51 protein-coding genes (2 of these 51 running past the window's edge) are annotated in these 56555 nt (G+C 68.8%); 23 read left to right on the forward strand and 28 right to left on the reverse strand.

Annotated elements, in window-relative coordinates:
* The 4 genes in view from DTA15_RS31020 to DTA15_RS31035 are tightly spaced (at most 29 nt apart) and all read right to left on the reverse strand, a layout consistent with a single transcriptional unit that may run on beyond the window.
* On the reverse strand, positions 1-1065 hold the 5' portion of the coding sequence (locus tag DTA15_RS31020) for a CaiB/BaiF CoA transferase family protein (protein WP_006490819.1). It extends 141 nt beyond the left edge of the window; the window shows 1065 of its 1206 coding nt (coding positions 1-1065); the start codon lies at positions 1063-1065; the stop codon falls past the left edge of the window.
* Between the two features lie 29 nt (positions 1066-1094).
* The gene (locus DTA15_RS31025; RefSeq protein WP_006490817.1) at positions 1095-2237 is read right to left on the reverse strand and encodes an acyl-CoA dehydrogenase family protein; all 1143 of its coding nucleotides are present in this window, start codon (positions 2235-2237) and stop codon (positions 1095-1097) included.
* A gap of 14 nt (positions 2238-2251) precedes the next feature.
* Positions 2252-3448 (reverse strand): acyl-CoA dehydrogenase family protein, encoded by a 1197-nt coding sequence (locus tag DTA15_RS31030; RefSeq protein WP_006490814.1) that lies wholly within the window; start codon positions 3446-3448, stop codon positions 2252-2254.
* A gap of 29 nt (positions 3449-3477) precedes the next feature.
* Positions 3478-5601, reverse strand: a complete 2124-nt coding sequence (locus DTA15_RS31035; protein ID WP_006493286.1) for a 3-hydroxyacyl-CoA dehydrogenase NAD-binding domain-containing protein — start codon at positions 5599-5601, stop codon at positions 3478-3480.
* A gap of 159 nt (positions 5602-5760) precedes the next feature.
* Between DTA15_RS31035 and DTA15_RS31040 the strand changes: the two genes are divergently transcribed.
* Both DTA15_RS31040 and ggt read left to right on the forward strand, forming a co-directional pair.
* Positions 5761-6723, forward strand: a complete 963-nt coding sequence (locus tag DTA15_RS31040) for a LysR family transcriptional regulator (protein ID WP_006485246.1) — start codon at positions 5761-5763, stop codon at positions 6721-6723.
* Positions 6724-6806: 83 nt separating this feature from the next.
* The gene (ggt, locus tag DTA15_RS31045) at positions 6807-8681 is read left to right on the forward strand and encodes a gamma-glutamyltransferase (protein ID WP_006485244.1); all 1875 of its coding nucleotides are present in this window, start codon (positions 6807-6809) and stop codon (positions 8679-8681) included.
* Positions 8682-8737: 56 nt separating this feature from the next.
* On the opposite strand, the gene DTA15_RS31050 is transcribed toward ggt, so the two are convergent.
* From DTA15_RS31050 to DTA15_RS31075, 6 genes are all read right to left on the reverse strand, one after another.
* Positions 8738-9700, reverse strand: a complete 963-nt coding sequence (locus DTA15_RS31050; RefSeq protein ID WP_034178678.1) for an ABC transporter permease subunit — start codon at positions 9698-9700, stop codon at positions 8738-8740.
* Positions 9700-10497 carry a taurine ABC transporter ATP-binding protein gene (locus DTA15_RS31055; RefSeq protein WP_006485241.1) on the reverse strand — a complete coding sequence of 266 codons (798 nt, stop codon included), beginning with the start codon at positions 10495-10497 and terminating at the stop codon, positions 9700-9702. The genes DTA15_RS31050 and DTA15_RS31055 overlap by 1 nt, the downstream gene beginning before the upstream one ends.
* Before the next feature lie 38 nt (positions 10498-10535).
* Positions 10536-11552, reverse strand: coding sequence for a taurine ABC transporter substrate-binding protein (tauA, locus tag DTA15_RS31060; RefSeq protein WP_006485234.1), 1017 nt, complete (start codon positions 11550-11552; stop codon positions 10536-10538).
* A 260-nt stretch (positions 11553-11812) separates the two neighbouring features.
* Entirely contained in the window at positions 11813-12805 is a 993-nt protein-coding gene (gene lipA, locus DTA15_RS31065; protein WP_006485242.1) for a lipoyl synthase, read from the reverse strand.
* Positions 12798-13553 (reverse strand): lipoyl(octanoyl) transferase LipB, encoded by a 756-nt coding sequence (gene lipB, locus DTA15_RS31070; protein ID WP_006485245.1) that lies wholly within the window; start codon positions 13551-13553, stop codon positions 12798-12800. The genes lipA and lipB overlap by 8 nt, the downstream gene beginning before the upstream one ends.
* 85 nt (positions 13554-13638) lie before the next feature.
* On the reverse strand, positions 13639-13965 hold the full coding sequence (locus tag DTA15_RS31075; RefSeq protein ID WP_006485239.1) for a DUF2917 domain-containing protein: 327 nt from the start codon (positions 13963-13965) through the stop codon (positions 13639-13641).
* A 102-nt stretch (positions 13966-14067) separates the two neighbouring features.
* Between DTA15_RS31075 and DTA15_RS31080 the strand changes: the two genes are divergently transcribed.
* Positions 14068-15057, forward strand: a complete 990-nt coding sequence (locus DTA15_RS31080) for a transcriptional regulator GcvA (RefSeq protein WP_006485238.1) — start codon at positions 14068-14070, stop codon at positions 15055-15057.
* Between the two features lie 23 nt (positions 15058-15080).
* Here the strand turns inward: DTA15_RS31080 and DTA15_RS31085 are convergent, their stop codons facing one another.
* The 10 genes from DTA15_RS31085 to DTA15_RS31130 all read right to left on the reverse strand — a co-directional run bounded on the left by DTA15_RS31085 (position 15081) and on the right by DTA15_RS31130 (position 24173).
* On the reverse strand, positions 15081-15389 hold the full coding sequence (locus tag DTA15_RS31085; RefSeq protein WP_011546305.1) for an HP0495 family protein: 309 nt from the start codon (positions 15387-15389) through the stop codon (positions 15081-15083).
* Positions 15389-16315 carry a D-amino acid aminotransferase gene (locus DTA15_RS31090; protein ID WP_006485237.1) on the reverse strand — a complete coding sequence of 309 codons (927 nt, stop codon included), beginning with the start codon at positions 16313-16315 and terminating at the stop codon, positions 15389-15391. Before DTA15_RS31090 ends, DTA15_RS31085 begins: the two co-directional genes overlap by 1 nt.
* 48 nt (positions 16316-16363) lie before the next feature.
* Positions 16364-17674 carry a D-alanyl-D-alanine carboxypeptidase family protein gene (locus DTA15_RS31095; protein ID WP_006485243.1) on the reverse strand — a complete coding sequence of 437 codons (1311 nt, stop codon included), beginning with the start codon at positions 17672-17674 and terminating at the stop codon, positions 16364-16366.
* Between the two features lie 508 nt (positions 17675-18182).
* The gene (locus DTA15_RS31100) at positions 18183-18827 is read right to left on the reverse strand and encodes an alpha/beta hydrolase (protein WP_006485236.1); all 645 of its coding nucleotides are present in this window, start codon (positions 18825-18827) and stop codon (positions 18183-18185) included.
* A 13-nt stretch (positions 18828-18840) separates the two neighbouring features.
* Complete coding sequence (locus tag DTA15_RS31105) at positions 18841-19158, reverse strand: (2Fe-2S) ferredoxin domain-containing protein (protein WP_006485233.1); 318 nt, start codon at positions 19156-19158, stop codon at positions 18841-18843.
* A gap of 154 nt (positions 19159-19312) precedes the next feature.
* Positions 19313-20464, reverse strand: coding sequence for a VanZ family protein (locus DTA15_RS31110; protein WP_006493288.1), 1152 nt, complete (start codon positions 20462-20464; stop codon positions 19313-19315).
* A 19-nt stretch (positions 20465-20483) separates the two neighbouring features.
* A complete protein-coding gene (locus tag DTA15_RS31115; protein WP_011546311.1) occupies positions 20484-21107 on the reverse strand; it encodes an ABC-type transport auxiliary lipoprotein family protein in 624 nt (207 codons plus the stop codon).
* Positions 21108-21190: 83 nt separating this feature from the next.
* A complete protein-coding gene (locus DTA15_RS31120; RefSeq protein ID WP_006481551.1) occupies positions 21191-22120 on the reverse strand; it encodes an MlaD family protein in 930 nt (309 codons plus the stop codon).
* 17 nt (positions 22121-22137) lie between these two features.
* The gene (locus tag DTA15_RS31125; protein ID WP_006481553.1) at positions 22138-23052 is read right to left on the reverse strand and encodes an ABC transporter ATP-binding protein; all 915 of its coding nucleotides are present in this window, start codon (positions 23050-23052) and stop codon (positions 22138-22140) included.
* Complete coding sequence (locus DTA15_RS31130; protein WP_012492376.1) at positions 23049-24173, reverse strand: MlaE family ABC transporter permease; 1125 nt, start codon at positions 24171-24173, stop codon at positions 23049-23051. Before DTA15_RS31130 ends, DTA15_RS31125 begins: the two co-directional genes overlap by 4 nt.
* Before the next feature lie 370 nt (positions 24174-24543).
* Here DTA15_RS31130 and DTA15_RS31135 point away from each other — a divergent pair, with 370 nt between their 5' ends.
* From DTA15_RS31135 to DTA15_RS31155, 5 genes are all read left to right on the forward strand, one after another.
* Positions 24544-26613: a bifunctional 2',3'-cyclic-nucleotide 2'-phosphodiesterase/3'-nucleotidase gene (locus tag DTA15_RS31135; protein WP_012492375.1), complete on the forward strand. Its 2070-nt coding sequence runs from the start codon at positions 24544-24546 to the stop codon at positions 26611-26613.
* An 8-nt stretch (positions 26614-26621) separates the two neighbouring features.
* Positions 26622-27467, forward strand: a complete 846-nt coding sequence (locus DTA15_RS31140; RefSeq protein ID WP_012492374.1) for a tetratricopeptide repeat protein — start codon at positions 26622-26624, stop codon at positions 27465-27467.
* A 280-nt stretch (positions 27468-27747) separates the two neighbouring features.
* Entirely contained in the window at positions 27748-28668 is a 921-nt protein-coding gene (locus tag DTA15_RS31145; protein WP_006482094.1) for a biotin--[acetyl-CoA-carboxylase] ligase, read from the forward strand.
* On the forward strand, positions 28665-29465 hold the full coding sequence (locus DTA15_RS31150) for a type III pantothenate kinase (RefSeq protein WP_006482096.1): 801 nt from the start codon (positions 28665-28667) through the stop codon (positions 29463-29465). The genes DTA15_RS31145 and DTA15_RS31150 overlap by 4 nt, the downstream gene beginning before the upstream one ends.
* A gap of 197 nt (positions 29466-29662) precedes the next feature.
* Positions 29663-29905, forward strand: a complete 243-nt coding sequence (locus DTA15_RS31155; RefSeq protein WP_006482093.1) for a hypothetical protein — start codon at positions 29663-29665, stop codon at positions 29903-29905.
* Between the two features lie 16 nt (positions 29906-29921).
* Here DTA15_RS31155 and rfaE2 read toward each other — a convergent pair whose 3' ends face one another.
* The 6 genes from rfaE2 to DTA15_RS31190 form a co-directional block, all read right to left on the reverse strand.
* A complete protein-coding gene (gene rfaE2 / locus DTA15_RS31160; protein ID WP_006482095.1) occupies positions 29922-30407 on the reverse strand; it encodes a D-glycero-beta-D-manno-heptose 1-phosphate adenylyltransferase in 486 nt (161 codons plus the stop codon).
* A 161-nt stretch (positions 30408-30568) separates the two neighbouring features.
* Positions 30569-31447 carry a ferritin family protein gene (locus DTA15_RS31165; RefSeq protein WP_011353352.1) on the reverse strand — a complete coding sequence of 293 codons (879 nt, stop codon included), beginning with the start codon at positions 31445-31447 and terminating at the stop codon, positions 30569-30571.
* A 465-nt stretch (positions 31448-31912) separates the two neighbouring features.
* Complete coding sequence (locus tag DTA15_RS31175; RefSeq protein WP_006482098.1) at positions 31913-33139, reverse strand: patatin-like phospholipase family protein; 1227 nt, start codon at positions 33137-33139, stop codon at positions 31913-31915.
* Between the two features lie 24 nt (positions 33140-33163).
* Positions 33164-33907, reverse strand: a complete 744-nt coding sequence (locus DTA15_RS31180; protein ID WP_012492373.1) for a PhaM family polyhydroxyalkanoate granule multifunctional regulatory protein — start codon at positions 33905-33907, stop codon at positions 33164-33166.
* A gap of 81 nt (positions 33908-33988) precedes the next feature.
* A complete protein-coding gene (locus tag DTA15_RS31185) occupies positions 33989-34816 on the reverse strand; it encodes an enoyl-CoA hydratase/isomerase family protein (protein WP_006490902.1) in 828 nt (275 codons plus the stop codon).
* Positions 34817-34948: 132 nt separating this feature from the next.
* Positions 34949-35941: a fumarylacetoacetate hydrolase family protein gene (locus DTA15_RS31190; protein ID WP_006490901.1), complete on the reverse strand. Its 993-nt coding sequence runs from the start codon at positions 35939-35941 to the stop codon at positions 34949-34951.
* A 128-nt stretch (positions 35942-36069) separates the two neighbouring features.
* On the opposite strand from DTA15_RS31190, the gene DTA15_RS31195 reads away from it, so the two are divergent.
* The 5 genes from DTA15_RS31195 to metH all read left to right on the forward strand — a co-directional run bounded on the left by DTA15_RS31195 (position 36070) and on the right by metH (position 42847).
* On the forward strand, positions 36070-36936 hold the full coding sequence (locus DTA15_RS31195; RefSeq protein WP_006490900.1) for an IclR family transcriptional regulator: 867 nt from the start codon (positions 36070-36072) through the stop codon (positions 36934-36936).
* A gap of 114 nt (positions 36937-37050) precedes the next feature.
* The gene (locus DTA15_RS31200) at positions 37051-38301 is read left to right on the forward strand and encodes a DUF3108 domain-containing protein (protein ID WP_034178332.1); all 1251 of its coding nucleotides are present in this window, start codon (positions 37051-37053) and stop codon (positions 38299-38301) included.
* 258 nt (positions 38302-38559) lie between these two features.
* Positions 38560-38817 (forward strand): BTH_I0359 family protein, encoded by a 258-nt coding sequence (locus DTA15_RS31210; protein WP_006477667.1) that lies wholly within the window; start codon positions 38560-38562, stop codon positions 38815-38817.
* 202 nt (positions 38818-39019) lie between these two features.
* On the forward strand, positions 39020-40087 hold the full coding sequence (locus DTA15_RS31215) for a homocysteine S-methyltransferase family protein (protein WP_006489099.1): 1068 nt from the start codon (positions 39020-39022) through the stop codon (positions 40085-40087).
* A 42-nt stretch (positions 40088-40129) separates the two neighbouring features.
* Positions 40130-42847, forward strand: coding sequence for a methionine synthase (gene metH, locus DTA15_RS31220; protein ID WP_006489098.1), 2718 nt, complete (start codon positions 40130-40132; stop codon positions 42845-42847).
* A 112-nt stretch (positions 42848-42959) separates the two neighbouring features.
* Here metH and DTA15_RS31225 read toward each other — a convergent pair whose 3' ends face one another.
* Complete coding sequence (locus DTA15_RS31225; protein ID WP_006489103.1) at positions 42960-43283, reverse strand: DUF1840 domain-containing protein; 324 nt, start codon at positions 43281-43283, stop codon at positions 42960-42962.
* Between the two features lie 200 nt (positions 43284-43483).
* Between DTA15_RS31225 and argS the strand changes: the two genes are divergently transcribed.
* From argS to DTA15_RS31255, 6 genes are all read left to right on the forward strand, one after another.
* Positions 43484-45265: an arginine--tRNA ligase gene (gene argS / locus DTA15_RS31230; protein ID WP_006489096.1), complete on the forward strand. Its 1782-nt coding sequence runs from the start codon at positions 43484-43486 to the stop codon at positions 45263-45265.
* 107 nt (positions 45266-45372) lie between these two features.
* Entirely contained in the window at positions 45373-46263 is an 891-nt protein-coding gene (locus tag DTA15_RS31235) for an SPOR domain-containing protein (protein ID WP_034178331.1), read from the forward strand.
* Between the two features lie 70 nt (positions 46264-46333).
* The gene (locus tag DTA15_RS31240; RefSeq protein WP_006489101.1) at positions 46334-46972 is read left to right on the forward strand and encodes a thiol:disulfide interchange protein DsbA/DsbL; all 639 of its coding nucleotides are present in this window, start codon (positions 46334-46336) and stop codon (positions 46970-46972) included.
* Positions 46973-46991: 19 nt separating this feature from the next.
* On the forward strand, positions 46992-47765 hold the full coding sequence (locus DTA15_RS31245) for an SDR family oxidoreductase (RefSeq protein WP_006489097.1): 774 nt from the start codon (positions 46992-46994) through the stop codon (positions 47763-47765).
* Between the two features lie 351 nt (positions 47766-48116).
* Positions 48117-49712: an ABC transporter substrate-binding protein gene (locus DTA15_RS31250; protein WP_006483648.1), complete on the forward strand. Its 1596-nt coding sequence runs from the start codon at positions 48117-48119 to the stop codon at positions 49710-49712.
* Positions 49713-49904: 192 nt separating this feature from the next.
* Positions 49905-51548: an ABC-F family ATP-binding cassette domain-containing protein gene (locus DTA15_RS31255; RefSeq protein ID WP_006483654.1), complete on the forward strand. Its 1644-nt coding sequence runs from the start codon at positions 49905-49907 to the stop codon at positions 51546-51548.
* A 19-nt stretch (positions 51549-51567) separates the two neighbouring features.
* Here DTA15_RS31255 and DTA15_RS31260 read toward each other — a convergent pair whose 3' ends face one another.
* Positions 51568-52647 (reverse strand): MBL fold metallo-hydrolase, encoded by a 1080-nt coding sequence (locus tag DTA15_RS31260; RefSeq protein ID WP_006483650.1) that lies wholly within the window; start codon positions 52645-52647, stop codon positions 51568-51570.
* A gap of 304 nt (positions 52648-52951) precedes the next feature.
* Here DTA15_RS31260 and aceK point away from each other — a divergent pair, with 304 nt between their 5' ends.
* The 4 genes from aceK to DTA15_RS31285 all read left to right on the forward strand — a co-directional run.
* A complete protein-coding gene (gene aceK / locus DTA15_RS31270; protein WP_006483652.1) occupies positions 52952-54769 on the forward strand; it encodes a bifunctional isocitrate dehydrogenase kinase/phosphatase in 1818 nt (605 codons plus the stop codon).
* Between the two features lie 56 nt (positions 54770-54825).
* Positions 54826-55593, forward strand: a complete 768-nt coding sequence (gene can / locus DTA15_RS31275; RefSeq protein ID WP_006493618.1) for a carbonate dehydratase — start codon at positions 54826-54828, stop codon at positions 55591-55593.
* A 111-nt stretch (positions 55594-55704) separates the two neighbouring features.
* Positions 55705-56382, forward strand: a complete 678-nt coding sequence (locus DTA15_RS31280; protein ID WP_006487603.1) for an SDR family oxidoreductase — start codon at positions 55705-55707, stop codon at positions 56380-56382.
* Positions 56383-56420: 38 nt separating this feature from the next.
* Positions 56421-56555 carry the 5' end (the start) of a YchJ family protein gene (locus DTA15_RS31285; RefSeq protein ID WP_006487607.1) on the forward strand. 300 nt of this gene lie beyond the right edge of the window, so 135 of the gene's 435 nt are visible here — the first part of the coding sequence; its start codon is at positions 56421-56423; the stop codon falls past the right edge of the window.

Below are 56555 nucleotides of genomic sequence, written 5' to 3' on the forward strand. Positions count from 1 at the left end.
CGGCGCAAGCACGTCGACGCCGCCCGCGACCGGATGCGGCTGCCGCGTGACGAGCCCGGCACTCGTCGCACGTTCGGACGTCAGCGCTTCGTGCAGCCCGAGCACTTCGCCGCACGGGATGCCCGCATCGGCGAGCGCGGCGAGCAGCGTCGCGCGCGACCGGCGTGCCAGTTCGCGACGAATCTCGGGCAGCAGGTCCGCACGATTCTCCGAGCGGCCGAGGTTGGTCTTGTAGCGTTCGTCCGCCGCCAGGTCGGGACGCTCGATCGCGTCGCAAAAGCGTGCGAACTGCGTGTTGTTGCCGACCGTGATCACGAGCGGGCCGTCGGCCGCGTCGAACACGCCGTACGGCACGATCGACGGGTGCGCGTTGCCGTAGCGCGGCGGGTCCTCGCCCATCAGCAGCGCGTCGAGCCCGTAGTACGCGGTGATCATCAGCCCGCAGTCGAACAGCGCCATCTCGATGCGCCGCCCGCGCCCGGTCGCATGGCGTTCGTACAACGCGGCCAGGATCGCCTGCGCCGAATACATGCCGGTGAACAGGTCGACCGCCGCGACGCCGAACTTCAGCGGCGGCTGGCCGGCCTCGCCGTTCAGCGCCATCAGCCCGGCCTCGCCCTGCACCACGAGGTCGTAGCCGGGCCGCGCGGCCTCGGCGCCCGACCGGTCGTAACCCGAAATCGCGCAGTGCACGAGGCGCGGGTTCAGCTCGGCCAGCGCGTCGTAGCCGAGGCCGAGCTTCTCCGCGCCGCCGAACTTGAAGTTGTGGATCAGCACGTCGGCCTGCGCGGCCAGCTCACGCGCGATGCGCTGGCCGGCGTCCGTCTGCAGGTCGACGCAGATCGACCGCTTGCTGCGGTTCACGCTGTTGAAATACGTGGTTTCAGTGTCGCCGATCCGCAGCCCCCAGTCGCGCGTATCGTCGCCGCGCGCCGGGTGCTCGACCTTGATCACTTCCGCACCGAAATCGGCCAGCACCATCGCGCACCACGGGCCGGCCAGCACGCGCGAGAAATCGAGCACCTTCACGCCCGCCAGCGGCAACGCGCGCGGTTCGTTCGTCATCCTTGTCTCCTCCATTCGCGTTTTCGCCGTTACTGTTTCGACAGTGCGATGTAGCGCGCGAGATGATGATCCTCGTCACCGAGCTGGTGATCGATCATCACCAGCCGCTTCGCGTAGTGCGACAGCGGCAACTCCCACGTCATCCCGATCCCGCCGTGCAGCTGGATGCTTTCCTCGGCGACGAGCGTGCCGATCCGGCCGATGCTGTATTTCGCCGCCGCGAGCGCGCGCTCGCGCACCGCGCGCGGCGCGTCGAGCTGCGCAGCCGCATTGATCACGGCCGAGCGCGCCTGCTCGACTTCGAGCAGCAGGTCGGCCATCCGGTGCTGCAGCGCCTGGAAGCTGCCGATCGGCAACCCGAACTGCTTGCGTGTGCGCAGGTAGTCGAGCGTGTGCTCCTTCGCGACGTCCATCGCGCCGAGCGCTTCCGCCGACAGCGCGAGCAGCCCGTAGCCGAGCACGCGTTCGAGCAGCTCGGCGCCCGCTTCGCCGTCGAGCGCCTCCGGCGCGCCGAGCGCGGCGTCGGCCGGCAGCGCGACACGCTCGAAGCGCACTTCGGCCGCACGGCCGCCGTCGATCTTCCGGTAGTCGCGCAGCGACACGCCCGGCGCATCGGCCGGCACGACGAACAGGCCGATGCCGGCCGCGTCGTCGTTGCCGGACACGCGCGCGCTGACGACGAAGAACGCCGCCTGCGCGGCCTGGTCGACGACACCTTTCGCGCCGGTCAGCACCCAGCCGTCGCCGGACCGTTCGGCGCGCGTGCGCACCGTCGTCAGTTCGTAGTGCGAGCCCGGTTCGTCGTGCGCGAACGCGGCGCTCGCGCTGCCGTCGATCAATGCGGCGAGCCGGTGGCGATGCGCATCGCCGCCGGCGAGCGCCAACGCACGGCCCGCGAGCAGCGCGCCGAGGAACGGCTCGACGACGAGCCCGCGCCCGAGGCATTCGAACACCACGGCGATGTCGAAGCCCGCGCCGCCGAAGCCGCCATCGGCCTCGGCGAACAGCGCTCCGACCGTGCCGAGTTCGGCGAAGCGCTGCCACATCGCGCGGTCGAACCCTTCGGCCGACTGCGCGATGCGGTCGCGCACCGGGAACGCGTACTGTTCGGCGATGAAGCGGTTCAACGTGTCCGCCAGCATCCGGCGGTCTTCTGTGTGCTGGAAATCCATCGTCGCGTCCCTCGTTACAGCCCGAGCATCATCTTCGCGATGATGTTCTTCTGGATCTCGTTCGAGCCGCCGAAGATCGACAGCTTGCGGTTGTTGAAATACTGCTGCGCGGCGCTCGCGGCTTCTTCCGGGCCGACCGGTTCGCCGTCGTAATCGGCGTCGAGCGCGTCGTCGACGAACGGCTGTGCGTACGGCCCCATCGCGCGCCGCATCAGCGCGGTGATCTCCTGGCGGATCTGCGTGCCGCGAATCTTCAGCATCGAGCTTTCCGCGCCCGGCACGCCGCCGCCCGCGACCGCGGCCAGCACGCGCAGGTTGGTCGTGCGCATGTTTTCCAGCTCGATCTCGACGCGCGCGAGCCGCGCCGCGAAGAACGGATCGTCCGCGAGCGGCCGGCCGTTCTTCGTGACCTTCGCGGCCACCGCGCGCAGCCGGTCGAGGGCGGCGGTCGAGAAGCCGATCCCCGCGATGTTGGTGCGCTCGTACGTGAGCAGGTATTTCGCGTAGGTCCAGCCGCGATTCTCTTCGCCGACCAGGTTCTCGACCGGCACGCGCACGTCGGTGAAGAACACCTCGTTCACCTCATGCTCGCCGTCGAGCGTGATGATCGGACGCACGTCGACGCCCGGCGTATTCATGTCGATCAGCAGGAAGCTGATGCCTTCCTGCTTGCGCACGTCGGTCGCGGTGCGCACGAGGCAGAAGATCATGTTCGCGTAGTGGCCGAGCGTGGTCCACGTCTTCTGGCCGTTCACGACGTAGTGATCGCCGTGGCGCACCGCGCTCGTCTTCACCGACGCGAGATCGGAGCCGGCGCCCGGCTCCGAGTAGCCCTGACACCACCAGTCGGTGCCGTCGAGGATGCGCGGCAGCCAGTGGCGCTTCTGCGCGTCGTTGCCGTACTTGATCAGCACCGGGCCGAGCATGTTCACGCCGAACGGCACGATGCGCGGCGCGCCGGCGAGTGCACATTCGTTGTCGAACAGGAATTTCTGCGCGACGCTCCAGCCGGGGCCGCCGTATTCGCGCGGCCAGTGGCTCGCGAGCCAGCCGCGCGCGTTGAGGATCGCGTGCCATTCGCGCATGTCGTCGCGCGTCAGGTGCAGGCCGCCCTTCACCTTGCGCGCGGTGCGCGCCGGCAGTTCGGCGGCGAGGAAGCGCTGCACTTCAGCGCGAAAGGCTTCCTCTTCGGGAGTGAAATCGAGGTCCATCTTCGGTCCGTGGCAAATGCGGTTGGCGTTCAGTCGATGTGGTTCAGGCTCGCGAAATTCGCGCCGCGCGCGACGAGATCGACGAGCAGCGGCGACGGCTTCCAGAACAGCGGATCGTCCTTCGCGAACGTGCGGATGTCGGCGAGCACGTTCGCGAGGCCGAGCGTGTCCGCGTAGTGCATCGGGCCGCCGCGATAGCGCGGGAAGCCGTAGCCGTGCAGGAACACCGCGTCGACGTCGAGCGGGCGCAGCGCGATCTTCTCGTGCACGACGTTCGCGCCTTCGTTGATCATCGCGGCGAGGTAGCGGCGCAGGATCTCGTCGTCGGTGAACGTGCGCGGCGTGATGCCCTTCTTCGCGCGTTCTTCCGCGACGATCGCCTCCACTTCCGGGTCGGGCGTGCCGACGCGCGCGCCGTCCGGATACAGGTAGTAGCCGCGGCCGGTCTTCTGCCCGAACCAGCCGCGCTCGCACAGCCGGTCGGAAATCTCCACGTAGCGCGCATTCGGATCGCGCGTCGCCGCGCGGCGCTTGCGGGTCGCCCAGCCGATGTCGCCGCCCGCGAGGTCGACGACCTGGAACGGCCCCATCGGGAAGCCGAATTCGCGCACCGCGCGATCGATCTGGTACGGCGACGCGCCGTCTTCCATCAGGTAGTCGGCCGCCGTCCGGTAGACGGCGAGGATCCGGTTGCCGATGAAGCCGTCGCATACGCCCGCGCGCACCGGCGTCTTCTTCAACTGCCGGGCCAGCGCGAACGCGGTCGCGACGACGTCCGGGCTCACGCGCGCCGGCACAACGATCTCGAGCAGCTTCATCACGTTGGCCGGCGAGAAGAAATGCAGGCCGATCACGTCGGCCGGCCGGTCGATGCTCGCGAGCGCGTCGATGTCGAGATACGACGTGTTGGTCGCGAGCACCGCGCCCGGCTTGCACACGCGGGCGAGTTCGGCGAACACGGCCTGCTTCACGGCCATGTCCTCGAATACGGCTTCGATCACGACGTCGACCTGCGCGAGCGCGTCGTACGACGTGCTGCCCTTGAAGCGCGCGAGGCGCGCCGCGTGCGCGGCGGGCGTCATCCGCCCTTTCGCGACGAGGCCGTCGTACACCTTCTCGACGTGCGCCCGGCCGCGCGCGAGCGAGGCTTCGTCGCGCTCGATCATCGTCACCGGCAGCCCGGCGTCGAGCGCCGCGACCGCGATGCCCGCGCCCATCGTGCCGCCGCCGACCACGCCGATCCGCTCGACCGGCCGTGCGCTCGCGCGTCGCGCCTCGGGCGCCTTCGCCGCCTCGCGTTCCGCGAAGAACGCATGCACGAGGCCCGCGCGCTGCGGGCTGTCCAGACATTGCAGGAACAGGCTGCGTTCGAACTTCATTCCCGCGTCGAACGACTGCGTGAGCGCGGCCTCGACCGCGTCGACGATCTTCGCCGGCGAGAACAGGCCGCGCGACTTCTTCGGCAATTCGGCGCGGGCCGCGTCGATCGCCGCCTGCGCGGCCGTGCGGTCCGCCAGGCCCTGCGCATCGCGCGTGCGGCGCACCGGTGCGCCGAGCGACACGAGTTCCTGCGCATAGGCGAGCCCTTCGGCGAGCGTGTCGTCGCTGTGCGCGACGCGATCGACGAGGCCGAGCGCGAGCGCTTCCTCCGCGCTCGCATGACGGCCCGTCAGCATCAGGTCGAGCGCGGCCTTCGCGCCGATCAGGCGCGGCGCGCGCTGCGTGCCGCCCGCGCCGGGCAGCAGGCCGAGCGTCACTTCGGGCAGCCCGAGTTTCGCGCCGGGCACCGCGAGCCGGTAATGCGCGGCCAGCGCGACTTCGAGGCCGCCGCCGAGCGTCGCGCCGTGCAGCGCGACCACGACCGGCTTCGTGCCGGACTCGATCCGCTCGCACACGTCGGGCAGCGACGGCGGCACCGGCGGCTTGCCGAATTCGCGGATGTCGGCGCCCGCGATGAAGTTGCGGCCGGCGCCGACGATCAGCACCGCGCGGATCGCATCGTCGGCCTGCGCGGCGTCGATCGCGTCGGCGAGGCCGCGCCGCACGTCGGCGGACAGCGCGTTCACGGGCGGATGGTCGATCGTGACGACGAGCACCTTGTCGCGCCGCTCGCGCGTGACGGTGCCGGTTGGGGGCGTGGCGGGGGAATTCATGGCGTCTCCTGTCGAAGCTGTCGATGCAGCAGGCATGACCCGATTCTCGATTGATCGAGATTCATTGACAATTCCCGCACGCCTTTACAAGCTGTCAAGTCTGACTTGACACTGGATGCTTTCCGACCGTTAAACGGGCCGAATCAGGAGAATACGGGCATGGACCTGAACGCGCTGACGCTGCTCGTCGAGATCCTCGACGCCGGCAATCTCAGCAAGGCCGCGCAGCGGCTCAAGATGAGCCGGGCGAACGTCAGCTACCGGCTCAACCAGCTCGAGCGCTCGATCGGCCAGCAGCTGGTGCGGCGCACGACGCGGCGCATGGAGCCGACCGAGATCGGGCTGAAGCTGTACGAACACGGCCGGCGCATCCGCAACGAACTGCTCGCCGCGCAGGAATCGGTGACGACGCTCGGGCAGGACCTGCAGGGCCGCGTGCGGCTGTCGGTGCCGAGCGGCTACGGGCAGATCGTGATGTCCGAATGGCTGCTCGCGTTCAAGCGGCGGCATCCGGGCATCGTGCTCGACGTGGTGTTCGAGAATCGCGTGGAAGACCTGATGCGCGACGAAGTCGACATCGCGATCCGCGTGATGTCCGAGCCGCCGCAGAACCTGGTCGCGCGCGACATGGGCGCGGTGCGCTACGTCGCGTGCGCGTCGCCCGCGTTCGCGGCCGCGCACGGGATGCCGGCGAGCCTCGGCGCGCTGGCCGCCGCGCCGGTCGTCACCGCGACGGTGATGGGCCGGCAGCTCCGCATCGCCGCGTATCTCGGCGACGAACGCCACGAGGTGCTGCTCGAACCGACGCTGATTTCGGAGAACTTCCTGTTCCTGCGCCAGGCGATCCTCGCGGGGATCGGCGTCGGCATCGTGCCCGACTACGTGATGCAGGACGACCTGCGGCACGGCGCCGTCGTCACGTCGCTCGACGCGTACCGGCTCAGCATCTTCGGCACCCACATGTACATGCTGTACATGCCGAATCGCCACCACACGCGCGCGACCTCGACGTTCATAGAGTTCATCCTCGAACAGGCCGGAAAGACCGGCCGGGGCGGGCCCGGCGGGATGCGTCAGGGTTTCCTGTCGGATGACAAGCCGCCGGGCGCGCGGCGACAATAGCGCGCCGGGGCGGGCAGCGCCGTTGCGCCCGCGCCGACGTCCACGCCGCCGTCTCCTTCGAATTCACTGCTGCCGAGGGTTCAATGTTCGACCGGATTCGTCCGTATTCGCGTCCCTGGACGCTGCTCGCCGCCGTCGCGCTCGTCGCGTTCAACGCCGGCTGCACGTCCCCGTCCGCGCCATCGGGCGCCGTCGTCCCGGTCACCGCCGCATCGGGCGCGGCCGTCCCGCTGCCGGGCGTTCACGCGCCCGAACTGTCGTCCGGCTGGACGGACAAGTCGGGCTGGACCTCGCAGCATTTCATGATCGCGGCCGCGAACCCGCTCGCGACGCAAGCCGGCTACGACATGCTGAAGGCCGGCGGCACCGCGATCGACGCGGCCATCGCGACGCAGATGGTGCTGGCGCTCGTCGAGCCGCAATCGTCGGGCATCGGCGGCGGCGCGTTCATGCTGTACTTCGACGGCCGTGCAACGCAGGCGTACGACGGCCGCGAAACCGCGCCGGCTGCCGCGACCGACCGGCTGTTCTACGGGCCGACCGGCCAGCCGATGAGCTTCTACGAAGGTGTGGTCGGCGGGCGCTCGGTCGGCACGCCGGGCGTGCTGCGCATGCTCGACGCCGCGCACCGCGCGCACGGCAAGCTGCCGTGGCGCCGGCTGTTCCAGCCGGCCATCCGGCTCGCCGAGCGCGGCTTCACGATCAGCCCGCGGCTCGCGATGCTGATCGCGAACGACAAGTACCTGAAGAACGACCCGGCGGCCCGCGCGTACTTCTACAACGCGGACGGCACCCCGAAGGCCGCCGGCACGGTGCTGAAGAACCCGGCGCTCGCGACCGTGCTGCGCCAGGTCGCCGACCGCGGCGCGAACGCGTTCTACAGCGGCTCGATCGCACGCGACATCGTCACGAAGGTGCGCAAGCACCCGACCAACCCGGGGCTGCTGTCGCTGCAGGATCTCGCGCGCTACAAGGCGAAGGTCCGCGCGCCGCTGTGCGCCGACTACCGGCGCTCGATCGTGTGCGGGATGCCGCCGCCGTCGTCGGGCGGCCTCGCGATCGCGCAGATGCTCGGCATGCTCGAAGCGATGCCCGACTGGCAGCAGATCGGCGCGCAGAAGCCGGTGCGCAACGACGTCGGCTACGAGCCGACGCCGTTCGCCGCGCACCTGTTCAGCGAAGCCGGGCGCCTCGCGTATGCGGACCGTGCACGCTACGTGGCCGATCCCGATTTCGTGCCGCTGCCGGGCGGCACCTGGGCGAGCCTCACCGACAAGACCTATCTCGCACAGCGCGCGCGGCTGATCGGCGACACCAGCATGGGCGTCGCGCAGGCCGGCACGCCGCAGGGCGCGACGCTCGCGATGGCCGACGACCGCAGCCCCGAATGGCCGTCGACCTCCGACATCGCGATCGTCGACCGCTACGGCCAGGCGCTGTCGATGACGACCAGCATCGAGGACGCGTTCGGCTCGCGGCTGATGGTGCGCGGCTTCATGCTGAACAACCAGCTCACCGATTTCTCGTTCGTGTCGAACGACAACGGCCGGCCGGTCGCGAACCGCGTGCAGCCGGGCAAGCGGCCGCGCTCGGCGATGTCGCCGGAGCTCGTGTTCGACAAGAAGACGAAGCAGGTGACGATGATCGTCGGCTCGGCCGGCGGCCCGGCGATCATCAATCACGTCGCGAAGACGCTGGTCGGCGTGCTCGACTGGGGCATGACGATGCAGCAGGCGATCGCGCTGCCGAACTTCGGGTCGATGAACGGGCCGACGCAGCTCGAACGGGGCCGCGTGTCGGACGCGCTCGTGGACGGGTTGAAGGGACGCGGGCACGACGTGCAGATCGTCGAGATGAACTCGGGGCTGCAGGGAATCCAGCGGCTGAACGTGCAGGGGCAGACGGTGTGGTTCGGCGGCGCGGACCCGCGACGGGAAGGGGTGGCGATGGGCGATTGAGCGCGAAAGGCGCGGGCGGCGCGTACGCGCCCGTTGCCCGTGCCGTCAGTGTGACGTCACCCTCTCCCCTTCCACGGCACCACCCGCCGCTCGACCCACCGCATCGCGAGATCGAACAGCCACGCGATCGCGCCGATGAGCAGGATGCCCATCACGACGATGTCGGTGCGCAGGAAGCTCGACGCGTTGAGCACCATCTGCCCGAGCCCGGCCGTCGCGGCGACCATCTCGGCCGCGACGAGCGTCGTCCAGCCGAACCCGATCGCGATCCGCAGCCCGGTGAGGATTTCCGGCAGCGCGGCCGGCAGCACGACATGGCGCACGATCTGCGCGAAGCTGCCGCCGAGCGAATACGCGGCGTTGATCTGCTCGACGGTTGCGGCACGCACGCCGGCGCGCGCGGCCATCGCGACCGGCGCGAAGCACGCGAGGAAGATCACGACCAGCTTCGCCGTTTCGTCGATGCCGAACCAGATCACGACGAGCGGCAGATACGCGAGCGGCGGCAGCGGCCGGTAGAATTCCAGCAGCGGATCGAGCACGCCGCGTGCGACGCGGCTCACGCCCATCAGGATGCCGGCCGGCACGCCGATCGCGGTCGCGAGCGCGAACGCGCCGAACACGCGGGCCGCGCTCCACAACAGATGGTCGGACAACGGCAGGCCGCCCTGGATGCGGCCGTGCCACGCATCGACGAACGCGGTCCACACCGCTTCCGGCGCGGGCAGGAACAGCGGCGGCAGCCACTGCAGATGCGTCGCGACCCACCACAGCACGGCCAGCGCCGCGACCGTCGCGGCGCTCAACCCAGCCGTCTTCCCCTGCCCCGGCAACCGGTAACGGCGCGACGACGGCGCACGGCGCGGCGCCGCCCGACGCGGCGTGCGACCGTCCCGTTCGAAATCGGCGGCCGCACGATCGGCCGTCCAAGAATCCTGTGTGCTCATGCTGTCCTGCCTGTGCAAAGTGCTGTTCCGGCCGCGCCCCACGGCCACCCCGTGCCGTGCGAGTTCACTCATCACGCGGGCTCCACCGCCGCCTCGTCGCGATGCAGGTACGCGATCAACCGCTCGCGCCACGCGATGAAGTCCGGCGACGACTTCACCGCGCGCGCATCGCGCGATTCGACGTAGCGGCGCGCGAACGGCAGCTCGAAGGTTTCGGCAATGCGACCGGGGCCCGCCGTCATCACGATCAGACGCGTCGCGAGGAACAACGCCTCCTCGACGTCGTGCGTGATGAAGAACACCGTCTTGCCGGTGCGCGCCCACACGTCGAGCACGAGCGCCTGCATCGTGCCGCGCGTCATCGCATCGAGCGCGCCCATCGGCTCGTCCATCAGCAGCACGCGCGGGTCGCTCGCGAGCGCCCGCGCGATGCCGACCCGCTGCTGCATCCCGCCCGACAGCTCGTACACGCGCGCATGCGCATGACGCTCGAGGCCGACGAGTGTGAGCATCTCGCGCGCCCGTGCATCGCGTTCGGCCTTCGACACGCGCGCGAAGCGCAGTCCGAGCGCGACGTTGTCGAGCACGTCGAGCCACGGCAGCAGCGCGTATTTCTGGAACACGACGCCGCGATCGGCGCCGGGGCCCGTGACCGGCACGCCGTCGACCCGCACGTCGCCCGTCGTCGGTGCGACGAAGCCGGCCATGCAGTTCAGCAGCGTGGTCTTGCCGCACCCGGACGCGCCGAGCGCGACGACGAATTCACCGGCATCGATGCGCAGGTCGACCTGCGCGAGCGCCTGCGTCGTCGGCCTGCCGCGCTCGCCCGGATAGGCGACCGATACCTGACGGACTTCCAGCGTGCTCATGATCGGGGCTCCGCGATGAGTGGGCTGAATGGCCGCGCTCAGCGCGCAGCCTTCTGCACGAACTGCGGATCGACGCCGGCCGAATAGTCGGACAGCACCGTCTGGATCGTGCCTTGCGATTTGAGGAACGTGGCCGTGGCCGCGAGCGACTTCGCGGCGCCCGATTGCGCGCCGCCGCCGAGCCACGTCGGCGATGCCTGCTCGGCCGCCGTCGGGAATGCGTAGAGCGCGAGGCTGGCCGGCACGTCCTGCGCGTTCGCGCCGGACACCTTCGCCACCGCCGCGACCTGCGGCGAGCCGACCTTCCACGCCGCCGCATGCGCGCGGTAGTCGGCGTCTGCCGCCGCGAGCACCTTCACGAAACGCGTGACGAACTCGGGGTTCTCGCGCGCGAACTTGCGGCTCACGACGAAGCCGTCGAAGGTCGCCTTGCCACTTTCCTTCGCAACCTGGCCGGACGTCGTCAGCACCGTGCCCGACTGCTTGACCTTCGCGAGCACCGGATCCCAGATATAGGTCGCGTCGATGTCGCCGCGCGCCCACGCCGCCGCGACTTCGGGCGGACGCAGGTTGACGATCTTCACGTCGTTCGGATTGACGCCCGCGGCCTGCAGCGCGACGAGCGTATGGAAGTGCGACGTCGACACGAACGGCACGCCGATCTTCTTGCCCTTGAGCGCGGCGATGCTGGTCACGCCCGAGCCGTTGCGCGCGACGAGCGCCTCGGCGTCGTTGATGTTGTCGAGCACCCAGAACAGCGAGATGTCGAGCCCTTGCGACAGGCCGGCCGCGATCGGGCTCGACCCCGCCTCGCCGAGCTGCACGGAGCCCGACGCGAGCGCGCGGATCACGTCGGCGCCGCTGTCGAGCTTGCGGAACGTGACCTTGTAGCCGGTCGCCTTTTCGACTTCACCGCTCGCCTGCGCGTAGCGCCACGGCACGACCATGTCCTGGTACGCGATCACGACTTCGCGCGATTCGGCGTGCGCCGCGCCGAGCGCGGCAAAGGCGGTCAGCGCGACGACGGCGCGGCGGATGAAGCTGAAACGGGACATGCGGCTCTCCTTCGGAATGCGGGCATTGCTGCGGGAGAGCCGACTTTACGAGCTTTGCGCGCGGCGGGAGCGAACTTATCCTGCGAAGCTATCGATGCCGTTTCAGCTTTGCTTTCCACGCTCGACCGGATTGCGCGTCCGGTCGGGTGCCGATTGCCGTGCGCGGGCGCGGGCAACCGCCGCGCCAACGAAAAAGCCCGCATTGCTGCGGGCTTTTTTCGACTGCTCGGGACTGCTGCAGATGGAGGCGTGTGCGATGCTCAGACCACCCCGGCCCCATGCGCCTGCAGATCGGCGTGATAGCTCGAGCGCACCATCGCACCGACGGCCGCGTGCGTGAAGCCCATCTTGTACGCCTCTTCCTCGTACATCTTGAAGGTATCCGGATGCACGTACGCGCGCACCGGCAGGTGGTGCTCGGACGGCTGCAGGTACTGGCCGATCGTCAGCATGTCGACGTCGTGCGCGCGCAGGTCGCGCATCACCTGCAGGATTTCCTCTTCCGTCTCGCCGAGGCCGACCATCAGGCCCGACTTCGTCGCGACGTCCGGATGCTGCGCCTTGAAGTCCTTCAGCAGCTTCAGCGAGTGCGCATAGTCCGAACCCGGGCGCGCTTCCTTGTACAGGCGCGGCACCGTTTCGAGGTTGTGGTTCATCACGTCGGGCGGCGCGGCGTTCAGGATCGAGATCGCGCGGTCGAGACGGCCGCGGAAGTCCGGCGTGAGGATTTCGATGCGCGTGTCCGGCGACTGCTCGCGCACTTCGCGGATGCACTCGACGAAGTGAGCCGCACCGCCGTCGCGCAGGTCGTCGCGGTCGACGCTCGTGATCACCACGTACTTGAGCTTGAGCGCCGCGATCGTGCGCGCGAGGTTCTTCGGTTCGTCGGCGTCGAGCGGATCGGGACGGCCGTGGCCGACGTCGCAGAACGGGCAGCGGCGCGTGCACTTGTCGCCCATGATCATGAACGTCGCGGTGCCCTTGCCGAAGCATTCGCCGATGTTCGGGCAGCTCGCCTCCTCGCACACGGTGTGCAGGTTGTGCTCGCGCAGGATCGTCTTGATCTCGTTGAAACGCGAGCTGCCGGTGGCCGCCTTCACGCGGATCCACTCGGGCTTCTTCAGCTTTTCGATCGGAATGACCTTGATCGGGATGCGCGCCGTCTTCGCCTGCGCCTTCTGCTTGGCGGTCGGATCGTAGGCAGGGGTCGCGGCCGTGTCGGCCGGTGCGGGAGAAGCGGTAACGTCAGTCATTCGATTGTTCCAGTGCGTGCGGCTTGTCGGCGGCCGCGGATGCGCCGTCGAGGTTGGCGATCAGACGGCGCACCAGCGTGCGGGCGACGTCGTTCCAGTCGGCGGCAACCTCGAGGCTCGCCATGTCGACGGTTTCCAGTCCGGCATAGCCGCACGGGTTGATCGCAAGAAACGGGCGCAGATCCATCTTCACGTTCAGGCTCAGCCCGTGATAGCTGCAGCCGTTACGGATCTTCAGGCCGAGGGCCGCGATTTTCGCGCCCTCGTGCACGCCGGATGCCACGTAGATCCCCGGCGCGCCCGCCTTGCGGACCGAAGCGAGATTATACGCCGCGAGGGTTTCGATCACGGCCTCCTCGATCTTCGTCACGAGCGTGCGCACCATCAGCTTGCGCCGGCGCAGGTCCAGCAGCAGGTAGACGACGATCTGGCCGGGGCCGTGGTAAGTGATTTGTCCGCCGCGGTCGACCTTCACGAGCGGCACGCCGCTGTCGGCCACCAGCAGGTGCGCCGGGTCGCCGGCCTGGCCGAGCGTGTAGACGGGCGGATGCTCGACCACCCAGATCTCGTCGCCGGTGTCGGCCGTGCGCGTATCGGTGAACGCGCGCATCGCGTCGAAGCTCGCTTCGTACGCCTCGCTGCCCCGCCAGCGCACGGTGACCGGCTGGACCGGCTGATCCGGGACTCCGGCGGGCGATGCGGAAACGGCGACAGGCGTGGACACGATGGAAACCGGCGAAACGGACATGGGCGGTAGTTTACCGAAAACCCGTGGGTCTCGCCGGCCCTGGGGAGGGGGACGGATCGCCGGTATCCGTCGGATGAAATGATGGTCAGACGGTGCGCCAGCCGTCATGGAACAGCGCGCTCACGCGTTGGCGCAGCCGGGTCAGCCCGCCGAGCGCGACTTCCCGCGGCGGCCGCGACACCGAGAACGCGACGCACGCGCCCTCGCGGCCTTCCGCGCTGAGCCACAGCCGCTCGCCGCGGCGCAGCTTCAGCGTCTCGCCGTCGGCCAGGAAGTAGTCGTCGACGTCGTTGCTGCGCGTCGCCCAGACCGGCCCGCACTGGACGACCAGCCGCGTGCTGCGTTGCACCCTCATCGGCACGGTCTCGCCCGGGGGAATTTCGAAGGTGATGCTTGAAGAGATTTCTTGCATGATCGACTCCGCCAATAAGTGCTCCGATGGCTACAATCGTAGTCACTCGAAGGCGTCCGACCAAACGACCAATTTTCACGTCGATGTGAGGAAAATTAGCAAATGGACCTCCGCCAGCTCCCCGCGCTGAACGCGATTCGCGCGTTCGAAGCCGCCGCGCGCCACGAGAACTTCTCGCGCGCCGCCGACGAGCTGTTCGTCACGCACGGCGCGGTCAGCCACCAGGTGCGCGCGCTCGAGGAAGAGCTCGGCGTGCAGCTGTTCACGCGCAACGGCAAGCGGCTGTGCCTGACCGACGCCGGCATGCGGTACGCGCAGCAGATCCGCACCGCGCTGATGGTGATCGCCGACGCGACGCGCGACGTACGCGCGAGCGACCGCGACCGGCGGCTGGTGGTGTCGATGCTGTCGTCGTTCGCCGCGCGCTTCATCACGCCGCGCATCGGCACGTTCATCGAGCGGCATCCGGAAATCGACGTCGAGCTGCAGTCGACCAACTCGCTCACCGATTTCGCGCGCGACGACGTCGATCTGGCGATCCGCTTCGGCTTCGGCAGCTATCCGGGGCTGCACGTGGAGCCGCTGTTCGAGGAGGTGTTCTTTCCGGCCTGCGCGCCGACGCTGAATGGCGGCAAGCTGCCGCAGACGCCCGCCGATCTCGTGCACTACCCGCTGCTGCGCTCGGACGACGAGCTGTGGCGGCCATGGTTCGACGCGGCCGGGCTCGATACGCTGACCGAGCCGAAACGGGGGATCCTGTACCAGGATTCGTCGAACCTGCTGCTGGCCGCGATCGAGGGCCAGGGCATCGCGCTGGTGCGCCGCTCGCTCGCGGTCCACGACCTGCTCGACGGGCGCATCGTGCGCCTGTTCGACATCGACGGGCCGAGCCCGTGGCACTATTTTTTCGTGTGTCCGCCGCCGCTGCTCAACACGCCGCGCGTGCAGGCGTTCCGGACCTGGTTGTTCGAGGAGGTCGCCGAATACAAGCGGCTGTGCGACGAGCTGGACGCGCGGCGCGCGGCGGGAAAATGCCCCGCCGAGTGCGCGCTGGAGGGAGGATGGAAAGGGATCAGCGGCCGTTTGCGCTGATCCCGGGCCACCAGAACGGCCCCTTAGAGCACGACCTTGACCATCGGATGGCCGGTCAGCGCGCGGTAGATGTTGTCGAGCTGTTCCTGGCTCGTCGCGCGCACGGTGATCGTGAGGCCCGTGTAATTACCGCCGCTCGACGCGCGCTCCTCGATCTTCTCGACGTCGATCTCGTTGTCGTGAACGGCCACGACCTTGAAGATCGTGTCCTTGAACTCGGGGTGCGCCTTGCCCATGATCTTGATCGGGAAATCGCACGGAAACTCCAGCAGCGACTCCTTCCGGGTCTCGATCGCGCCGGTGACCTCGACGGTTTTGGTCGGTTCGCTCATCATTTTCTCCGGGTTAGGTCAAACTGTTCAAACTCGCGTGCCTTCGCACGCTGGTACGCGTCATACAGCGCCGCGAACACGGGGCCCGGCTTGCCGCCCTGCACGGGCAGATCGTCGAGCGACGTCACAGGCAGGATTTCCTTCGTGGCCGACGTCAGCATGATCTCGTCGGCCGAGCGCAGTTCGACCTCGCTGATCTCGCGCGCGACGAACCGAATCCCGCATTCGTCGGCCAGCTGCTCGACCAGCGCGTAGCGGATCCCTTCGAGGATCTTGTTGCTGCGCGGCGGCGCGAACAGTTCGCCGTTCTTCACGATCCACACGTTCGACGACGAGCCTTCCGTCACGTTTTCGTCGCGCAGCTGGATCGTCTCGAACGCATCGCGCTCGGCCGCATGCTGCGCCATCAACACGTTGCCGAGCAGCGAGATCGACTTGATGTCGCAATGCAGCCAGCGACGGTCCTCGGCCGTCACGCAGCGCACGCCCTTCGCGCGCTCCTCTTCCGACGGCAGGCGCAGCGGGCTCGTCATCGCGAACACCGTCGGCACCGCGTTCGCCGGGAACGCGTGGCCGCGCTTCGCGACGCCGCGCGTCACCTGCAGGTAGACGAGCGCGTTGCCGTCGCCGAGGCCTTCGGCGTTCGCCGCGACCACCCGCTCGATCAACGCGCGCCAGCCCGCCGCATCGTGCGGGTTGTCGATGCCGATCTTCTTCAGGCTGCGCGCGAGCCGGTCCAGATGCTGTTCGATCCGGAACGGCACGTGCGCGCCGTCGTGCGCATAAACGGGGACGACTTCATACACGCCGTCGCCGAAGATGAATCCGCGGTCGAGCACCGGCACACGGGCTTCGGACAGCGGCACCAGTTCCTCCTGCGCCGAGACGCTGAGGTAGACGATCGGTTCGAATTCGGCTTGGCTCATGGCTATGACAGATGGGGATGAAGTCGTGAAAACAAAGGCCCGTCGTGCTTACTTCTTCTTGCTGAACATCAGCAGGATCGAGTCCCAGATACGTCCGAAGATACCCGCTTCCGGCACGGCCTGCAGCGCGACGACCGGGAATTCGGACAGCGTCTTGCCGTCGGCGACGATCTTCACGGTGCCGACCTGCTGGCCTTCCGCGAGCGGCGCGATCAGCGGCGCGTTCACGTCGACTTCGGTCTTGACCTTGTCGCCGAGGCCGCGCGGCACGGTCGCCCACTGGTCGCCCTTCACGCCGACCTGCACGGTGTTGTCCTTGCCCTTGTAGATGCGCGGCGTCGAGATCGCCTGGCCGCCCTTGAACAGGCGCACCGAATCGAACGCGCTGTAGCCGTAGTTCAGCATCTTCATGCTGTCCTGCGTGCGGTCGTTTTCCTTCTGTTCGCCCATCATCACCGACACGAGACGGCGCTGGCCGTCGACACCCGGGATCGCGCGCTTCGCCGATGCGATCAGGCAGAAGCCGGCCGCCTGCGTATGGCCCGTCTTCAGGCCGTCGACCGTCGGGTCGAGCCACAGCAGCCGGTTGCGGTTGCCCTGGCGGATGTTGTTGTACTTGAATTCCTTCTCCGAGAAGATGCCGTAGTACTGCGGAAAATCGCGGATCAGGTGCGCGGACAGCTTCGCGAGGTCGCCGGCCGTCGTGTAGTGGTTCGGGTCGGGCATGCCGTTCACGTCGGCGAAGTGCGTGCCCTTCATGCCGAGACGCGCCGCCTCGTCGTTCATCAGCGTGACGAACTGCCCTTCGCTGCCGCCGACGAGTTCGGCCAGCGCGATCGCGGCATCGTTGCCCGACTGGATGATCATCCCGTACACGAGGTCGTGCACGGACACCGGCTTGTTCGCCTCGATGAACATGCGCGACTCGTCGCGGCCGACGCGGCGCACCGCGTCGCTCGGCGTGACGATCTGCTCCATCGAGATCTTCTTCTTGTCGAGCGCCTCGAACACGAGGTACGCGGTCATCAGCTTCGTCAGCGACGCCGGCTCGACGCGTTCGTCCGCATTGCCCGATGCGAGCACCGTGTTGCTCGTCGCGTCGACGAGCACCCACGAGCGCGCGTTCACGCCCGGCGGCGGCACCGCGCCCGGCATGTAGGTCGCGGGCGCGCCGGTGAACTGCTCGGCGGCCGGCGCCGCATGCGCGGCCTTGGCCTTGGCGGCCGGCTTCGCCTCGGCGACGACGATCGTCGACGCGAGCGCGACGGGCAGCATCACGCCGAGCGCGACGTTGCGCGCGGCGGTGCCGAAGGCGATGGAGGAAGCGAGGGACTTGAGGCCTTGGGAAGACAGACGCATGATCGATTCAGGCTGATGGCAGAAAGTGCGGTGCGAAACGCGCAGGGTTGAACGGCAAGGCGGCGGGCGTGTCGGGCACTCGCCCGACACCGTCGGGCGACGCGAAACGCGCCGGTTGGACTCGTGCGGACGCGTTCGGTTCGCGGCCGTCGCGAGCGGGCGGACAGGCGGCGAAACGAGCGCGGCATGGGCCCAGCCGGGCCGCGGGCGACGCGGAATGCGGCCATTATACGTGGCCACGAACGGCGTTTTCGCGAACCTGGCAGCGGACGCCCGCATACCGGCTGCGAGAGCATAGCGTGGAGACGCGGCGAACACGTGCGCTCGAAGCCGCGCGAAAGGCACGCGCAGGCGGTGTGCAAGTCGCGTTGCACCGCGATGCCGTAGCCGGCGCACCGCGCTGTGCGGCGCGCTGTCGCGTGAAGTTTCGGGAAGGGTCGCGCATCGTCCGGCCGGGGCCGATGCGCGGTACGGGCCGCCGGCTCCTACGCCGACGCCCGCATGGCGGCTAGCGCCACGCGTCGACGATGATGCGCTTCAGCACGTGCAGCTTGCGATGGAGGAAATGCTCGGCGCCGGGGATCACGACGACGGGCAGCTCCTGCGGCCGCGCCCAGTCGTACACCGATGCGATCGGCACCGTGTCGTCGGTTTCGCCGTGGATCACGAGCGTGTTCTCGGGCACGTCGGCCACTTGCCAGCGGCTCGCGGCCGTGCCGACGAACACCATCCGCTCGATCGTCTCGCCCGCATCGCGCAACCGCTTCGCGACGTGCGACAGCACGAAGGTGCCGAACGAGAAGCCCGCGAGCACGAGCGGCAGGTCCGCATACGCGGGCTGCGCGCGCATGTGCGCGAGCACCGCGAGGAGATCGTCGGCCTCGCCCGTGCCGTTGTCGTGCACGCCTTCGGTCGCGCCGACGCCACGGAAATTCGACCGGTAGACGACGTAGTTCAACTGCACGAGCGTGCGCGCGAGCGTCTGCGCGACCTTGTTGTCCATCGTGCCGCCGAACAGCGGATGCGGATGCGCGACGAGCGCGATGCCGCGTGGCGCGGCGCCGCCTTCGCGCACGGCGTCGGGCAGGTCGACCGCGATTTCGATCTGGCCGATCGGGCCCGCGATCAGCGATTTCTGCGTATGAACGTTCATTCGGCCGGCCCGCTCAGATCTTCAGGCGATCGACGACCTTGCCGTCGCGCAGGTGCGATTCGACGATCTCGTCGATGTCGGCCTGATCGACGTACGTGTACCACGTGCCCTCCGGATACACGACCATCACCGGCCCTTCCTCGCAGCGGTCGAGGCAGCCGGCCTTGTTGATGCGGACCTTGCCCGGCCCCGCGAGGCCAAGTTCCTTCACGCGCTTTTTCGCGTATTCCTGCATGGTCTGTGCATCGCATTGCGCGCAGCTCGGACGTTCGGCGCCCGGGTCGCGCTGGTTCAGGCAGAAGAAGACGTGGTGCTGGTAGTAGGAATCCATGATGGTGACGAGCGGCCCGGCACGAGGCCGTGCGGAAAGAGGGGCGATGGATTGCCGTTGCGCGAGGCGGCAACGGAGGATGCGGACGATTATAGCGACCGACGCACGCGGCTGCCCGCGGCACGGCCGCCGCCGCACGGCCCGGACTGCGGCGTCAGCGGCGCAGCGCGGCCGGCAGCCACGCGTGCTCGACGCGCTGGCCGAGCCAGATCAGCGCCGCGTAGGGCCAGATCCACGCGAGCCAGCGCGCGAGGCTGTTGAAGTGCACGTAGCGCCCCTGCCGCCAGCCCGACAGCGTAAAGTCGAAGAACGGATTGACCGGCAGCAGGTTCACGAGCGCGACGCCGGCCAGCAGCGCGAGCGCCGCGAGCAGCGCGCGCCACGTCGCCGGCACGCGCAAGGCGACGAGCGCCGCCGCGAAGCCGAGCTCGATGCCGAGCCGCGCGCCGGGCGTCGCCCACACGACGACGAGGCCGGTGGCCGACTGCATGAAGGTCGCCGCGGCCTTCAGCACGAGCGTGGCGACCACCAGTGCGACCAGCAGCCGGATGCGCGGCGCGTGCGGGCGCATCGCGAGCGACGCGATCGCCAGCGCGGCGAACAGCATCAGCCCGCCGAGCATGGCTTCCCACGCCGAATCGGACAGCCAGCCGTCGACCCGCTCGGGCCATTCGCTGACGCGCCAGGCGGCCGGCAGCCACGCGAGCACCGCGTCCTGCATCGACGCGTCGGCGCGCTCCCATAGCGCGGCCGGCCAGTCGCCGATGCCGAACAGGAACGGCGACGGAAACACGATCGCGAACGGCCACAGCGCGGCGAGCAGCAGCGGCGTCGACCCATCGGCTTCCAGCCACGCGAAGCGCAGCCGGCGCAACACGCCGCGGTCGAGCAGCGCGCCGGTGGCTGGCGCGGCGAGCGCCGCGCCCAGCAGCGCGCCGAACGCGTTGGCGCCGAGATCGAGGTTCGACGCGACACGCGTCGGCAAATAGGTCTGCAGCGCTTCCATCGCGCCCGACAGCAGCACGCCGAGCCCGCCCGCGATCAGCGTCGCGGCCACGCCGCGCCAGCGCGGATGCAGCGCGAGCACGCCGAGCGCGCCGAACGGCAGATAACCGAGCACGTTCGTGACCACGTCGAACGTCGTCACGTAGCGCTGCATCGGCGCGAACAGGTAATCGAACGGGCCGATGCCGAGCGCCGCCCAGCCGTCGAACGGATACAGCGACGCATAGACGATCAGCGCCGCATAGGCGGCAAATGCCTGCCGTGCGAGCGGTGACGCGCGATGCGGGCCCGGCACGTTCATCGCGGCTGCACGGCGTGCGTCACGGCGTGCCCGCGTACGCCTGCACGCCGACCCACGCGGCGATCTGCGACACGAGTTCGTCGCTGGCCGCCGCGAGCGCGCGCGCACCGCCGGCGGCGTCGGGCGTGCTCGACGGCGCGCGCGCGACGAACGTGCGCTGGCCGAGCACCTTGCCGTCGAGCATCAGCGTCGCGCGCGCGGTCACCGCGCCGTGGCTTTGCGACTGGCCGTCGAAGACCTGTTCGAATTCGCTGAGGTCGACCTTGAGGGTCGGCGCACGCACGCCATCGGCGCCTTCGAGCACCGTGCCACGCGACGACAGCGCGCCGCGCAGCCGCTGCGTGAGCAGTTGCGCGGGCGGCGCGGTCCAGCGGCTGTCGCGATAGACGGCCACGTGCTGCGCATCCGCGTACGCGAGCCGATACGCGAACTTGTCCGAGTCGAGCGCGTCGGGCGCGGCGACGTCGAGCACCTTCAGCGCGGGGCCCGAACCGGTGGTCGTCACCGACGACGCAGGCCCGAGGTCGTAGCGGATGTTCGACAGCACCGCGTCGTTGCCGGCGCAGCCGGCCGCCAGTGCGAGCGTCAGCACGGCCAGCGCGGCCGCGGCCGGGCGCAGCGCGCGGTCAAGGATTCGTGGCATGGCGTATTCCTGCATGATGTTTCCGGTTTCGATGGGCGTCATGACCCGGCCGTTTCCGGCTGGACCCTCGATGGGTTTGCGCTTCACTTCCCGGCCGCGGCACCCGGCCACACGAAGCCCGCTTCGCCGGGCCCCGGCGCCGCGCCGGGCGAACCGAACAACAGACTGCGCGGGTTGCGGCCGAGTTCACCGGCGACGTCCTTCAATTGCCGCGACGCGTCGCCGACGCTGTCGGCCAGCGCATTGAAGCGCGGCAGCGTGTCGTACTGCACGCGCGCGTTGAGGCCGTTCAGCGCGACGCCGACCTGCTCGGCGGCCGTGCCGGCCTTGTTCAGATTTGACACGAGGGGCCCGTTCGGCTGCATCAGCGTGTTCGCCGACGCCATCGCGCGGTTCACCTCGTGCATCGTCTCCGGCAGCGCGGTGACCGCCGGGCCGAGCTGCTTCGTCAGCGTCGCGGCGCCGTCGGCCGCGTGCTGCAGGCTTTCGGCGGTCGCGCGCAACTGCTCGCGCATCTCGGGCGACATCAGCGCGTTCGCGCTCTTCGCGGCCAGTTCGAGCTGCCGCAGCAGCACGTCGCCGCGCTCCTGGATCTGGTCGAACAGGCTCGGCCGCATCGGGATCTGCGCGATCGCCTTCGGCGACGACGGCAGCGGCGACAGATCGCGCCCCGTATCCTCCAACTGCACGAACGCGATGCCCGTCACGCCCTGGAAGCCGAGGCTGCCGTAGGTCGACTGCGTAATCGGCGCGTCGTGATCGACGAGAATGCGGATCCGGATCTGACCCGGATGCGTGCGATCGAAGCCGATCGACTGCACCTTGCCGACGTCGAGGCCACGAAAGCGCACGGCCGCGTCCGGGAACAGCCCCGTCACGTTGGTGCGCGCGAGCAGGTCGTACGGCACGCGCACGGTGCGGTCGACGTTGAACCAGAACACGGTGCCCGCGATCGCGAGCGTCAGCGCGATCGTGAACAGGCCGGCCCAGAACGCATGTGATTTGTTTTCCATTCGCGGGTTCCTTGCTTCTACAGCTCGACGCTCGACAGCGCCGGTTCGAGGGCCGCCTTCGGCAGCTTCGCGCGCCGCTCGGGCGGCAGCGCCTGCAATGCGCGGCGCCCGCGCAGCCCCAGGAAATACTCGTGGATGAACGGATGGTCGACGTTCGCGGCCTCCTCGACGGGCGCGGCGACCAGCACCTTGCGGTCGGCCAGCACCGCGACGCGCGTCGACAGCGCGACCATCGTGTCGAGGTCGTGCGTCACCATCACGACGGTCAGCCCGAGCGTGCGGTGCAGTGTCGCGATCAGCTCGACGAATTCGTCGGACGCCTGCGGATCGAGGCCGGCCGTCGGCTCGTCGAGGAACAGCAGCTCGGGCTCCAGCGCGATCGCGCGCGCGATGCCGACCCGCTTGACCATCCCGCCCGACAGCGCGGCCGGCATCTTCGACGCGTGCTTGCACGGCAGCCCGACCATCTCGAGCTTCAGCATCACGATGTCGTGCAGCAGGTCCGGCGGCACGCGGCCGAGCTCGCGCAGCGGCTGCGCGACGTTGTCGAACACCGTCATCGACGAGAACAGCGCGCCCTGCTGGAACAGCATCCCCGAGCGCGTGCGCATCATCCGCGCGCTGGCGTCGTCGATCGTCGCCGTATCCTCGCCGAACACCTTGATCGTGCCCGACGTCGGCCGCTCCAGGCCGAGGATCTGGCGCACGAGCGTCGTCTTGCCGGAGCCCGAGCCGCCGACGATCGACACGATCTCGCCGCGCCGCACGTCGAAGTCGAGCTTCTGGTGAATGATGTTGCGCCCGTAGCGCTTGGTCAGGTTGCGCACCTCGATCACGAGGTCGCCGGCATCGCCGGCCACGTCGGGCCGGGCGCCGACCGACCCGGCGCCGATGGCCGCGGCATGCGCGGTCGTTTCGTTCGATGCGTTCATCCGAGCCCCACGTTCTGGAACAGGATCGCGAACACCGCGTCGGCGAGGATCACGACCGTGATCGACGACACCACCGACGTGGTCGTGCCTTCGCCGAGGCTCTGCGAGTTCGCCTTGATCCGGAAGCCGAAATGGCACGCGACCAGCGCGATCAGCATGCCAAACACGACGCCCTTGCCGAGGCCGATGTACAGGTTCGCGATCGGCACCACGCCCGGCAGCGAGCGCACGAAGTAATTGACGTCGATGCCGAGCACGAACTTCGCGGCGATCGCGCCGCCCGTCAGCGCGATGATGTTGGTCCACATCACGAGCAGCGGCATCGCGACGCCGAGCGCGAGCACGCGCGGCAGGACCAGCCGCAGCCCGTGCGGGATGCCCATCACGCGCATCGCGTCGAGTTCCTCGGTCACGCGCATCACGCCGATCTGCGCGGTGATCGCCGAGCCCGAGCGGCCCGCGACGAGGATCGCCGACAGCACGGGGCCGAGCTCGCGAATCACCGACAGCCCGAGGATGTTCACGATGTAGCGGTTCGCGCCGAACGTCTGCAACTGCTGCGCGGACAGGTAGCTCAGCACGATGCCGATCAGGAACGCGACGAGCGCGGTGATCGGCAGCGCCTGCGCGCCGGCGCTGTAGATGTTCGCCGAGGTTTCCCTCCACGGCATCGTCTGCGGGCGGCGCAGCACCGACAGCGCATCGAGGATCACGAGGCCGAACATCGCGATGCCGCCCTGCAGGTGTTCGCCGAACGAGAAGATCGCCTGGCCGAGCCGCGTGACGGGATCGACGCGCACCACGCGCTCGGGCGCCTCGCGTTCGCTGTCGAGCCGCTCGATGCGCTCGAAGATCGTGCGCTGCGTGGCGCTCAGCGCGACGCCGGCCGGCAGCTTGCGGCCCCATACGCGCCACAGCGCCTGGCCGCCGACGTGGTCGAGCCGCTCGATGCCGGACAGATCCCATTCGCTCACGCGCCCGGTGGCGATGCTCGCGACGCGGCGCGCCACGGCGCCGCGATTGCGCGCGAGCGCGAGCGCGGTCCACTGGCCGGTCAGGCGCACCGTCTGGCCCTGGCCGCCGACGTCGACCGACAGGCCGGGAGGAGTCTCGAAGTCCAAGGGCAGGTTGTTTGCAAAAGGATGACAGCGGCCATTGTAGCGAACCGCCCGGCGCCGCGACGTGAGGATTTCCGTGTGGGCGGCGAGCTCGGGGCGCGAGCGGGGGCGCGCAGCCGGGGACGCCGGGCTGGCGGCGCGCAGCTGGGGCCGCCGCGCTCGGCGCGCGTGGTCGGGAGCGCCGGGCCGGGGCGCCGGCCGATCAGCCCGAAGCCGCCACGAGCCTGCCCGCCGCCGGCATCGCGACCTTTCATTGTTCCGTCACGTTTCCTTTCGATACTCTCACGCGCCGCACATCAGGCCGTCGGCGCGCCGCGCCGCCATTCGTGCGTATCTCGCGTTTCATAAAACAGAACACCGAACAGGACAACCGATGCGTCTCCCCCCGCTTTCCCGCCGCCACGTACCGGCCGCCGCCGCGCTCGCCAGCCTCGCCTTCGTCCTCGCCGGCTGCGGCGGCGACGACGTCACCGCCACGCCGCCGTCGCAGCCCGAGGCCCAGGCGCCCGTCGGCACGACGGCCACGCTCGCGCTGCTCGAGACGACCGACCTGCACACCAACGTGCTGTCGTACGACTATTTCAAGCTCGCCGCCGACAATTCGCTCGGCTTCGAGCGCGTGTCGACGCTGATCGCGCAGGCGCGCAAGCAGTACCCGAACACGCTGCTGCTCGACAACGGCGACACGATCCAGGGCACCGCGCTGTCGGACTACCAGGCGCTCGTGAAGCCGGTCGGCTGCGACCAGACGCTCGCGATCTACAAGGTGATGAACGCCGCGAAATTCGACGGCGGCGGGATCGGCAACCACGAGTTCAACTACGGGCTGCCGTACCTGTCGCAGGTGACCGGCAACACCTTCGAGGTCGACGGGCTGCCCGCGCCCGCCCAGCAGAAGAAGTGCGCGGGCCCGAACTTCCCGCAGGTGCTCGCGAACGTGATCAGCGCGAAGACCAACGCGCCGCTGTTCACGCCGTACACGATCCTGACGCGCACGGTGACGGCCACGACGCCGGACGGCAAGACGGTCAGCGCGCCCGTGAAGATCGGCATCATCGGCTTCACGCCGCCCGCGATCATGAACTGGGACAAGCGCTGGCTCGACGGCAAGGTCTACACGACCGGGCTGAAGGAAGCGGCCGAGAAGTACATCCCGGAAATGCGCGCGAAGGGTGCCGATCTCGTCGTCGCGATCTCGCACGGCGGCCTCGACAATTCCGCGTATTCGCCGACGATGGAAAACGGCAGCTGGTGGCTGTCGAAGGTGTCCGGCATCGACGCGATGCTGATCGGCCACTCGCATCAGGTGTTCCCGGATGCGAACAGCACCGTGTCGCAGTTCAACCTGCCGGGCGTCGACAAGGTCAAGGGCACCGTCAACGGCGTGCCGACCGTGATGGCCAACTACTGGGGCAAGCACCTCGGCGTGATCAAGCTCGGCCTGAAGTTCGACGGCAAGACGTGGATCGTCGACAAGTCGCAGACGACCGTCGAGGCGCGGCCGATCCAGAACCCCGACAAGAGCTACGTCGCGGCCGACCCGTCGGTGTCCGCCGCGATCGCGGCCGAGCACCAGGCGACGATCGACTACGTGAAGACGCCGATCGGCTCGACCGACTACCGGATGAACTCGTACTTCGCGGACGTCGGCGATCCGGGCGCGATCCAGATCGTCAACGAGGCGCAGGCCGACTACGTGAAGACCTACGTGCAGGCGAACCTGCCGCAATACGCGTCGCTGCCGGTGCTGTCGGTCAGCGCGCCGTTCAAGAGCGGCTTCGGCGGCGGTACCGACTACACCGACGTCGCGCCGGGCGCGCTCGCGATCAACAACGCGGCCGACCTGTACCTGTATCCGAACACCGTGTACGCGGTGAAGGTGAGCGGCACCGACGTGAAGAACTGGCTGGAGACGGCCGCCAAGCGCTTCAACCGGATCGACCCGACCAAGGCGACCGTGCAGCCGCTCGTCAGCACCTTCCCCGGCTACAACTTCGACATGTTCACGTCGGCCGACCTCGCGTATGAAATCGACGTCACGCAGCCGGTCGGCAGCCGGATCAGGAACCTGACGTACAAGGGCGCGCCGATCGACCCGAACGCGCAGTTCATCGTCGCGACCAACAACTACCGCGCGAGCGGCGGCGGCAATTTCCCGGGCCTCGACGGCAGCAAGACGATCTTCGCGTCGCCCGATGCGAACCGCGACGTGCTGATCGCGTTCATCAAGAAGCGCGGCGCGATCACGCGTGCGGCCGACGGCGCGCAACGCAGCTGGCGCTTCACGAAACTCGCGAGCTCGGTCGCGCACGTGCAGTTCGCGTCCGCGCCGAACCGCCTCGGCGACGCGGCGGCGGCCGGCCTGACCGGCATCACGCAGGTCGCGGCCGACGACGGCTCGGGCAAAAACCTCGCGACCTACGAGATCGACCTCACGCAATGAGACACGCGATGCAACCGATCCGGACGATGCGGCCCGCCGAAACCGGCTTCGCCGCCGCCGCGCGGCGCGTGCTGCGCGCGAAACTCCCGCCCGCCGCGCTGCTCGCGGCGGCGGCCGTGACCGTCGCGGCCGTCGTCACGATGACCGGCCTGCGCGGCGCCGGCCCCGCGCCGAGCGCCGCGCAGCTCGACGAATGGCAGGCGATGGTCACGCAGGCGAACGAGCCGCATGCGCTGGCCCAGTTGCGCACGCTCGCGCGCCGCGGCTCGGGCGCCGCGCAGGCGGCGCTCGGCATCGCGCTCGTCGATGCGCACGAGCCGGAGCTGCGCGACGAGGGGCGCGGCTGGCTGGAAACCGCCGCGGCGGCCGACGGCAAGGCCGACGCGCCGGCTGCGCGGCGCGCGCAGCTCGCGCTCGGCAAGGCGTTGCTGCTCGGCAGCGGCGACCTCCCGAAAGACTATGCACGCGCCCGCGCGCTGCTCGGCGCAGCCGCCGAACAGGGCGACCCGGCCGCCGCGTATTACCTCGGGCTGATCTACCGCAGCGGCTACGGCATCGCGGCCGACCCGGTGCAGGCCGCGCACTGGTTCGACATCGCGTCGCGCGCGGACATCCCGGCCGCCGACTTCATGCTCGCGAACGCGTACCGCGACGGCAGCGGCGTGCCGCACGACGAAGCGCGCGCGCTCGCGCTGTATCGCCGGGCCGCCGAACACGAGTTGCCCGAAGCCGTGCAGACGCTTGCGATGGCCTATCGCAACGGCGAACTCGGGCTTCGGCCCGACGCGGACGAGTTCCACGCGCAGTGGATCGAGACCGCGCATGCGCTGAAGCACCCGGTCGTCGCGCCGTGATGGCCGTTCGGCCGGGGGACGCGCGAGCGTGACCTGGCCGAACGGTGGTTGCTTCGCATGCGTCGGCCGCGCGGCGTCGGCGGCGCACCGATCCTCGTTTCGACCCGCCAAGGCCCGGCGCTGAAGGACAAGACGCTGCTCGCGTGCGAGATGACGTCGGAAGCGGGCATCGAGGCGCGGGAGCGGATAGCGATGCCGCGCCAAGCCACGCCGTGTCGTCCCGCAGGTTGCGTGCGCCGTCCGGCGCGCGCCAACGCCCCCTGTCGCTACAATAGGCGCCATGAACGCCCCCACCTCCTCCGACACGCCCGAATCCGGCGACGCGCACATCGCGCGCAACCGGCTCGAGGCGCACCTGGACGCCACGCCGCGCGCGTGGCCGCTCGACATCGTCGCCGCCACCGGCTCGACCAACGCCGACGTCGCGACCCGGCTCAAGGCGCTGCCGCGCACCGCGAGCGCGTTGCCCGCGCCGCTCGTGCGCGTCGCGTTCGAGCAGACGGCCGGCCGCGGCCGGCAGGGCCGCCCGTGGTTCGCGCAGCCCGGCAATGCGCTGCTGTGCTCGGTCGGCTGCATCGTGCCGCGCGCCATCGATGCGCTCGGCGGCCTCAGCATCGCGATCGGCGTCGCGCTCGCCGAAGGGCTGGCCACGCTGCCGCTCGACGCCCGCATGCGGGTCGCGCTCAAATGGCCGAACGACCTGCTGCTGACGACCGACGACGACGGCACGCCGCGTATCGTCGGCAAGCTCGCCGGGATCCTGATCGAAACCGTCTGGACCACCGCCGACGCCACCGCGGTCGTGATCGGCTTCGGCATCAACGTGCGCGGCGCGGAAGCCGTGGCCGCGCAGGTCGACGCGCTGCGCGCGCGCGAAGCGACGCTCGCGAGCGGGCTGCCGCCCGCCGCGCTGTCGATCGCGTGCGCGTCGGCGAACCTCACCGATACGCTCGCCGCGTCGCTGAACGCGCTCACGCCCGCGCTCGCACAGTTCGGCACCGACGGCCTCGCGCCGTTCCTGCCGCGCTGGCACGCGCTGCACGCGTACGCCGGCCGCGAAGTCGTGCTGCTCGAACAGGGCGTCGAACGGGCGCGCGGCATCGCGACGGGCATCGACGCGACCGGCCAGTTGCTGCTCGACACGCCGAACGGCGTACAGACGATCGCGGCCGGCGACGTGTCGCTGCGCGAAGCGCAATGAGCGAACCGCACCTGCTGATCGACGCCGGCAACAGCCGGATCAAGTGGGCGCTCGCCGACGCGCGGCGCACGCTCGTCGACACGGGCGCGTTCGGCCACACGCGCGACGGCGGCGCCGATCCCGATTGGTCGCGCCTGCCGCGGCCGCGCGGCGCATGGATCTCGAACGTCGCGGGCGCCGACGTGGCCGCGCGGATCGATGCGCTGCTCGACGCGCGCTGGCCGGGCCTGCCGCGCACGACGATCCGCTCGCGGCCCGCGCAATGCGGCGTGACGAACGGCTATACGACACCCGAGCAGCTCGGCAGCGACCGGTGGGCCGGCCTGATCGGCGCGCACGCGGCGTTTCCGGGCGAGCATCTGCTGATCGCGACGTTCGGCACCGCGACGACGCTCGAGGCACTGCGCGCGGACGGCTGCTTCACGGGCGGACTGATCGCGCCGGGCTGGGCGCTGATGATGCGCGCGCTCGGCACGCACACCGCGCAGTTGCCGACGCTGACCACCGACATCGCCAGCGGCCTGCTCGCGGGCGCGCAGGCCGAACCGTTCCAGGTCGATACGCCGCGCTCGCTGTCGGCCGGGTGCCTGTACGCGCAAGCCGGTCTGATCGAACGCGCGTGGCGCGATCTCGTCGCGGCGTGGCAGGCGCCCGTGCGGCTCGTGCTGGCAGGCGGCGCGGCGGACGACGTCGCGCGTGCGCTGACGATCGCGCATACCCGGCACGACACGCTGATCCTGTCCGGGCTCGCGCTGATCGCCGCGGACGCGGCCGACCCGGCAACGGCGCCGGATTGATGCAAAGGCGCCGGCATCGCGCCGGCGCGTGACGACGCAAGCCCAAACGGGCCGGCTTCACGCCGACGATGCCATCCGCGCGGTGCCGCGCCAGCGGCCCGCACGGACGATCCACGGAAGCCATGAAAAAAGCCGGCCCTGCGGCCGGCTCGACTGAACGACGTGAACCACGTCAATGACGACAAGGAGTTTCGACGATGCTGCGCTGGCTGATCGCTGTTCTCTTTCTCGCCAACATGCTCGCGTTCGTGGTGGCGCGCGGCGTGTTCGGGCCGCTGCCGGCGGCCGGCCCGCGCGAACCCGGCGTGCTGTCGCGGCAGGTACGGCCCGACGCGCTGCATGTGACGCCGCTCCTGCGGGCGACCGATCAGCCCGTCGTCGGCGGCCCGATCGCGGCGCCAGCCGTCACGACCGCACCGCTCGCGGCGTCCGCCCCGTGACGACGCCGCGTCGCGCTCAGGGCTGTTGCGCGCGCACCTTCTTCAGCAACGCGGTGGTCGAGCGGTCGTGCTCGAACGGGATCGCCAGCGCACGGCCGCCCCAGCCGCGCACGAGCGCCGATTCCGGCAGCGCATCCATGTCGTAATCGCCGCCCTTCACGAGGATGTCCGGACGGACGGCCTCGATCAGCGACACCGGCGTCTTTTCCGCGAACGTCACGACCCAGTCGACGCTTTCCAGCGCCGCCAGCAATGCCGCGCGATCCTCTTCGCGGTTGATCGGCCGGTCGTCGCCCTTGCCGAGCATGCGCACCGACGCATCGCTGTTCACGCCGACGATCAGACAGGCGCCGAGCACTTTCGCATCGGCGAGATACGTGACGTGGCCACGGTGCAGGATGTCGAATACGCCGTTGGTGAACACGACGGGCGACGGCAGCGACGCGCGCAGCGCGACGAGGGCATCACGGGTGATCAGCTTGCGTTCGAAAGTGGCGGACATGATGAAGAGCGGACGGAATGGACAACGGCTCGCGCGACGGCGGCACCCGATAAAAAGCCCGCCGGACCGGCCGGGCGGGCTTCATGCGATGAACGCGACACGGTGCCGCGCGCCGGGCGCGAATCGGGTACGACTCGCGCCGACGGCGGCCCCTGCCGGCCTCAGGCCGGCTGCGCGGCCGACGACGGGCCGCTTTCTGCCTGCAGGCGGCCGGTGACTTCCTTGCGGTAGCGGTTCAATTCCTGCGCGGTCGCGAACGTGCGCTCGAACAGGATCGACAGGTTGTGCAGGATCCGCTCGACGACCTTCTTCTCCCACTCGCCGTCGAACCGGATCTGCTCGTCGAGCCAGCGCTCGAGCCATTCCGGATCCGGCAGACGCGACTGCACGGTGTCGCGCGGGAACAGCGCCTGGTTCACGTGCAGGTTGGTCGGGTGCAGCGGCTTCTCGGTGCGGCGCGCCGACGCCATCAGCACGCCGATCTTCGCGAATGCGGCACGGGCGACGTCGCCGCAGTTGTTCAACGCCTTCTTCATGTAGCGCAGGTACGCGCCGCCATGACGTGCTTCGTCGCGCGAAATCGTTTCGTAGATCTGCTTGATGACGGGCTCGGTGTGCCAGTCGGCCGCGCAGCGGTACCAGTGGTTCAGGCGAATCTCGCCGCAGAAGTGCAGCATCAGCGTCTCGAGCGGCGGCGCCGGATCGAACTGGAAGCGCACCGCGTGCAGTTCCTCTTCGGTCGGCACCATCTCGGGCTTGAAGCGGCGCAGGTATTCCATCAGCACCAGCGAATGCTTCTGCTCCTCGAAGAACCACACGCTCATGAACGCGGAAAAGTCGCTGTCGTGCTGGTTGTCGCGCAGGAACATTTCCGTCGCGGGCAGCGCCGACCATTCGGTGATCGCGTTCATCTTGATCGTCTTCGCCTGCTCGTCGGTGAGCAGCGAAGCGTCGAACTTGTCCCACGGAATGTCCTTCTCCATGTCCCAACGGACAGCTTCGAGCGACCTGTAAAGTTCCGGATAAAGCATGGTGTTCATGATGGTCCCACCCCTGTTCTGCGCAATGCGACTTCTCTAAACGTGACTGTTGCCGCGCAAGCACGCCACGCGCGCTTTTTGCAGCCAAGACTCTAATTTTACGCGGGAAACCGGCCCGCCGGACGCTGATTCCTCGTCCGGCTGCCTGGCGGCCGCGTTGCCGCCGTTGGGCATGCCGCAACCCCGCTCCGTTCGGACGGAGCCGGCCGCGCTTGCCTGAGTGGGGGCCGGCGCTGGCCGGCTCGGTGGCGCGCCCGTCCCCTGCCCCAGGCGGGTCCCGGAAAGGTCCCGTGCGGATGCCGGATCGGCGGGCTGCTCGATATGGTGTATACGGCGGCGGCCATGATAGCACGCGTGCATGACGGTTCCGAGACGCTCGCCCGGTCGCGTGCCGCCAGCCACGGTGCGGCGATCGGTCGCGGCCGACCGTCGCGAAAACGCAACCTTACATTGCGCCTGCGCGTGTCAGACCCGTATTTCGCCGGTCGCGAGACCGTCTTCCGGCGGCGTGCCGGCCGCCGGCGCACTGCTGCCGTCGGCCTGCGCGATCCAGCCGGCGAGCGTCTCGCGCTGCGCCCGGCCGTCGCGGTAGCCGAGCTCGATCAGCTCGCGCGTGAAGGCTTCCTCGAACAGCAGATAGCTCGCGAACGACGCGCCGGCCGGCTGGCTGCCGCCGATCGCACCGAGCAGCCCGCGCATCGTCGCCGGCATCTGCTTCAGGTGTTTCGCGGCGATCAGCTCGATGCGCTCGGACGGCGCGATCGCGAGCACGTCGACGTGCCGCCAGCCGCTGTCGACCTCGACCTGGTGCGGCAGATGCTCGATCATCCGGTTGATGTGCTCGATCCGTTCGATGTCCGAGCCGATCGAGTCGAGGAACACGCTCGCGAGCACCTGCTGGCCGATCTGCGCGAGCGTCGGATAACCACGGGCCCGTCCCGCGCCGTTCGCGGCCGGAATCTCGGGCCGCGGATCGGCCGCGCCGATGACGACGATCCGGTCCGCGCCGAAGTGGATCGCCGGCGACAGCGGCGCGATCTGCCGGATCGAGCCGTCGCCGAAGTACTCGATCTGCCCGTCGAGCACGAGCGGCACCGCAGGGAACACGAACGGAATGGCCGACGACGCGAGCAGGTGCGACGCCGACAGGTCGACGAGCCGCGCGGTGCGCTGCGCGCGCCGCCACGCCTGGATCGGCTGGGCGGCCTGGTAGAAGGTGAGGTGCCGGCCGCTCGAATAGCTGAGCGCGGTGATCGCGAGCGCGTGCAGCAGGCGCGCCTCGAGCATCTGCTCGATCCGGTGGAAGCTCAGCTCGCGCTGCAGCAGGTGCGCGAGCGGCGTGTTGTCGAGCAGCCCGCGCGGCGAGCGGCGCGCCGCCCAGCCGAACGTCATCGTCGCGAGCCAGCGCGCGCCGGCAGCCGCGATGCCGAGCCAGTCGGTGCGATACACGTAATCGGCGCGCAGCGGCTCCCAGAATTCGAGCAGGCGGCGCACGCCATGGGAAAAGTCGTCCGCGTGGCTCGCGATCGACGTCGCGTTGATCGCGCCGGCCGACGAGCCGCACACGATCGCGAACGGCAGCGTGTGCCGCTGCGGATCGGCCTCGCGCGCGATCTCGGCCAGCGCCTTCAGCACGCCGACCTGGTATGCGGCGCGCGCGCCGCCTCCCATCAGAACGAGCGCGAGTCGCATGATCGACCTGCTACCTGCGCCGCATCACGTCGAGCGCTTCGGCGGACGCGTTTCGGGCGACGAAGCGGCCGCCGCGCGCGCCGCGGCCGAACCGGACGGCTTCGCGCGCTTCGCGGCGGGCTTGCGCGGCGCGGCAGCGGCCCCGGCCGGCTTCGCGGCCGGCTCCGGCGCGGCGGCGTCCGGCGGCGCGGCGCCCGGCGCGGCAGGCTGCATGCCCGGCTGCGCCATCGCGAGGCTCGCGAGCTGATTGAATTGCGTCTGCAGCAGATTCCACCAGCCGGCCGGATCGAACGGCTGCTGCGCGGGGTCGCCCGCCGGCGCATCCCCCGCGGACGCCGCGGCATCGGGCGCGGGCTCGCCCGCCGACGCGGGCTTCGCGGCCTGCGCGGCGGCCACGGCCGCTTCCTCGGCCGCCGACATCGAGCTTTGCGCGAACGCGCCGAACGCACGCAGCGTCGCGAGCGTCGCGCGCTGCACCTCGAGCGCCTGGATCGCGGACTGCAGCATCCCGAGATTGAGCTTCAGCCATTGCTCGACCGCGCGCAGATCGGTGATCCGCTTGTCGAGCTCCTCGACGTTCGTGAGCGGCGACATCATGTCGGACATGCTCGACAGCGACGGCGGCAGCCCGTGCGTGGCGCCCGGAAACGGCGCCATCCCGCCGAACGGCGACATCCGGATCATGTCCCACATCCGGTCCATCATGTCGGCGGGCTGGAACCCGGCAAAGCCGGCGAAAGGGTTGGCGCCGGAGGCATCGGTCGTCATACGGGCATCCTGGTTGACTGAGGGAGCGAGGCGGCCGCCGTGCGTCGCGCAGCCGCGCGTGATTCGATCATAGCGCGCACGTCAGAACGGCGCGTCGCCCGGGAACGCGGGCGGGCGCCGCTCGCGCAGCGAACGGACGCCCTCCTGCACGTCGGGCCCCGAAAAGCCCATGAATTCGAGCGCGAGCGACGTATCGAAGGTCGGGCCGGCCGTGCGCAGCCAGTTGTTCAGCGCGTACTTGGTCCAGCGGATCGCCGACTGCGAACCGTGCGCGAGCCGCTCGGCCACTTCGTATGCCTTCGGCAGCAGGTCGGCCGGCTCGACCGCGAGCGACACCAGGCCGATCCGCTCGGCCTCCTCGCCGCTCACGGGCTCGCACAGCATCAGGTAGTACTTCGCCTTCGCCATCCCGCACAAGAGCGGCCATACGATCGCCGCGTGGTCGCCGGCCGCGACGCCGAGCCGCGTGTGGCCGTCGATGATGCGCGCATCCTTCGCGGCGATCGAGATGTCGGCGAGCAGCCCGGCGACGAGCCCCGCGCCGACGGCCGGGCCATGCATCGCCGACACGATCGGCTTGCTGCAATTGATCACGTTGTAGACGAGGTCGCGCGCCTCGCGCCACACGCGGGCGCGCACGTCGAAATCGTTCGCCATGTCCTCGACGAGCGCGAGATCGCCGCCCGCCGAAAAGCCCTTGCCTTCGCCGCGGATCACCGCGACGCGCGTGTCGGGATCGCGATCGACGTCGCGCCAGATGTCGGCGAGCTCGCGATGCATGCGCGCGTTCGCGGTCGCGAGGCCGCTGCGGTTCGCGCCCTCGCCGCTCATCACGATGTCGAGCACGCCATGGTCGCGGCGCGTCACCTTCAGTGCTTCGTAACCGCCGTACGCGGCAAGATCGGCCATCTGCTGCTCCTTGTGCGAGGCGCTCGAACGCCTGAATCGAGTGTAGCCAAGCCCGCGCGGTCAAACATCGGGCGAAACCCGGCGCGCGGGCCGAAGCCGGGTTTCGCCGCTGCGTTGCTTGCCCCGCGCCGCTTACGCCGCGCCGTCGGGCGGCGCGACCGACTGCTCGATCGCGCCGAAGATCGACTTGCCGGCCGCGTCGAACATCTCGATGCGCACGGTGTCGCCGTAGCGCATGAATTCGGTCTGCGGCGCGCCGTGCTCGATCGTCTCGAGGCAGCGCTTCTCGGCGATGCAGCAGTAGCCGCGCTTCGCGTCCTTGTTCGAGACCGTACCGGAGCCGACGATCGAGCCGGCACGCAGGTTGCGCGTCTTCGCCGCGTGCGCGATCAACTGGCCGAAGTGGAACACCATGTCGGTGCCCGCGTCGGGCTGGCCGACCTTCTTGCCGTTCCAGTGGACGATCATCGGGCGGTGCACGCGGCCTTCGCGCCACGCGTCGCCGAGCTCGTCGGGCGTGACGGCGACCGGCGCGAACGCGGTGGCCGGCTTGCTCTGGAAGAAGCCGAAACCCTTCGCGAGTTCGGCCGGAATCAGGTTGCGCAGCGACACGTCGTTCACGAGCGTGACGAGCCGCACGGCCTTCAGCGCGTCGTCGGGCGACGCGCTCATCGGCACGTCGCCGGTGATCACCGCGACTTCCGCCTCGAAATCGATGCCCCATTCCTCGGACGGGCACACGACGTCGTCGCGCGCGCCCAGGAAATCGTCGCTGCCGCCCTGGTACATCAGCGGATCGGTCCAGAACTCGGGCGGCATCTCGGCGCCGCGCGCACGGCGCACGAGCTCGACGTGATTCACGTACGCGGAGCCGTCGGCCCACTGGAACGCGCGCGGCAGCGGCGCCATGCAGTTGGCCGGGTCGAACGCGAACGCGTTGCGCGCGCGGCCGTGGTTCAGCGCGTCGTACAGGTCGCGCAGTTGCGGCGCGTAGAACGCCCAGTCGTCGAGGACGCGCTGCAGCGTCGGCGCGATCGCATCGGCAATCGCCGCGGTGTGCAGGTCGCGCGACACGACGATCAGCTGGCCGTCGCGCGTGCCGTCCTTCAGCGAAGCAAGTTTCATAGGGGGATCTGCCGTTGTAGTGACGATGGAGGGAATCTATTTTACGATGGTGAATCCCTGCGGCGCGCCACGATCGCGCACGCCGTTTTCGCCCCGTTTCCTGTCGCATTTTCGCGCACCCGCTGCCCATGCCCGCCAGCCTGCTTCCCGACGACGATCTCGCCGACTCCGATACCGACGACGCCGCCTCCGGCGAACCCGGCGAGAAGGTCCGTTCCGGCATCCAGTCGATCGAGGTCGGCTTCCGCCTGCTCGACGTGCTGACGAGCGAGCCGCGCGCGATGATGCTGCGCGATCTCGCGCAGCGCGCGGGCATGAGCCCGGCGAAGGCGCATCGCTATCTGGTCAGCTTCTCGCGGCTCGGCGTCGTGTCACAGGACCCGGTCTCGGGCCGCTACGAGCTGGGCGGCTTCGCGCTGCAGATGGGGCTCGCGCGGCTCGCGCGCGTCGACGGCGTGAAGCTCGCGCGGATCGCGCTCACCGAATTCCGCGACCGCCTCGACCAGACGGTCGGTATCGCGGTGTGGGGCAACCAGGGGCCGACGATCGTGCACTGGATGGAATCGAGCCATCCGGCGAAGGCGTCGCTGAAGCTCGGCGACGTGATGCCGCTGCTCGGCTCCGCGACGGGCCTGCTGTTCGCCGCATACCTGCCGCGCAGCAAGACCGCCGCGATGCTGGAGCGCGAACTCGCCGATACGCGCCGCTCGCCGCACCACGGCGGCCCGCGCACCCTCGACGAAGTCGAGACGGTGCTCGCCGACGTGCGCCAGCACCAGGCCGCGCGCGTCGAAGGGATGCTGCTGCCGACGATCCATGCGTTCTGCATGCCGGTATTCGACGCGGTCGGCGAACTCGCGCTCGCGATCGTCGCGCTCGGCCAGGAAGGCTCGTTCGACATCGCATGGGGCGGCGAGATCGACACCGCGCTGCGCGCCTGCGCGCAGAAACTGTCTTACGAACTCGGCTATAGTCCCGACGCACGCGACGCCTGACGCATCCGGTTCACGCCACGTCACGCATCGCGAACGCGCGGCGCATCCGACGGTCCGATTCCTGTGGCGCGCGCCGCGCGCCCGACGTCACGCCAGCGCCCCGACCCTGTTCCGATGCCCATGCAGCCTGCCGATCTTCGCCCGCGTCACGCCCTGCCCCGCCGCTGGCTGCGCGTGGGCGTCGCGCTCGTCGCCGTGCTGGTGCTGCATGCGCTCGCCGGGTTCTGGCTGATGCGCAACCGCGAATCGTTCACGCCGCCGCCGGCCACGGAGATCCCGGTGCAGATCGAGCTGCTGAAACCGCAACCGATCGAGCGTCAGCCGGCCCCGCCGGCGCCGAAACCGGTCGAACGTCCGGCCGAATCGGCGGCGCCCAAGGCCGCCGCACCGAAGGTGGCCCCGCCGAAACCCGCGCCGTCGCACGAGCCGGTCCTCACGTCGACGCAGACCGCCGAGCACGGCGAACCGCCGGCTGCCGCCGCGTCCGCGGCGAGCGGCACACCGGGGGCTTCGGGCGCGCACGCCGCATCGGCCGCGGGCGCCAGCGCCGCGACACCGGGCCCCGCGACGAGCGGCGTGAAGTTCGCGGCGCCGCCGTCCGGCGACCTGCAGTACGACACGTTCTACAACGGCATGCAGAACATGATCGGCACGATCCACTGGCGCACCGACGGGCATACCTACGACTTGTCGGTGTCGATGCCGGTGCCGTTCGTCGGCCCGTTCACCTATCGCAGCGAAGGCCGCATCGACGCGTTCGGCGTCGCACCCGACCGTTACGTCGAGAAGCGCGGCAAGCGGCCGGAAGACATCGCGATCTTCAACCGCGAGATCCGGCAGGTCGTATTCACGCGCACGCCGAACAACGCGCCGCTGCCGGACGGCGTGCAGGACCGCTTCAGCATGCTGATGCAGTTGTCGGGACTCGTGCGCGGCAATCCCGCCGCCTACAAGCCGGGCGTCACGCAGCAGTTCTTCGTGATCGACAACAACAGCGGCGAGACCTGGCCGATCACCGTGATCGGCGACGAACAGGTGCAGACGCAGGCCGGCATCGTCGCGGCGCGGCACTTCATGCGCCTGCCGCGCCGCGACGGCGACACGCGCCGCATCGACATGTGGCTCGCGCCGTCGCTCGGCTGGCTGCCCGCGCGGCTCGTGCAGAGCGAGCCGAACGGGGCGCAGATCGAACTGCTGTGGCACGGCCGGCTCGCCGCACCGAACGTGCCTGCCGACGCCGCGCCCAGTGGCGCAACGAACGCGCCCGCTGTCGCTCCGGCACCCGATGCATCGGCCGTGCCGCCCGCGGAACCCGCGCCGCCCGCCGCCGTGCAACCACCAGCGTCATCGACTGTCACACAGTGAACGCACGCACATGAACGCGCACGAATCGGCAATTTCGACCGATTACAGATTTCCCGAAAATGGCCGATGACACTCTTTAACAACTATTTCAGTCCACCGGCTCACAATAAGAAACGTTTGATAGACATCGGCTTCTAACCGATACACCCCACGCAAACGGGAGAACGGGGTGTGCAGCGCAAGCCCCTTGAAACCGGCAAGGCTCGCCCCACCTAGGGGACAACAAGGCCAGATGCCACTGCGAAGAGGAGTGCCGCCATGCAAATGATCTACAACAGCCCCAACTACTGCGTCGTCGAATTTGCGCCGCAGGCCGGCCATCACCTGATGAATGCCGGCGGATACGAAATCGTCGACAAGAACGCGCAGCGCGAAATCTTCATCGACGGCGAACTTGCCGAACGATTCCGCGCGCACGTGAAGCAGCTGATCGAGGATGAACCGTCGCTCGACGAAGTCGACGAATTCCTCGGACAATTCGACAGCCTGATGATGATGCCCGTCGTGCTGCACTGACGACTCGCGGCCCGGCGCGTCACGCGGCCGGGCCATTCGCCGCGCATCGACGCGGCGCCGCGTGCACTCCGATCCTGCCCCCGTCCGGTTCGCCTGCGGGGGCTTTCATTTGGCGGGCCGTCCGGCCGGCGCGGCGAGGGTCGGCGACCGCTTGACGCACCGGCTACAATGACGGTTTTCCGTCTTCGCCGGTCTTCCGCCCATGTCTGAGACTCCCCTCGCCGCTTCCGCCCCGCTCGACGCGCGCTACACGCGCGGCGCCGCCCTGCCCGCGCTGCTGAAATCGCGCATCCTGATCCTCGACGGCGCGATGGGCACGATGATCCAGCGCTACAAGCTCGACGAAGCCGCGTATCGCGGCGAGCGCTTCAAGGATTTCCCGCGCGACATCAAGGGCAACAACGAGCTGCTGTCGCTCACGCAGCCGCAGATCATCCGCGAGATCCACGATCAGTACTTCGCGGCCGGCGCCGACATCGTCGAAACCAACACGTTCGGCGCGACGACCGTCGCGCAGGCCGACTACGGGATGGAAGATCTCGTCGTCGAGATGAACGTCGCATCGGCGAAGCTCGCGCGCGAATCGGCCGCGAAATACGCGACGCCGGACAAGCCGCGCTTCGTCGCCGGCGCGATCGGGCCGACGCCGAAGACGGCCAGCATCTCGCCGGACGTCAACGATCCGGGCGCCCGCAACGTCACGTTCGACGAGCTGCGCACGGCGTACTACCAGCAGGCGAAGGCGCTGCTCGACGGCGGCGTCGACCTGTTCCTCGTCGAGACGATCTTCGACACGCTGAACGCCAAGGCCGCGCTGTTCGCGCTCGACGAGCTGTTCGAGGACACCGGCGAGCGCCTGCCGATCATGATCTCGGGCACCGTCACCGATGCGTCGGGCCGGATCCTGTCGGGCCAGACCGTCGAGGCGTTCTGGAATTCGCTGCGCCACGCGAAGCCGCTCACGTTCGGCCTGAACTGCGCGCTCGGCGCGGCGCTGATGCGCCCGTACATCGCCGAGCTCGCGAAGCTGTGCGACACCTACGTGTCGTGCTACCCGAACGCGGGCCTGCCCAACCCGATGAGCGACACCGGTTTCGACGAAACCCCCGATGTCACGTCGGGCCTGCTGAAGGAGTTCGCGCAGGCCGGGCTCGTGAACCTCGCGGGCGGCTGCTGCGGCACGACGCCCGAGCACATCGCCGAGATCGCGAAGGCGCTCGCCGGCGTGAAGCCGCGCCGCTGGCCGAACCAGTACAGCGACAACGCCTGACCCGACCGCCCCACGTCCTTCCTCAAAAGAATTCGCACCGCCATGACCGATCACATGATGCGCCTTGCCGGCCTCGAGCCGTTCAACGTCACGCCCGGGACGCTCTTCATCAACGTCGGTGAACGCACCAACGTCACCGGCTCGAAGGCGTTCGCACGGATGATCCTCAACGGCCAGTTCGACGAGGCGCTCGCCGTCGCGCGCCAGCAGGTCGAGAACGGCGCGCAGGTGATCGACGTCAACATGGACGAGGCGATGCTCGATTCGAAGGCGGCGATGGTGCGCTTCCTGAACCTGATCGCGTCGGAGCCGGACATCGCGCGCGTGCCGATCATGATCGACTCGTCGAAGTGGGACGTGATCGAAGCCGGCCTCAAGTGCGTGCAGGGCAAGGCGATCGTGAACTCGATCTCGCTGAAGGAAGGCGAGGACGCGTTCCGCCACCACGCGAACCTGATCCGCCGCTACGGCGCGGCCGCGGTCGTGATGGCGTTCGACGAGACCGGCCAGGCCGATACCTACGCGCGCAAGACCGAGATCTGCAAGCGCTCGTACGACTTCCTCGTGAACGAAGTCGGCTTCCCGCCGGAAGACATCATCTTCGACCCGAACATCTTCGCGGTCGCGACGGGCATCGAGGAGCACAACAACTACGCGGTCGACTTCATCGAGGCGACCCGCTGGATCAAGCAGAACCTGCCGCATGCGAAGGTGAGCGGCGGCGTGTCGAACGTGTCGTTCTCGTTCCGCGGCAACGACCCGGTGCGCGAGGCGATCCACACCGTGTTCCTGTATCACGCGATCCAGGCCGGGATGGACATGGGCATCGTGAACGCGGGCCAGCTCGGCGTGTACGCCGATCTCGACGCGGAGCTGCGCGAGCGCGTCGAGGACGTGATCCTGAACCGCCGCGCGGATTCGACCGATCGCCTGCTCGAAATCGCCGACAAGTTCAAGGTGGGCGGCGCGAAGAAGGAAGAGAACCTCGAGTGGCGCAACCAGCCGGTCGAGAAGCGGCTCTCGCACGCGCTGGTGCACGGCATCACGACCTTCATCGTCGAGGATACCGAAGAAGTGCGCGCGAAGATCGCCGCGGCCGGCGGCCGTCCGATCAACGTGATCGAAGGCCCGCTGATGGACGGGATGAACATCGTCGGCGACCTGTTCGGCCAGGGCAAGATGTTCCTGCCGCAGGTCGTGAAGTCGGCGCGCGTGATGAAGCAGGCGGTCGCGCACCTGATCCCGTTCATCGAGGAAGAAAAGCGGCTGCTCGCGGAAGCGGGCGGCGACGTGCGCGCGAAGGGCAAGATCGTCATCGCGACCGTGAAGGGCGACGTGCACGACATCGGCAAGAACATCGTGTCGGTCGTGCTCCAGTGCAACAACTTCGAAGTGGTCAACATGGGCGTGATGGTCCCGTGCAACGAGATCCTCGCGAAGGCGAAGGTCGAAGGCGCGGACATCATCGGGCTGTCGGGCCTCATCACGCCGAGCCTCGAGGAAATGGCGTACGTCGCGTCCGAAATGCAGCGCGACGACTACTTCCGCGTGAAGAAGATTCCGCTGCTGATCGGCGGCGCCACGACGTCGCGCGTGCACACGGCGGTGAAGATCGCGCCGCACTACGAAGGCCCGGTCGTCTACGTGCCGGATGCGTCGCGCTCGGTGTCGGTCGCGTCGAACCTGCTGTCCGACGAAGGCGCGGCGAAGTATCTCGACGAGCTGAAGTCCGACTACGAACGCATCCGCGACCAGCATGCGAACCGCAAGGCGCAGCCGATGGTCACGCTCGCCGAAGCCCGCGCGAACAAGACCAAGGTCGACTGGGCCGGCTACCAGCCGGTGAAGCCGAAGTTCATCGGCCGCCGCGTGTTCAAGAATTACGACCTGAACGAGCTCGCGAACTACATCGACTGGGGCCCGTTCTTCCAGACCTGGGACCTCGCGGGCCCGTACCCGGCGATCCTGAACGACGAGATCGTCGGCGAATCGGCGCGGCGCGTGTTCTCCGACGCCAAGTCGATGCTCGCGCGCCTGATCCAGGGCCGCTGGCTGACCGCGAACGGCGTGATCGCGCTGCTGCCGGCGAACACCGTCAATGACGACGACATCGAGATCTACAGCGACGAGTCGCGCTCCGAGGTGCTGCTCACGTGGCGCAACCTGCGCCAGCAGAGCGTGCGCCCGGTGGTCGACGGCGTGATGCGGCCGAACCGCTCGCTCGCCGATTTCATCGCGCCGAAGGAATCGGGTGTGGCCGACTACATCGGGATGTTCGCGGTGACGGCCGGCCTCGGCGTCGACGCGAAGGAAAAGCAGTTCGAAGCCGACCACGACGACTACAGCGCGATCATGCTGAAGGCGCTCGCCGACCGTTTCGCCGAAGCGTTCGCCGAAGCGATGCACGCGCGCGTGCGGCGCGAGCTGTGGGGCTATGCGAGCGGCGAGACGCTCGACAACGACGCGCTGATCGCCGAGAAGTACGCGGGCATCCGCCCGGCGCCCGGCTACCCGGCCTGCCCGGACCACCTCGTGAAGCGCGACATGTTCGACGTGCTGCACGCGGACGAGATCGGCATGAGCGTGACCGACTCGCTGGCGATGCTGCCGGCGGCGAGCGTGTCGGGCTTCTACCTCGCGCATCCGGACAGCCGCTACTTCTCGGTCGGCAAAATCGGGCAGGATCAGCTCGAGGACTATGCGCGGCGCATGGCGCTGTCGCTCGACGACGCACGTCGCGCGCTCGCGCCGCAACTCTGATCGCTGCAAACGGGCGGCCCGGCCGCCTTTTGATCAGACAAAAGAAAAAGCCCGCTCGAAAGCGGGCTTTTTCCTGTCTGGCGAACCTTTCGATCTGCCAAGCAAGGGAAGCTCAGAAGCCCCAGTGGACGTCGGCCTGGCCGGCCTTCGCTTCGCGCAGCATCGTCAGGAACGGCGCGACGCGCTGGGCCAGGCTCGGCGGCACTTCGTGGTGCGCGTGGTCGGCTTCGTCCTCATGGAAATGGCCGGCGTGCTCGGCGCGTTCCTGCTTCGCCTGCGCGACCGCGCCTTCCAGCTTGGCGATCGCGTGGTCCAGTTCGTCGTGCGTAATCACACCGCGCTCGCCCAGCTGCTTGCCGACGAGACCCAGCACATACACGGCGAAATCCTTCAGCACGTCGAGATCCTGTGCCGCCTTGCTCTTGAACGTAATCATGACAATTCCCTTTTCATCTTGTTGTGCCTGCGCGGCGCGGTTGGGGAACGCCGGCAGACCGGCGTCCGGCCTCGCGGACGCGGGCCGCCTGAGCGGCATATTAGCACCTGTTAAAATTCTGCGATCCCTGAAACGCGCGCTTAAAAAGCGTGCCGGCGGGCCGGCGTTTCCGGCCGCCACCAACGAAGCCTTCTACCAGCATGCTGCCAGCACACAAACAGACCCTCGAAGCCCTGCTCGCGGATAGCGTCAAGCAGGTCGCACACGCGCTGAAAGGCGCCGACGCAGCATTCGTCGCCCCGGCCATCACGCTGGAGCGCCCGAAGGTCGCCGCGCACGGCGACGTCGCGTGCAACGTCGCGATGCAGCTCGCGAAGCCGCTCGGCACGAACCCGCGCCAGCTCGCCGAGCAGATCGTCGCCGCCCTCACCGCGCAGCCGGCCGCGCAAGGCCTCGTCGAAGCCGCCGAGATCGCCGGCCCCGGCTTCATCAACCTGCGCCTGTCGGCCGCCGCGAAGCAGGCCGTGATCGCCGCCGTGTTCGACCAGGGCCGCGCGTTCGGCACGTCGGATCGCGAGAAGGGCAAGCAGGTGTTGCTCGAATTCGTGTCGGCCAACCCGACCGGCCCGCTGCACGTCGGCCACGGCCGTCAGGCCGCGCTCGGCGACGTGCTCGCGAACGTGATCGCGAGCCAGGGCTACGCGGTGCACCGCGAGTTCTACTACAACGACGCGGGCGTGCAGATCGGCAACCTGGCGATCTCGACGCAGGCGCGCGCGCGCGGCCTGAAGCCGGGCGACGCGGGCTGGCCGGAAGCCGCGTACAACGGCGAGTACATCGCCGACATCGCGCGCGACTACCTGAACGGCGAAACGGTCGCCGCCTCGGACGGCGAGCCGGTCAAGGGCACGGGCGACGTCGAGGATCTCGACGCGATCCGCAAGTTCGCGGTCACCTACCTGCGTCGCGAGCAGGACATGGACCTGCAGGCGTTCGGCGTGAAATTCGACCAGTACTACCTCGAATCGTCGCTGTACAGCGAAGGTCGCGTCGAGAAGACGGTCGACGCGCTGGTCAAGGCCGGCATGACCTACGAGCAGGACGGCGCGCTGTGGCTGCGCACGACCGACGAAGGCGACGACAAGGATCGCGTGATGCGCAAGTCGGACGGCACGTATACGTACTTCGTGCCGGACGTCGCGTACCACGTGACGAAGTGGGAGCGCGGCTTCACGAAGGTGATCAACATCCAGGGTTCGGACCACCACGGCACGATCGCGCGCGTGCGCGCCGGCCTGCAGGGGCTGCACATCGGGATCCCGAAGGGCTATCCCGACTACGTGCTGCACAAGATGGTCACGGTGATGCGCGACGGCCAGGAAGTGAAGATCTCGAAGCGCGCGGGCAGCTACGTGACGGTGCGCGACCTGATCGAATGGTCGGGCGGCGCAGCGGCGGGCCAGGAAGCGGCCCCCGACCTGATCGACGAGGCGACCATCACGCGCGGCCGCGACGCGGTGCGTTTCTTCCTGATCTCGCGCAAGGCCGATACCGAGTTCGTGTTCGACATCGACCTCGCGCTGAAACAGAACGACGAAAACCCGGTCTATTACGTCCAGTACGCGCATGCGCGGATCTGCTCGGTGCTCAACGAACTGAAGTCGCGCTACAACGTCGACGTCGCGCAACTGCCGGGCGCCGACCTGTCGCAACTGACGAGCGCGCAGGCGACATCGCTGATGCAGAAGCTGGCCGAGTATCCGGACATGCTCACGCACGCGGCGAACGAGCTGGCGCCGCACGCGGTCGCGTTCTACCTGCGCGATCTCGCTGGCGAATTCCACTCGTTCTACAATGCGGAGCGCGTGCTGGTCGACGACGCAGCGCCGCGCAATGCGCGCGCCGCGCTGCTCGCCGCGACCCGGCAGGTGCTCGAGAACGGCCTGGCGATGCTCGGCGTGTCCGCACCCGCCAAGATGTAAGGATGTAAGCGCGGCCCCGAACCGGGCAGCGAATGGCCGCGGCAGCGCCCGCCGCAGGAGAGCCTGCCTCGGCCTTTTCACGATTCTTTTTGCAGGTGACTCAAGCAATGGCACAACCACGCCGAACTTCGAAGCAATCGAAACAAGCCGGAGGGACATTTCTTGGAATCGTGCTGGGCCTGATCGTCGGCCTCGCGATCGCCGTGGTGGTGGCGCTCTATATCACGCGTTCGCCGTCGCCGTTCGTGTCGAAGGTCGCGCCGCCGCCGGCCGACAACGGCGCAAGCCAGCCGCAGCAGTTCGATCCGAACCGCGCGCTGCAGGGCAAGACGCCTGGCCAGCCGGTGCCGCAAGCCGCGCAGCCCGCCCCGCCGAACACGGCGCCGGGCCAGGCCGCGAACCAGACCCAGGGCGGCCTGCTGCCCGAGCCGCAGATCGTCGAAGTGCCGCCGTCGGGTAACACGAACGGCGCGACCGGCTCGAGCAACACCACCACGTCGAACACTCCGTCGTCAGGCAACGGCGTCGCCGTCGCGCCAAAGCCGGCCGACACCACGCCGCCGCCGAAGAAGACGCAACAGGCGCAGCAACAGCAGCAAGGCGGCGAGGACGACCTCGCCCGCTTCGCCGCGCAGAAGCAGGCGCAGCAAGCCGCCGCGCAAAAGCAGCAGCAACAGCAGCAGGCCGCGAACACGCCGAAGCCGACGTCGTCGGCCACGGCCGCAGCGGCAGCGAAGCCGCCGACCGCGAACGACGCGAACACCGGCTACTTCCTGCAGGTCGGCGCATACAAGACGGAAGGCGATGCCGAGCAGCAGCGCGCGCGCCTCGGCTTCCAGGGCTTCGAATCGAAGGTGTCGAAGCGCGACGTCAGCGGCGTGACCTATTTCCGTGTGCGCGTCGGCCCGTTCTCGAAGTTCGAGGATATGAACTCGGCCCGTCAGCGCCTGTCCGATGCAGGTGTCGACACGGCGGTGATCCGCTTCACGAAGCAGTAAGCCAACCGGCCGAGCCCACGCAGAACCCGTTACGTTCCGTAACCCGAGCAACTGATTCGACGTTCACAACATGAAAAAACTGCTTAGCACGCTCCTTCTGTCCCTGGGCCTGGCCGCCGGCTTCGCGCAGGCTTCGCCCGCCGCGCCGGCCGCCGGCAAGGACTTCGAGGTGATGAAGTCGCCGCAGCCGGTATCCGCGCCGGCCGGCAAGGTCGAGGTGATCGAGTTCTTCTGGTACGGCTGCCCGCACTGCTACGAATTCGAGCCGACGATCGAGGCCTGGGTGAAGAAGCAGGGCAACAACATCGACTTCAAGCGCGTGCCGGTCGCATTCCGTGACGATTTCGTCCCGCACTCGAAGCTGTACTACGCGGTGTCCGCGCTCGGCATCTCCGAGAAGGTCACGCCGGCGATCTTCAACGCGATCCACAAGCAGAAGAACTACCTGCTGACGCCGCAGGCGCAGGCCGACTTCCTGGCCACGCAAGGCGTCGACAAGAAGAAGTTCATGGACGCGTACAACTCGTTCAGCGTGCAGGGCGAGGTGAACCAGTCGGCCAAGCTGCTGAAGGACTACGCGATCGACGGCGTGCCGACGGTCGTCGTCCAGGGCAAGTACAAGACGGGCCCCGCTTACACGAACAGCATCCCGGGTACCGCCCAGGTGCTCGACTTCCTCGTGAAGCAGGTCCAGGACAAGAAGCTCTGATCCCCGCCCGCGCGCCGGCATGACTACTCCGCTGAAGGTCTTCATCACCGGCGCGTCGAGCGGCCTCGGCCTCGCGATGGCCGAGGAATACGCCCGCCAGGGCGCCACGCTCGCGCTCGTCGCGCGGCGCACCGATGCACTCGATGCGTTCGCGCGGCGTTTCCCGAAGCTGTCCATCTCCGTCTATTCCGCCGACGTGCGCGACGCCGATGCGCTCGCGACGGCCGCCGCGTCGTTCATCGCGACGCACGGCTGCCCGGACGTCGTGATCGCGAACGCAGGCATCAGCCAGGGCGCCGTCACGGGCCAGGGCGATCTCGCGGCGTTCCGCGACGTGATGGACATCAACTACTACGGGATGGTCGCGACGTTCGAGCCGTTCGTCGGCCCGATGACGGCCGCGCGCCACGGCACGCTGGTCGGCGTCGCGAGCGTCGCCGGCGTGCGCGGGCTGCCCGGCTCCGGCGCGTACAGCGCGTCGAAGTCGGCCGCGATCAAGTATCTCGAAGCGCTGCGCGTCGAGCTGCGTCCGGCCGGTGTCGGCGTCGTGACGATCGCGCCCGGCTACATTCGCACGCCGATGACCGCGCACAACCCGTACCGGATGCCGTTCCTGATGGACGCCGACCGCTTCGCCGCACGGGCGGCGCAGGCGATCGCCCGGCAGCACGCGTTCCGCGTGATTCCGTGGCAGATGGGCGTCGTCGCGAAGGTGCTGCACGTGCTGCCGCGCTGGCTGTACGACCGCCTGTTCGAAAAGGCGCCGCGCAAGCCGAAGGCCGGCGCGCACTGACGATCCGCCGACGCGGCCCGCACGACGCGCGCAGGGCCGTATCGCTGCGCCGGAGCGTCGACGCGCCGGTTTTGCGACACCTGCCGCGGCACCTTCGCCGCACCCCGCCCGCCGGCTCCGCCGCCCCGGCGCCCGCCCCGCCCGCCGCCTCCACCGCACCTTTCGCCGCATCAACACCCGTTCCGTCGCGAACGCAGCCGTTTTTCGGCCAATTCGCCGCGTTCCGGCGCCTTTTTTCACGCGTCGCGCGCTTTGACGGTATGCTATTCGCCAGCCGCGCCGGCCCTGCCGCTTCCTGGCCGCGCCTGCCTCCATCATCCAGCGAAAAACACAAGCCACGTGGGAGATCCTATGCACGTCAAGCTGTTCGCCGCGGCCGCCATCGCCGCCGCCCTTGCCGCCCCCGGCCTCGCCGCCGCCAAGCCGCTCACCGTTTGCACGGAATCGAGCCCGGACGGCTTCGACGTCGTGCAGTACAACTCGCTCGTCACGACCAATGCATCGGCCGACGTGATCTTCAACACGCTCGTGTCCTACGACGAGGCCGCGAAAAAGGTCGTGCCCGCGCTCGCCGACAAATGGGAGGCCAGCGCCGACGGCCTCACGTACACGTTCCACCTGCGCCCGAACGTCGCGTTCCAGACCACCGACTATTTCAAGCCGAGCCGCGCGCTCGATGCGGACGACGTCGTGTTCACGTTCACGCGGATGCTCGACGATGCGAACCCGTGGCACAAGGTCGCCGGCGCGAGCGGCTTCCCGCACGCGCAGTCGATGGGCCTCGTGAAGCTCGTGAAGTCGGTCACGAAGGTCGACGACAGCACGGTGAAATTCGTGCTGAACGAGCCGAACGCGACCTTCGTGCCGATCCTGACGATGGGCTTCGCGTCGATCTACTCGGCCGAATACGCGGATCAGTTGCTGAAGGCCGGCAAGCAGGCCGACCTGAACGCGAAGCCGGTCGGCACCGGCCCGTTCGTGCTGAAGAGCTATACGAAGGACGCGCTGATCCGCTACGACGCGAACCCGACGTACTGGGGCCCGAAGCCGAAGGTCGACCGGCTGATCTATGCGATCACGCCCGACCCGTCGGTGCGCCTGCAGAAGGTGAAGGCCGGCGAATGCCAGATCGCGCTGTCGCCGAAGCCGCAGGACGTGCTCGCCGCGAAGGGCGAAAGCGCGCTGAAGGTCGTGCAGACGCCCGCGTTCATGACCGCGTTCGTCGCGCTGAACACGCAGAAGAAGCCGCTCGACAACGACAAGGTACGCGAGGCGCTGAACCTCGCGTTCGACCGCGCGACCTACCTGAAGGTCGTGTTCGACAACACCGCGACGGCCGCGAACAACCCGTATCCGCCGAACACGTGGAGCTACGCGAAGGACATCGCGCCGTACCCGCACGATCCCGCGAAGGCGAAGCAGCTGCTCGCGCAGGCCGGCTTCCCGAACGGCTTCTCGACGACGATCTGGACGCGCCCGACCGGCAGCGTGCTGAATCCGAATCCGAAGGTCGGCGCCGAACTGCTGCAGGCCGACCTCGCGAAGATCGGCGTGAAGGCCGAGGTCAAGGTGATCGAATGGGGCGAGCTGATCAAGCAGGCGAAGCTCGGCCAGCATGACATGCTGTTCATGGGCTGGGCCGGCGACAACGGCGATCCGGACAACTACCTGTCGCCGCTGTTCAGCTGCAACGCGGTGAAGTCGGGCATCAACTTCGCGCGCTTCTGCGATGCGCCGCTCGACAAGCTGATCGCCGACGGCAAGGCGACCGCCGACCAGGCCAAGCGCGCGAAGCTGTACGAAAGCGCGCAGAAGATCATCCACGATCAGGCGCTGTGGATTCCGCTCGGCTACCCGACCGCGGCCGCGCTCACGCGCACCAACGTGAGCGGCTATCACGTCAGTCCGTTCGGACGGCAGAACTTCACGACGGTCGCCGTGCAGTAACCGTGCGTGGCGCGCAAGCGACGGCGCACGCGCCGCCCGCTTGCGGCCCGCACGGCGTGCTTGCTACACTGCGCGCCGATTCCTCATACCGGACGCCAGCCAAAGTGAACCACTAAGCCTTCCCAAAATGTTTTCGCCGCCCGTGCCACGCACGCCGCGCGCGAAGGTCTTCACGCATTTTTGGAGGTGCTTATGGCTGCAGCCACGCCCACCGGCGCGCTCGTCGCGCTTCATCACGTTTCCTTCCGCTTCGACGACGGCGTCACGCTGTTCGATTCGCTCGACCTGTCCATCGATCGCACGCCGACCGGCATCGTCGGCCGCAACGGCATCGGCAAGAGCCTGCTCGCGCAACTGATCGCGGGCCGCCGCGCGCCCAGCGCGGGCACGATCGAGCGGCATGCGCAGGTGGTCTACGTCGCGCAGCAGCACGACGACGACGCAATGGCCATCCCGCGGACCGTCGCGCAGATCATCGCGCTCGATGCCCCGCTCGGCGCCCTCGCGCGTCTCGCGGACGGCCGCGCAACGCCGCACGACTTCGAGCTGATCGGCGATCGCTGGGATCTCGCGGAACGGCTGCGCACGACGCTCGACGCGGCTGGCCTGCACGACGTCCACGCCGACACGCCTGCGCACGCGTTGAGCGGCGGCCAGCTCGCGCGCGTCGCGCTGATCGGCGCGCTGCTGTCCGGCGCCGGCCTGCTCGTGCTCGACGAACCGACCAACCATCTCGACGCACCAGGCCGCGCGTGGCTGCGCGCGGCGCTCGACGGCTGGCGCGGCGGCGTCGTCATCGTCAGCCACGACCGTGCGCTGCTCGCCGGCGTGCAACGCATCGTCGAGCTGACGCCGCACGGCGCGCGTTCATATGGCGGCAACTATGCGCGCTACCGCGCGCAGCGCGACGCGGAACAGGACGCCGCGCACGCGGCGCTCGACCATGCGCGCACCGAGCGCGGGCGCGCACGGCGCCGGCTCGAACAGGAACACGACACGATCCAGCGTCACGCGGCCGCGTCGCTGCGCGACGCGAAGACGGCCAACCTGTCGTCGATGGCGCGTCAAAGCCGCAAGGGCGCCGCGCGCGCGATCATGGGGACCGTCCGGCGTCATCAGAGCGACTTCAAGGCGATGCTCGACGCGCGCGTGCAGGAAGCGGCCGCGCGCGTCGAAGCCGACGCGCCGGTGCTGGTATCGCTGCCGGGCACCGAGGTCAGCGCGCGCCGCCAGCTGTTCACGCTCGAACGCGCGCAACTGCCGTGGCGCGTCGCGGGCGACGCCGACGCGATCACGTGGTCGGCGAGCGGCCCCGTGCGCATCGCGCTGACGGGCCCGAACGGCTGCGGCAAGTCGACGTTGCTGAGAATGCTCGCGGGCGAGCTGGCGCCGCGTTCGGGCACCTGCACAACGCACGTGAGCACCGCGTATCTCGACCAGCGGCTCGCGCTGCTCGACGCCGAGCGCTCGATCGTCGAGCAGTTGGGCCTGCTCGATACGCCGCTCGCCGAAGGCGACCTGCGCAGCCGTCTCGCGCTGCTGCAGCTCGACGCGACGCGTGCGACGCAGCCGGCGCGGCAACTGAGCGGCGGCGAACGGCTGAAGGCGGCGCTCGCGTGCGCGTTGTGGCGCGGCACGCCGGCGCAACTGCTGCTGCTCGACGAGCCGACCAATCACCTCGATCTCGAATCGGTGCGCGCGATCGAAGCGGCGCTGGCCGGCTTCCCGGGCGCGATCGTGGTCGCGTCGCACGACGCCGCGTTTCTCGCGGCGCTCGAACCGACGCACACGATGCAGTGGCAGCGCGACGGGTGGCGCTACGAACCCGTCGCGTGACGGCGACGCAGCGTCGTGCTCAGCCGGCGGTGCGGAACCGCAGCACGCCGTCGTCGCCCTGCTCGCGCACGAGTTCGCCCGCGAGCCACAGCAGGTTCAGGTGCGCGAGCGCCTCGCCGAGCGCGAACGTCATCTGGTGGATGTCGAGCTCGCGGCGGCGGAACATGATCGGCACGATGTCGGCCGCGCTCATCGGCTGCTCCGCGCACGCGACGCGCACTTCGGCCAGGCGCGCATCGTGGTGTTCGCGCAGTTGCGCGATGCGCGTGCGCACGCCGCGGAACGGCTTGCCGTGCGACGGCAGCACGAGCGTGTCGGGCGCCATCGTCTCGTAACGGCCGAGCGATTCGAGGTACAGCGCGAGCGGGTTCGCTTCCGGCTCGAGGTCGAACACCGACACGTTCGTCGAGATGCGCGGCAGCACCATGTCGCCGGAAATCAGCACGCCGTCCGCTTCGCTGTGGAGCGCGCAATGTTCAGGCGAATGGCCGAAACCGGTGACGACGCGCCATGTCCGCGCGCCGATCGTCACCGCGTCGCCTTCGCGCAGGCGCCGGTAGCGCGGCGGCACGGCCGGCACGAGGTCCGAGTAGTAGCTGCGGCGGTTGCGCAGCTTGTCGAGCGCGGCCGGATCGGTCAGGCCGTGGCGCGCGAAGTGATCGGCGGCGGCCGCGCCGCCCGCGTTCGAACCGTTGCCGGCCGCCATCAGGCAGCCGAACATATATTCGCCGAGCGTCATCCACAGTCGCACGTTCCAGCGGCCTTGGTCGCCGCCTTCGCACAGCCAGTTCGCGAGGCCGAAGTGATCGGGGTGGCAGTGCGTGACGAGCACGCGCAGCACGGGCAGGCCGTCGAGCTGCGTGTCGAAGATCTGTTCCCAGTGCGTGCGGATCGCGTCCGACGAGATCCCGCAATCGACGACCGTCCAGCCGGCCTGCCCGTCGATCTCGTCGCGCAGCAGCCAGAGATTGATGTGATCGAGCGAGAACGGCAGCGGCATGCGCAGCCAGCGCACGCCGGGCGCAACCTCGAACGTGTCGCCCGCGGCGGGCAGCGTATCGGCGAAGGGGTAGTCGAGTTGGTGTTCCAGGGCGTTCATCGGTGGGGTGTCTCGTCGTTATCGGTGCGAATGCGCGCCGACGGCGGGCGCGGCGGGCGGTGCGTCGATTCTATCGCCGTCGCGAAAAACGCGTGCCCGGCGGGCGCCGGCCCGCCAAAAAAAGTTCGTGTCAGAATCGGTTCCGTACCCGTATCTTTACGCGAAGATGCACCGAACGGCGCCGAACGGCGAGCAACACGCCGATTGACGGCCATTCGCGCGTTGCCCCGAAAGTCATTGAAACGCCGACTTGGGCGCTAAAATGGCGAGTGCTTACAGCCCCTCCCGAACGAGCCTGCACGCAATGAATCACTTCCCCAAACTGCTGTCGTCGCAGATCGGTTTCGACGTCGCGCAGACGATGCTCGAATACTTCGATCGCCATTACCGGATCTTCCGCGAAGCGGCCGTCGAAGCGAAGACGCTGTTCGAGCGCGGCGACTGGCACGGGCTGCAGCGGCTCGCACGCGAGCGGATCACGTCGTACGACGATCGCGTGAAGGAATGCGTGGAGGTGCTGGAAGACGAATACGACGCGGAGAACATCGACGACGAAGTGTGGCAGCAGATCAAGCTGCACTACATCGGCCTGCTCACGTCGCACCGCCAGCCCGAGTGCGCGGAGACCTTCTTCAATTCGGTGTGCTGCAAGATCCTGCACCGCTCGTATTTCAGCAACGACTTCATCTTCGTGCGCCCGGCGATCTCGACCGAGTACCTGGAGAACGACGAGCCGGCCGCGAAACCGACCTACCGCGCGTACTATCCGGGCACCGACGGGCTCGCGGTCACGCTCGAGCGCATCGTCACGAACTTCCAGCTCGAGCCGGCGTTCGAGGATCTCACGCGCGACATCGGCTGCGTGATGCAGGCGATCGACGACGAATTCGGCCACTTCGACGCAGCGCCGAATTTCCAGATCCACGTGCTGTCGTCGCTGTTCTTCCGCAACAAGAGCGCGTACATCATCGGCCGCATCATCAACGCCGACCGCGTGCTGCCGTTCGCGGTGCCGATCCGCCACGTGCGCCCGGGCCTGCTCGCGCTCGACACCGTGCTGCTGCGCCGCGACCTGCTGCAGATCATCTTCAGCTTCTCGCATTCGTACTTCCTCGTCGACATGGGCGTGCCGTCCGCGTACGTCGAGTTCCTCTGCACGATCATGCCGGGCAAGCCGAAGGCCGAGATCTACACGTCGGTCGGGCTGCAGAAGCAGGGCAAGAACCTGTTCTACCGCGACCTGCTGCACCACCTGTCGCATTCGAGCGACCGCTTCATCATCGCGCCCGGGATCAAGGGTCTCGTGATGCTCGTGTTCACGCTGCCGTCGTTCCCGTACGTGTTCAAGATCATCAAGGATCACTTCCCGCCGCCGAAGGAAACGACGCGCGCGCAGATCATGGAGAAGTACCAGCTCGTGAAACGCCACGACCGCCTCGGGCGGATGGCCGACACGCTCGAGTATTCGAGCGTCGCGCTGCCGCTCGCGCGGCTCGATCACGCGCTCGTGCGCGAACTCGAGAAGGAAGTGCCGTCGCTGCTCGAATACGAGGACGACAAGCTGGTCATCAAGCACCTGTACATCGAGCGCCGGATGACGCCGCTCAACCTGTACCTGCAGAACGGCAGCGACGCGGACGTCGAGCACGGCGTGAAGGAATACGGCAACGCGGTGAAGGAGCTGATGAAGGCCAACATCTTCCCCGGCGACATGCTGTACAAGAACTTCGGCGTCACGCGCCACGGCCGCGTCGTGTTCTACGACTACGACGAGATCGAATACCTGACCGACTGCAACGTGCGGCGCGTGCCGCCGCCGCGCAACGAGGAAGACGAGCTGTCCGGCGAACCGTGGTATACCGTCGGCCCGCACGATATCTTTCCGGAGACCTACGGGCCGTTCCTGCTCGGCGACCCGCGCGTGCGCAGCGTCTTCATGAAGCATCACGCGGACTTTTTCGATCCCGCGCTGTGGCAGGCGAGCAAGGACAAGCTGATGCAGGGCGAATTGCCCGATTTTTATCCGTACGACGCGACCCTGCGCTTTTGCGTGCGCTACCCCGCGCGCTTCGGCGCGACGAGCCGCAACGACGGCGAAGGCGATGCGCAGCGCGCCGCCTGACGCCGGCAACACCGAATCCGATATCGACCCGATTTCCGCCAACGGAAGCCACCCCGATGACTACCCAAGACAATCCGCTTTCACATCTGTTCGACAACAACGACGCGTGGGTCAAGCGCCAGCTCGCCGACGATCCCGATTTCTTCGCCCGGCTCGCCGACCAGCAGGCGCCGGAGTATCTGTGGATCGGCTGCTCGGATTCGCGCGTGCCGGCAAACCAGATCATCGGCCTGCCGCCGGGCGAAGTGTTCGTGCACCGCAACATCGCGAACGTCGTCGTGCACAGCGACCTGAACTGCCTGTCGGTGATCCAGTTCGCGGTCGACATCCTGCGCGTGAAGCACATCATGGTCGTCGGCCACTACGGCTGCTCGGGCGTGAACGCGGCACTGCACAACCGCCGCGTCGGCCTCGCGGACAACTGGCTGCATCACGTGCAGGACGTGCGCGAGCGCCACGCGGCGCTGCTCGACGAATGGCCGGTCGGCGAAGCGCGCTATCGCCGCCTGATCGAGCTGAATTCGATCGAACAGGTCGTCAACGTGTGCCGCACGACGATCGTCAACGACGCGTGGGCGCGCGGCCAGTCGCTGACCGTGCACGGGCTCGTGTACGGCGTGCACGACGGCCGGATGCGCAATCTCGGCATGTCCGTGTCGAACTTCGACGCGCTCGACGCAACCTACAAGCGCTGCGTGGCGGCGCTGACCGCGCGCGGCCAGCACGCGCCGGACAACGACATGGTCGCGGCGGACGCCGCACGGCTCGACGGCGTCGCGCAGGCGGTCGCCGCCACGCTGAAGCCGTGCGACGACGCGCAGTAACGTGAGGTGCGCACCGGCCGCCCGGCGGCGACTGCCGCGCGGGCGCGGCACGCATCGAACGGATCTGACACCGGCACTGCCGCGGCGGCGCCAACCCAAGGAGCGACGAGCATGAAAACCGTATTGATCGTCGGTGCATCGCGCGGCCTCGGCCGCGAATTCGTCCGGCAGTACCGGCGCGACGGCTGGAACGTGATCGCCACCGCGCGCGACGCCGCGTCGCTCGACACGCTGCGCGCGCTCGGCGCCCAAGCGCATGCGCTCGATATCGCGCAGCCCGAGCAGATCGCGGCGCTCGGCTGGAAGCTCGACGGCGAGCGGCTCGACGCGGCCGTGCTCGTGTCGGGCGTGTACGGGCCGCGCACCGAAGGCGTCGAGACGATCACCGCCGAGGATTTCGACGCGGTGATGCATACGAACGTGCGCGGGCCGATGCAGTTGCTGCCGATCCTGCTGCCGCTCGTCGAGGATGCGCGCGGCGTGCTGGCGGTCGTATCGAGCCGGATGGGCAGCATCGCCGAGGCGACCGGCACGACCGGCTGGCTGTACCGCGCGAGCAAGGCCGCGCTGAACGACGCGCTGCGCATCGCGTCGCTGCAGACGCGCCATGCCGCGTGCATTTCGCTGCATCCCGGCTGGGTACGCACCGACATGGGCGGCGCGCAGGCCGCGATCGATCCGGAAACGAGCGTGACCGGCATGCGTCGCGTCATCGCCGAATCCGGTTCGGACGTGTCTCAGGCGAACGGCCGGTTCTTCCAGTACGACGGCATCGAGCTCAGTTGGTGAGTGCGCCGACAACCCAGCGTTGTTAATTCACATTTCGCATGATTTTGAACCGACCTGACGCGTGCCCATGCGGCGGCGCGTCCCCCGCGCCCGGCAGGACGTCCGCGCCGCGCTATGCGGCCTGCTGCGGCCGCTTCATCGACGGCGGCGAGGCCGCGCCGACCGCACTCGAA

The organism is Burkholderia cenocepacia, from assembly GCF_900446215.1.
In the GTDB taxonomy this organism is placed as follows: Bacteria; Pseudomonadota; Gammaproteobacteria; order Burkholderiales; family Burkholderiaceae; genus Burkholderia; species Burkholderia cenocepacia.

Excerpts from the sequence above, each read along its gene's own strand:
- DTA15_RS31025 (WP_006490817.1), bottom strand. The coding sequence starts at position 2,237 with ATGGATTTCCAGCACACAGAAGACCGCCGGATGCTGGCGGACACGTTG.
- DTA15_RS31030 (WP_006490814.1), bottom strand. The coding sequence starts at position 3,448 with ATGGACCTCGATTTCACTCCCGAAGAGGAAGCCTTTCGCGCTGAAGTG.
- DTA15_RS31035 (WP_006493286.1), bottom strand. The coding sequence starts at position 5,601 with ATGAATTCCCCCGCCACGCCCCCAACCGGCACCGTCACGCGCGAGCGG.
- DTA15_RS31040 (WP_006485246.1), top strand. The coding sequence starts at position 5,761 with ATGGACCTGAACGCGCTGACGCTGCTCGTCGAGATCCTCGACGCCGGC.
- ggt (WP_006485244.1), top strand. The coding sequence starts at position 6,807 with ATGTTCGACCGGATTCGTCCGTATTCGCGTCCCTGGACGCTGCTCGCC.
- DTA15_RS31050 (WP_034178678.1), bottom strand. The coding sequence starts at position 9,700 with ATGAGTGAACTCGCACGGCACGGGGTGGCCGTGGGGCGCGGCCGGAAC.
- DTA15_RS31055 (WP_006485241.1), bottom strand. The coding sequence starts at position 10,497 with ATGAGCACGCTGGAAGTCCGTCAGGTATCGGTCGCCTATCCGGGCGAG.
- tauA (WP_006485234.1), bottom strand. The coding sequence starts at position 11,552 with ATGTCCCGTTTCAGCTTCATCCGCCGCGCCGTCGTCGCGCTGACCGCC.
- lipA (WP_006485242.1), bottom strand. The coding sequence starts at position 12,805 with ATGACTGACGTTACCGCTTCTCCCGCACCGGCCGACACGGCCGCGACC.
- lipB (WP_006485245.1), bottom strand. The coding sequence starts at position 13,553 with ATGTCCGTTTCGCCGGTTTCCATCGTGTCCACGCCTGTCGCCGTTTCC.
- DTA15_RS31075 (WP_006485239.1), bottom strand. The coding sequence starts at position 13,965 with ATGCAAGAAATCTCTTCAAGCATCACCTTCGAAATTCCCCCGGGCGAG.
- DTA15_RS31080 (WP_006485238.1), top strand. The coding sequence starts at position 14,068 with ATGGACCTCCGCCAGCTCCCCGCGCTGAACGCGATTCGCGCGTTCGAA.
- DTA15_RS31085 (WP_011546305.1), bottom strand. The coding sequence starts at position 15,389 with ATGAGCGAACCGACCAAAACCGTCGAGGTCACCGGCGCGATCGAGACC.
- DTA15_RS31090 (WP_006485237.1), bottom strand. The coding sequence starts at position 16,315 with ATGAGCCAAGCCGAATTCGAACCGATCGTCTACCTCAGCGTCTCGGCG.
- DTA15_RS31095 (WP_006485243.1), bottom strand. The coding sequence starts at position 17,674 with ATGCGTCTGTCTTCCCAAGGCCTCAAGTCCCTCGCTTCCTCCATCGCC.
- DTA15_RS31100 (WP_006485236.1), bottom strand. The coding sequence starts at position 18,827 with ATGAACGTTCATACGCAGAAATCGCTGATCGCGGGCCCGATCGGCCAG.
- DTA15_RS31105 (WP_006485233.1), bottom strand. The coding sequence starts at position 19,158 with ATGGATTCCTACTACCAGCACCACGTCTTCTTCTGCCTGAACCAGCGC.
- DTA15_RS31110 (WP_006493288.1), bottom strand. The coding sequence starts at position 20,464 with ATGAACGTGCCGGGCCCGCATCGCGCGTCACCGCTCGCACGGCAGGCA.
- DTA15_RS31115 (WP_011546311.1), bottom strand. The coding sequence starts at position 21,107 with ATGCCACGAATCCTTGACCGCGCGCTGCGCCCGGCCGCGGCCGCGCTG.
- DTA15_RS31120 (WP_006481551.1), bottom strand. The coding sequence starts at position 22,120 with ATGGAAAACAAATCACATGCGTTCTGGGCCGGCCTGTTCACGATCGCG.
- DTA15_RS31125 (WP_006481553.1), bottom strand. The coding sequence starts at position 23,052 with ATGAACGCATCGAACGAAACGACCGCGCATGCCGCGGCCATCGGCGCC.
- DTA15_RS31135 (WP_012492375.1), top strand. The coding sequence starts at position 24,544 with ATGCGTCTCCCCCCGCTTTCCCGCCGCCACGTACCGGCCGCCGCCGCG.
- DTA15_RS31140 (WP_012492374.1), top strand. The coding sequence starts at position 26,622 with ATGCAACCGATCCGGACGATGCGGCCCGCCGAAACCGGCTTCGCCGCC.
- DTA15_RS31145 (WP_006482094.1), top strand. The coding sequence starts at position 27,748 with ATGAACGCCCCCACCTCCTCCGACACGCCCGAATCCGGCGACGCGCAC.
- DTA15_RS31150 (WP_006482096.1), top strand. The coding sequence starts at position 28,665 with ATGAGCGAACCGCACCTGCTGATCGACGCCGGCAACAGCCGGATCAAG.
- DTA15_RS31155 (WP_006482093.1), top strand. The coding sequence starts at position 29,663 with ATGCTGCGCTGGCTGATCGCTGTTCTCTTTCTCGCCAACATGCTCGCG.
- rfaE2 (WP_006482095.1), bottom strand. The coding sequence starts at position 30,407 with ATGTCCGCCACTTTCGAACGCAAGCTGATCACCCGTGATGCCCTCGTC.
- DTA15_RS31165 (WP_011353352.1), bottom strand. The coding sequence starts at position 31,447 with ATGAACACCATGCTTTATCCGGAACTTTACAGGTCGCTCGAAGCTGTC.
- DTA15_RS31175 (WP_006482098.1), bottom strand. The coding sequence starts at position 33,139 with ATGCGACTCGCGCTCGTTCTGATGGGAGGCGGCGCGCGCGCCGCATAC.
- DTA15_RS31180 (WP_012492373.1), bottom strand. The coding sequence starts at position 33,907 with ATGACGACCGATGCCTCCGGCGCCAACCCTTTCGCCGGCTTTGCCGGG.
- DTA15_RS31185 (WP_006490902.1), bottom strand. The coding sequence starts at position 34,816 with ATGGCCGATCTTGCCGCGTACGGCGGTTACGAAGCACTGAAGGTGACG.
- DTA15_RS31190 (WP_006490901.1), bottom strand. The coding sequence starts at position 35,941 with ATGAAACTTGCTTCGCTGAAGGACGGCACGCGCGACGGCCAGCTGATC.
- DTA15_RS31195 (WP_006490900.1), top strand. The coding sequence starts at position 36,070 with ATGCCCGCCAGCCTGCTTCCCGACGACGATCTCGCCGACTCCGATACC.
- DTA15_RS31200 (WP_034178332.1), top strand. The coding sequence starts at position 37,051 with ATGCCCATGCAGCCTGCCGATCTTCGCCCGCGTCACGCCCTGCCCCGC.
- DTA15_RS31210 (WP_006477667.1), top strand. The coding sequence starts at position 38,560 with ATGCAAATGATCTACAACAGCCCCAACTACTGCGTCGTCGAATTTGCG.
- DTA15_RS31215 (WP_006489099.1), top strand. The coding sequence starts at position 39,020 with ATGTCTGAGACTCCCCTCGCCGCTTCCGCCCCGCTCGACGCGCGCTAC.
- metH (WP_006489098.1), top strand. The coding sequence starts at position 40,130 with ATGACCGATCACATGATGCGCCTTGCCGGCCTCGAGCCGTTCAACGTC.
- DTA15_RS31225 (WP_006489103.1), bottom strand. The coding sequence starts at position 43,283 with ATGATTACGTTCAAGAGCAAGGCGGCACAGGATCTCGACGTGCTGAAG.
- argS (WP_006489096.1), top strand. The coding sequence starts at position 43,484 with ATGCTGCCAGCACACAAACAGACCCTCGAAGCCCTGCTCGCGGATAGC.
- DTA15_RS31235 (WP_034178331.1), top strand. The coding sequence starts at position 45,373 with ATGGCACAACCACGCCGAACTTCGAAGCAATCGAAACAAGCCGGAGGG.
- DTA15_RS31240 (WP_006489101.1), top strand. The coding sequence starts at position 46,334 with ATGAAAAAACTGCTTAGCACGCTCCTTCTGTCCCTGGGCCTGGCCGCC.
- DTA15_RS31245 (WP_006489097.1), top strand. The coding sequence starts at position 46,992 with ATGACTACTCCGCTGAAGGTCTTCATCACCGGCGCGTCGAGCGGCCTC.
- DTA15_RS31250 (WP_006483648.1), top strand. The coding sequence starts at position 48,117 with ATGCACGTCAAGCTGTTCGCCGCGGCCGCCATCGCCGCCGCCCTTGCC.
- DTA15_RS31255 (WP_006483654.1), top strand. The coding sequence starts at position 49,905 with ATGGCTGCAGCCACGCCCACCGGCGCGCTCGTCGCGCTTCATCACGTT.
- DTA15_RS31260 (WP_006483650.1), bottom strand. The coding sequence starts at position 52,647 with ATGAACGCCCTGGAACACCAACTCGACTACCCCTTCGCCGATACGCTG.
- aceK (WP_006483652.1), top strand. The coding sequence starts at position 52,952 with ATGAATCACTTCCCCAAACTGCTGTCGTCGCAGATCGGTTTCGACGTC.
- can (WP_006493618.1), top strand. The coding sequence starts at position 54,826 with ATGACTACCCAAGACAATCCGCTTTCACATCTGTTCGACAACAACGAC.
- DTA15_RS31280 (WP_006487603.1), top strand. The coding sequence starts at position 55,705 with ATGAAAACCGTATTGATCGTCGGTGCATCGCGCGGCCTCGGCCGCGAA.